The 56705-nt window shown below is 46.9% G+C and carries 60 protein-coding genes and 1 tRNA gene (1 of these 61 only partly in view); 29 read left to right on the forward strand and 32 right to left on the reverse strand.

The genetic code is table 11. From position 1 onward, the window contains the following. Both FDW98_RS15625 and FDW98_RS15630 read right to left on the reverse strand, forming a co-directional pair. Window positions 1-927: the 5' portion of a radical SAM protein gene (locus FDW98_RS15625; RefSeq protein WP_137398880.1), read on the reverse strand. It extends 30 nt beyond the left edge of the window; 927 of the gene's 957 nt are visible here — the first part of the coding sequence; its start codon is at window positions 925-927; its stop codon lies beyond the left edge, outside the window. Continuing rightward, a complete protein-coding gene (locus FDW98_RS15630) occupies window positions 924-1946 on the reverse strand; it encodes a radical SAM protein (RefSeq protein WP_110498426.1) in 1023 nt (340 codons plus the stop codon). Before FDW98_RS15630 ends, FDW98_RS15625 begins: the two co-directional genes overlap by 4 nt. Before the next feature lie 689 nt (window positions 1947-2635). Between FDW98_RS15630 and FDW98_RS15640 the strand changes: the two genes are divergently transcribed. The 3 genes from FDW98_RS15640 to FDW98_RS15650 all read left to right on the forward strand — a co-directional run bounded on the left by FDW98_RS15640 (window position 2636) and on the right by FDW98_RS15650 (window position 4734). Continuing rightward, on the forward strand, window positions 2636-3316 hold the full coding sequence (locus FDW98_RS15640) for a class I SAM-dependent methyltransferase (RefSeq protein ID WP_110498428.1): 681 nt from the start codon (window positions 2636-2638) through the stop codon (window positions 3314-3316). 89 nt (window positions 3317-3405) lie between these two features. Then, window positions 3406-3798 carry a cell envelope integrity TolA C-terminal domain-containing protein gene (locus FDW98_RS15645; protein WP_060682410.1) on the forward strand — a complete coding sequence of 131 codons (393 nt, stop codon included), beginning with the start codon at window positions 3406-3408 and terminating at the stop codon, window positions 3796-3798. A gap of 456 nt (window positions 3799-4254) precedes the next feature. Then, entirely contained in the window at window positions 4255-4734 is a 480-nt protein-coding gene (locus tag FDW98_RS15650) for a hypothetical protein (protein WP_227675100.1), read from the forward strand. Between the two features lie 141 nt (window positions 4735-4875). Here FDW98_RS15650 and FDW98_RS15655 read toward each other — a convergent pair whose 3' ends face one another. Continuing rightward, window positions 4876-5385 (reverse strand): TIR domain-containing protein, encoded by a 510-nt coding sequence (locus FDW98_RS15655; protein ID WP_000122167.1) that lies wholly within the window; start codon window positions 5383-5385, stop codon window positions 4876-4878. Window positions 5386-5523: 138 nt separating this feature from the next. Between FDW98_RS15655 and FDW98_RS15660 the strand changes: the two genes are divergently transcribed. Then, window positions 5524-6360 (forward strand): macro domain-containing protein, encoded by an 837-nt coding sequence (locus tag FDW98_RS15660; RefSeq protein ID WP_001151472.1) that lies wholly within the window; start codon window positions 5524-5526, stop codon window positions 6358-6360. A 56-nt stretch (window positions 6361-6416) separates the two neighbouring features. Here FDW98_RS15660 and FDW98_RS15665 read toward each other — a convergent pair whose 3' ends face one another. From FDW98_RS15665 to FDW98_RS15680, 4 genes are all read right to left on the reverse strand, one after another. Further along, window positions 6417-6692, reverse strand: a complete 276-nt coding sequence (locus tag FDW98_RS15665; RefSeq protein WP_060682411.1) for a hypothetical protein — start codon at window positions 6690-6692, stop codon at window positions 6417-6419. Window positions 6693-6701: 9 nt separating this feature from the next. Then, window positions 6702-7253 carry a lipoprotein gene (locus FDW98_RS15670; RefSeq protein WP_110498429.1) on the reverse strand — a complete coding sequence of 184 codons (552 nt, stop codon included), beginning with the start codon at window positions 7251-7253 and terminating at the stop codon, window positions 6702-6704. A gap of 15 nt (window positions 7254-7268) precedes the next feature. Next, a complete protein-coding gene (locus tag FDW98_RS15675) occupies window positions 7269-7835 on the reverse strand; it encodes a hypothetical protein (protein ID WP_110498430.1) in 567 nt (188 codons plus the stop codon). Between the two features lie 505 nt (window positions 7836-8340). After that, window positions 8341-8673: a hypothetical protein gene (locus FDW98_RS15680; RefSeq protein ID WP_110498431.1), complete on the reverse strand. Its 333-nt coding sequence runs from the start codon at window positions 8671-8673 to the stop codon at window positions 8341-8343. Window positions 8674-9555: 882 nt separating this feature from the next. Between FDW98_RS15680 and FDW98_RS15685 the strand changes: the two genes are divergently transcribed. The 5 genes from FDW98_RS15685 (at window position 9556) to FDW98_RS15705 (ending at window position 13235) form a co-directional block, all read left to right on the forward strand. Further along, window positions 9556-10305, forward strand: a complete 750-nt coding sequence (locus FDW98_RS15685; RefSeq protein ID WP_100272681.1) for a DNA-binding protein — start codon at window positions 9556-9558, stop codon at window positions 10303-10305. A gap of 333 nt (window positions 10306-10638) precedes the next feature. Beyond that, window positions 10639-11112 (forward strand): nickel transporter, encoded by a 474-nt coding sequence (locus tag FDW98_RS15690; RefSeq protein ID WP_224759884.1) that lies wholly within the window; start codon window positions 10639-10641, stop codon window positions 11110-11112. A 1-nt stretch (window position 11113) separates the two neighbouring features. Next, a complete protein-coding gene (locus FDW98_RS15695; RefSeq protein ID WP_110498434.1) occupies window positions 11114-11728 on the forward strand; it encodes a hypothetical protein in 615 nt (204 codons plus the stop codon). A gap of 2 nt (window positions 11729-11730) precedes the next feature. After that, on the forward strand, window positions 11731-12540 hold the full coding sequence (locus FDW98_RS15700; protein WP_100272684.1) for a hypothetical protein: 810 nt from the start codon (window positions 11731-11733) through the stop codon (window positions 12538-12540). Window positions 12541-12752: 212 nt separating this feature from the next. Next, window positions 12753-13235, forward strand: coding sequence for a DUF4756 family protein (locus FDW98_RS15705; RefSeq protein WP_110498435.1), 483 nt, complete (start codon window positions 12753-12755; stop codon window positions 13233-13235). A gap of 78 nt (window positions 13236-13313) precedes the next feature. Here the strand turns inward: FDW98_RS15705 and FDW98_RS15710 are convergent, their stop codons facing one another. The 11 genes from FDW98_RS15710 to FDW98_RS15760 all read right to left on the reverse strand — a co-directional run bounded on the left by FDW98_RS15710 (window position 13314) and on the right by FDW98_RS15760 (window position 19693). After that, the gene (locus FDW98_RS15710; protein WP_126502050.1) at window positions 13314-13634 is read right to left on the reverse strand and encodes a hypothetical protein; all 321 of its coding nucleotides are present in this window, start codon (window positions 13632-13634) and stop codon (window positions 13314-13316) included. 58 nt (window positions 13635-13692) lie between these two features. After that, window positions 13693-14442, reverse strand: a complete 750-nt coding sequence (locus tag FDW98_RS15715; protein WP_084831986.1) for an EcsC family protein — start codon at window positions 14440-14442, stop codon at window positions 13693-13695. Window positions 14443-14540: 98 nt separating this feature from the next. Then, the gene (locus tag FDW98_RS15720) at window positions 14541-14783 is read right to left on the reverse strand and encodes a DNA-binding protein (RefSeq protein WP_100280098.1); all 243 of its coding nucleotides are present in this window, start codon (window positions 14781-14783) and stop codon (window positions 14541-14543) included. A gap of 62 nt (window positions 14784-14845) precedes the next feature. Further along, entirely contained in the window at window positions 14846-15211 is a 366-nt protein-coding gene (locus tag FDW98_RS15725) for a hypothetical protein (protein WP_110498436.1), read from the reverse strand. Window positions 15212-15265: 54 nt separating this feature from the next. Then, window positions 15266-15502 carry a hypothetical protein gene (locus FDW98_RS15730; RefSeq protein ID WP_032667113.1) on the reverse strand — a complete coding sequence of 79 codons (237 nt, stop codon included), beginning with the start codon at window positions 15500-15502 and terminating at the stop codon, window positions 15266-15268. Between the two features lie 50 nt (window positions 15503-15552). Continuing rightward, entirely contained in the window at window positions 15553-15849 is a 297-nt protein-coding gene (locus FDW98_RS15735) for a hypothetical protein (RefSeq protein WP_016243654.1), read from the reverse strand. An 85-nt stretch (window positions 15850-15934) separates the two neighbouring features. Next, window positions 15935-16252: a hypothetical protein gene (locus tag FDW98_RS15740; protein ID WP_137398881.1), complete on the reverse strand. Its 318-nt coding sequence runs from the start codon at window positions 16250-16252 to the stop codon at window positions 15935-15937. A 19-nt stretch (window positions 16253-16271) separates the two neighbouring features. Next, complete coding sequence (locus FDW98_RS15745; protein WP_016243656.1) at window positions 16272-16484, reverse strand: AlpA family transcriptional regulator; 213 nt, start codon at window positions 16482-16484, stop codon at window positions 16272-16274. A gap of 169 nt (window positions 16485-16653) precedes the next feature. Next, entirely contained in the window at window positions 16654-17496 is an 843-nt protein-coding gene (locus FDW98_RS15750) for a DUF6387 family protein (RefSeq protein ID WP_032667114.1), read from the reverse strand. Between the two features lie 337 nt (window positions 17497-17833). Beyond that, a tRNA-Ser gene (locus FDW98_RS15755) sits at window positions 17834-17921 on the reverse strand. Between the two features lie 143 nt (window positions 17922-18064). After that, window positions 18065-19693 (reverse strand): ABC transporter substrate-binding protein, encoded by a 1629-nt coding sequence (locus FDW98_RS15760; protein ID WP_096757629.1) that lies wholly within the window; start codon window positions 19691-19693, stop codon window positions 18065-18067. Window positions 19694-19964: 271 nt separating this feature from the next. On the opposite strand from FDW98_RS15760, the gene yccA reads away from it, so the two are divergent. Next, window positions 19965-20624 (forward strand): FtsH protease modulator YccA, encoded by a 660-nt coding sequence (yccA, locus tag FDW98_RS15765; RefSeq protein ID WP_096757630.1) that lies wholly within the window; start codon window positions 19965-19967, stop codon window positions 20622-20624. Between the two features lie 88 nt (window positions 20625-20712). Next, window positions 20713-21042, forward strand: coding sequence for a sulfurtransferase TusE (tusE, locus tag FDW98_RS15770; RefSeq protein ID WP_096757631.1), 330 nt, complete (start codon window positions 20713-20715; stop codon window positions 21040-21042). Here tusE and yccX read toward each other — a convergent pair. Beyond that, the gene (gene yccX, locus FDW98_RS15775; RefSeq protein ID WP_096757632.1) at window positions 21039-21320 is read right to left on the reverse strand and encodes an acylphosphatase; all 282 of its coding nucleotides are present in this window, start codon (window positions 21318-21320) and stop codon (window positions 21039-21041) included. The two genes, tusE and yccX, sit on opposite strands and share 4 nt — an antisense overlap. A 94-nt stretch (window positions 21321-21414) precedes the next feature. Between yccX and rlmI the strand changes: the two genes are divergently transcribed. Both rlmI and hspQ read left to right on the forward strand, forming a co-directional pair. Beyond that, window positions 21415-22605 (forward strand): 23S rRNA (cytosine(1962)-C(5))-methyltransferase RlmI, encoded by a 1191-nt coding sequence (gene rlmI / locus FDW98_RS15780; RefSeq protein WP_096757633.1) that lies wholly within the window; start codon window positions 21415-21417, stop codon window positions 22603-22605. Between the two features lie 57 nt (window positions 22606-22662). After that, window positions 22663-22980, forward strand: a complete 318-nt coding sequence (gene hspQ, locus FDW98_RS15785; protein ID WP_005123508.1) for a heat shock protein HspQ — start codon at window positions 22663-22665, stop codon at window positions 22978-22980. 49 nt (window positions 22981-23029) lie between these two features. On the opposite strand, the gene FDW98_RS15790 is transcribed toward hspQ, so the two are convergent. Beyond that, a complete protein-coding gene (locus tag FDW98_RS15790; RefSeq protein WP_096757634.1) occupies window positions 23030-23443 on the reverse strand; it encodes a CoA-binding protein in 414 nt (137 codons plus the stop codon). Between the two features lie 172 nt (window positions 23444-23615). Here FDW98_RS15790 and FDW98_RS15795 point away from each other — a divergent pair, with 172 nt between their 5' ends. After that, window positions 23616-24278, forward strand: coding sequence for a DUF2057 family protein (locus FDW98_RS15795; protein ID WP_096757635.1), 663 nt, complete (start codon window positions 23616-23618; stop codon window positions 24276-24278). A gap of 93 nt (window positions 24279-24371) precedes the next feature. Beyond that, window positions 24372-24830 (forward strand): methylglyoxal synthase, encoded by a 459-nt coding sequence (gene mgsA, locus FDW98_RS15800; RefSeq protein ID WP_096757636.1) that lies wholly within the window; start codon window positions 24372-24374, stop codon window positions 24828-24830. A gap of 31 nt (window positions 24831-24861) precedes the next feature. Here the strand turns inward: mgsA and helD are convergent, their stop codons facing one another. Then, a complete protein-coding gene (gene helD / locus FDW98_RS15805) occupies window positions 24862-26916 on the reverse strand; it encodes a DNA helicase IV (protein ID WP_096757637.1) in 2055 nt (684 codons plus the stop codon). Between the two features lie 125 nt (window positions 26917-27041). On the opposite strand from helD, the gene FDW98_RS15810 reads away from it, so the two are divergent. After that, the gene (locus tag FDW98_RS15810; RefSeq protein WP_096757638.1) at window positions 27042-27488 is read left to right on the forward strand and encodes a YccF domain-containing protein; all 447 of its coding nucleotides are present in this window, start codon (window positions 27042-27044) and stop codon (window positions 27486-27488) included. An 18-nt stretch (window positions 27489-27506) separates the two neighbouring features. Next, the gene (gene yccS, locus FDW98_RS15815) at window positions 27507-29660 is read left to right on the forward strand and encodes a YccS family putative transporter (protein WP_096759437.1); all 2154 of its coding nucleotides are present in this window, start codon (window positions 27507-27509) and stop codon (window positions 29658-29660) included. On the opposite strand, the gene FDW98_RS15820 is transcribed toward yccS, so the two are convergent. Continuing rightward, window positions 29638-30252: a TfoX/Sxy family DNA transformation protein gene (locus tag FDW98_RS15820; protein ID WP_096757639.1), complete on the reverse strand. Its 615-nt coding sequence runs from the start codon at window positions 30250-30252 to the stop codon at window positions 29638-29640. The genes yccS and FDW98_RS15820 overlap by 23 nt on opposite strands. Before the next feature lie 216 nt (window positions 30253-30468). On the opposite strand from FDW98_RS15820, the gene sulA reads away from it, so the two are divergent. Next, on the forward strand, window positions 30469-30978 hold the full coding sequence (sulA, locus tag FDW98_RS15825; protein WP_096757640.1) for an SOS-induced cell division inhibitor SulA: 510 nt from the start codon (window positions 30469-30471) through the stop codon (window positions 30976-30978). A gap of 355 nt (window positions 30979-31333) precedes the next feature. Then, complete coding sequence (gene ompA / locus FDW98_RS15830; RefSeq protein ID WP_096759438.1) at window positions 31334-32380, forward strand: porin OmpA; 1047 nt, start codon at window positions 31334-31336, stop codon at window positions 32378-32380. 98 nt (window positions 32381-32478) lie between these two features. Here the strand turns inward: ompA and matP are convergent, their stop codons facing one another. Continuing rightward, complete coding sequence (gene matP / locus FDW98_RS15835; RefSeq protein ID WP_096757641.1) at window positions 32479-32931, reverse strand: macrodomain Ter protein MatP; 453 nt, start codon at window positions 32929-32931, stop codon at window positions 32479-32481. A gap of 185 nt (window positions 32932-33116) precedes the next feature. On the opposite strand from matP, the gene FDW98_RS15840 reads away from it, so the two are divergent. Next, complete coding sequence (locus FDW98_RS15840; protein ID WP_096757642.1) at window positions 33117-34877, forward strand: Lon protease family protein; 1761 nt, start codon at window positions 33117-33119, stop codon at window positions 34875-34877. 68 nt (window positions 34878-34945) lie between these two features. Continuing rightward, on the forward strand, window positions 34946-35464 hold the full coding sequence (gene fabA, locus FDW98_RS15845; RefSeq protein ID WP_003035875.1) for a bifunctional 3-hydroxydecanoyl-ACP dehydratase/trans-2-decenoyl-ACP isomerase: 519 nt from the start codon (window positions 34946-34948) through the stop codon (window positions 35462-35464). Between the two features lie 85 nt (window positions 35465-35549). Here the strand turns inward: fabA and rmf are convergent, their stop codons facing one another. From rmf to rlmKL, 6 genes are all read right to left on the reverse strand, one after another. Continuing rightward, complete coding sequence (gene rmf, locus FDW98_RS15850; protein WP_003035871.1) at window positions 35550-35717, reverse strand: ribosome modulation factor; 168 nt, start codon at window positions 35715-35717, stop codon at window positions 35550-35552. A gap of 256 nt (window positions 35718-35973) precedes the next feature. Next, window positions 35974-36537 carry a membrane integrity-associated transporter subunit PqiC gene (gene pqiC / locus FDW98_RS15855; RefSeq protein WP_096757644.1) on the reverse strand — a complete coding sequence of 188 codons (564 nt, stop codon included), beginning with the start codon at window positions 36535-36537 and terminating at the stop codon, window positions 35974-35976. Next, window positions 36534-38174, reverse strand: coding sequence for an intermembrane transport protein PqiB (gene pqiB, locus FDW98_RS15860; RefSeq protein ID WP_096757645.1), 1641 nt, complete (start codon window positions 38172-38174; stop codon window positions 36534-36536). Before pqiB ends, pqiC begins: the two co-directional genes overlap by 4 nt. A 4-nt stretch (window positions 38175-38178) precedes the next feature. Further along, complete coding sequence (gene pqiA, locus FDW98_RS15865) at window positions 38179-39432, reverse strand: membrane integrity-associated transporter subunit PqiA (protein ID WP_096757646.1); 1254 nt, start codon at window positions 39430-39432, stop codon at window positions 38179-38181. A gap of 14 nt (window positions 39433-39446) precedes the next feature. Continuing rightward, window positions 39447-41354 (reverse strand): ABC transporter ATP-binding protein, encoded by a 1908-nt coding sequence (locus FDW98_RS15870; protein WP_096757647.1) that lies wholly within the window; start codon window positions 41352-41354, stop codon window positions 39447-39449. A 12-nt stretch (window positions 41355-41366) separates the two neighbouring features. Further along, on the reverse strand, window positions 41367-43475 hold the full coding sequence (gene rlmKL / locus FDW98_RS15875) for a bifunctional 23S rRNA (guanine(2069)-N(7))-methyltransferase RlmK/23S rRNA (guanine(2445)-N(2))-methyltransferase RlmL (RefSeq protein WP_096757648.1): 2109 nt from the start codon (window positions 43473-43475) through the stop codon (window positions 41367-41369). Window positions 43476-43573: 98 nt separating this feature from the next. Here rlmKL and FDW98_RS15880 point away from each other — a divergent pair, with 98 nt between their 5' ends. After that, window positions 43574-44683 carry a YcbX family protein gene (locus FDW98_RS15880; protein ID WP_096757649.1) on the forward strand — a complete coding sequence of 370 codons (1110 nt, stop codon included), beginning with the start codon at window positions 43574-43576 and terminating at the stop codon, window positions 44681-44683. Here FDW98_RS15880 and zapC read toward each other — a convergent pair. Together zapC and pyrD are read right to left on the reverse strand one after the other, a co-directional pair. Next, window positions 44680-45222, reverse strand: a complete 543-nt coding sequence (gene zapC / locus FDW98_RS15885; protein ID WP_096757650.1) for a cell division protein ZapC — start codon at window positions 45220-45222, stop codon at window positions 44680-44682. The two genes, FDW98_RS15880 and zapC, sit on opposite strands and share 4 nt — an antisense overlap. A gap of 165 nt (window positions 45223-45387) precedes the next feature. After that, window positions 45388-46398, reverse strand: coding sequence for a quinone-dependent dihydroorotate dehydrogenase (gene pyrD, locus FDW98_RS15890; RefSeq protein WP_096757651.1), 1011 nt, complete (start codon window positions 46396-46398; stop codon window positions 45388-45390). Between the two features lie 243 nt (window positions 46399-46641). Between pyrD and ssuE the strand changes: the two genes are divergently transcribed. Genes ssuE through ssuB form a run of 5 tightly spaced genes read left to right on the forward strand, consistent with a single transcriptional unit; the run spans window position 46642 to window position 50893 of the window. Then, the gene (gene ssuE, locus FDW98_RS15895) at window positions 46642-47217 is read left to right on the forward strand and encodes an NADPH-dependent FMN reductase (RefSeq protein ID WP_096757652.1); all 576 of its coding nucleotides are present in this window, start codon (window positions 46642-46644) and stop codon (window positions 47215-47217) included. Further along, on the forward strand, window positions 47210-48184 hold the full coding sequence (locus tag FDW98_RS15900) for a sulfonate ABC transporter substrate-binding protein (protein WP_096757653.1): 975 nt from the start codon (window positions 47210-47212) through the stop codon (window positions 48182-48184). The genes ssuE and FDW98_RS15900 overlap by 8 nt, the downstream gene beginning before the upstream one ends. Further along, the gene (gene ssuD, locus FDW98_RS15905; RefSeq protein ID WP_096757654.1) at window positions 48181-49326 is read left to right on the forward strand and encodes an FMNH2-dependent alkanesulfonate monooxygenase; all 1146 of its coding nucleotides are present in this window, start codon (window positions 48181-48183) and stop codon (window positions 49324-49326) included. Before FDW98_RS15900 ends, ssuD begins: the two co-directional genes overlap by 4 nt. Before the next feature lie 11 nt (window positions 49327-49337). Then, window positions 49338-50129: an aliphatic sulfonate ABC transporter permease SsuC gene (ssuC, locus tag FDW98_RS15910; protein ID WP_096757655.1), complete on the forward strand. Its 792-nt coding sequence runs from the start codon at window positions 49338-49340 to the stop codon at window positions 50127-50129. Continuing rightward, window positions 50126-50893: an aliphatic sulfonates ABC transporter ATP-binding protein gene (gene ssuB, locus FDW98_RS15915; RefSeq protein WP_096757656.1), complete on the forward strand. Its 768-nt coding sequence runs from the start codon at window positions 50126-50128 to the stop codon at window positions 50891-50893. Before ssuC ends, ssuB begins: the two co-directional genes overlap by 4 nt. A 104-nt stretch (window positions 50894-50997) precedes the next feature. Here ssuB and pepN read toward each other — a convergent pair whose 3' ends face one another. Continuing rightward, window positions 50998-53610, reverse strand: a complete 2613-nt coding sequence (gene pepN, locus FDW98_RS15920; RefSeq protein WP_096757657.1) for an aminopeptidase N — start codon at window positions 53608-53610, stop codon at window positions 50998-51000. Between the two features lie 265 nt (window positions 53611-53875). On the opposite strand from pepN, the gene pncB reads away from it, so the two are divergent. Further along, on the forward strand, window positions 53876-55078 hold the full coding sequence (gene pncB, locus FDW98_RS15925) for a nicotinate phosphoribosyltransferase (RefSeq protein ID WP_096757658.1): 1203 nt from the start codon (window positions 53876-53878) through the stop codon (window positions 55076-55078). 167 nt (window positions 55079-55245) lie between these two features. Continuing rightward, the gene (gene asnS / locus FDW98_RS15930) at window positions 55246-56646 is read left to right on the forward strand and encodes an asparagine--tRNA ligase (RefSeq protein WP_096757659.1); all 1401 of its coding nucleotides are present in this window, start codon (window positions 55246-55248) and stop codon (window positions 56644-56646) included. Window positions 56647-56705 lie beyond the last annotated feature (59 nt).

The raw sequence follows: 56705 nt of genomic DNA on the forward strand, positions 1-56705 counted from the left end.
ATCACAGAGATATTTATTTTTATATTCGCCATGCTCTAAAACCATATATGCAGGACAATTCCTACATGTAGCGTTTAAAACACACTGACCACACTTACTGCCATAATATATCTTATGTAATTGTTCACTGATAGAATTTAACTCTGCCCATACATCATTAATGTTTCCGTCTATAATATTACATTGTTTTTTTCTGTATATGGCACAAATAGATGCGCGACCGAACTGGTCAATAAACAGACTCGAATATCCTCCTGAACATTTCTTAAAATAGTCTAAATTATCCATTGCTAGATTATCACTTTTAATTATCCTTTTCATTGCAAGTTCATTTTCAATCCTAACAATTTCATTCGGTTCCAATCTCTCATTTAGATTATTTTGATAATTCAATGATGGAATAAGATATGTGTTTATCTCAATTTTGTTTTCCGAAAAGAAAGCTAGATCCGTCGAAGATACAGATATTGATTTACATAGGGTTAACCCTTTGTACATTGTAATACCTAATTGTTCTAACCTGACTATATTAGACATTATCCTATCAAGGTTAGCTCTTTTATTTTTAGCAAAGCCAATAAGCTCGCTATTATTTTTCCCGTATATAGATACAGAAACAGAACTTGGTGGATATTTACCGAACAGTTCAAAATGTTTTTCAGTCATTAAACTTGCATTAGTAAATAGTGAAATCTCAAGTCCCTGCTGGTGAATGAAGGTATATAATGAAATAAAGTCTTTATAAAGAAGAGGCTCACCTCCAGTAATAATTAATTTCCTGCATCCTTTTAACATTAATTTATTTATCACGATTTTCCATTCGTTCACACCTAGTCCAGCTGAGGTTTTATTATCAAGATAACAGTGCGGACATTTAAAATTACATGATGTTATAATTTCAATTGTAGCCGATGTTAAGTTTTTCATTGCTCCTCCGTAACCCCAGAAATTCTACGTTGTGCTAACTCACACATAAAATCTATTGGTTTAGATGAATTCCCATGCTCTAAATTGGCATATGCAGCACACCATCTACAAATGGTTTTTTTCTCGCATTTAGAGCATTTGCTATTGATATAATAACTTTGCATTTTATTATGTGAATCTCTCAGATATTTTGTTATAGTTTTCTCATCATTACTCAAAAAATTAATTTTATCTTCTACATATAAAGAACATATAGATGCATATCCTTCAGCATCTATTGAAAGGCTATTAATTCCACCACCACATTTAATACATGCTTGAGAAGTCATATTAGATATCGATTTCCTCCAAAAAGTTATAGTTTCTGGATCACTATGTTCGAAACTAATAATATCATCAATACTAGCTCTTTGAGATAGTTTGCCTCTCATTAAATCTTTTTGCGGGAAAATTATTGCATCATACATGATTTCTTTTTTATAAATTCTCGCAATATCATCAAATTTGCCTTTCAAAACTGCGGGTATGGTTTCTTTGCTAATAATTACTTTCAGCATGAAATCAATATTATTAGAATGTAAAAAACACAGATTATCAGTAACTTTTCTAAACGCGGTTTTATTTATTGTGAAATTTTCGTATTCGTAAGTACTAGTTCCATATAACGTAACCATAATAACTTTGGGTGGATATTTAATAAGAAGATTCTTAGTTACATCCGTTATGTATGATAAATTTGACATAACCGAGATGATAAATCCTTTATTTTTTGCATATAAATATACTTCATTAAATCTTTTATATAAAAAAGCCTCTCCACCTGTAAATGTTAGATACAAAACTCCCATATTGTATAATTTATCGACACATGCAATAACATCATTATAATCCATATGAACTTTATTCGATGGGCAATAACAATGTAGACATTTAAAATTACAATGCTGAGTTAACTCAATACTTGCGGTTATCAAACATTCTCTTTGTAATGCTTTTTCTTTCAAAAAATCATGATTCATTTAGCTTGCCATATATTTTATCTAATACTCTTTGAATTTGAATGTCATCAAATCCGTATTTCTTTTCCAACTTGTGGCTTTTTATTTCAGTTGAATACATTAAAACATCAAACACTAGCTCGTTAACATTATAGCACTTATTATTAGATTGATTGATGACAATATATTCATCCATTATCCTTCTAGGTACATATACGCTTTTCATCTTAATTCATAATCATCCAATATAAAATAAGAGCAACAGTCGCATTGCTCTTATTAGATTTATTTTATTTCAACATTGGTTATATCCATCATCTGGGCTAGGGCCCCAACATCCGAGAGTCTTTCTTTTGGATACTGGGTCAATATCCTTTACTTCCTCAAACTCACAGATCTCAATCTCGTAGATATCTATAGTTTGTTGCTCATTAATATCCATCTTGCTCCCTCTTCACATGATACATTGACTAAATGTATATCTCTTGCATAAGAACACATTGACATTAGTCAAAAAAAAATGATTCTGAAGGAAATAGAAAGATTTGTTGTAAAAATTTCATTTTATCCTATGAACAGAGAAATATAATTACGTGATCTACATCTCAAAAACACTATCGAAAAATGAAATGCTGAGAATATCGATCAACTTTGATGTAACCAGCAAATATCATTTACTATTACCTAAACAAATAGAGAATGTATAAAAAATGAACAATGATGATACGTATGAAAAAAAATATCGGATATTGCGCCAGCAAAATCTTGATGCTTGGACAGGTGAAGGATACGCAAGAGCGTGGGAGCAACTGAATCATATTTTTGATATGCTCAACAAAGAAAATCTTTTCCCGGCACCACCTGCAAAATTTCTTGAACTTGGTTGTGGCAATGCAGCGATGTCTTCGCAACTGATGGCGAAAAAAAGTTATGATGTTTACGGCATCGATATATCTCCAACAGCAATAACATGGGCTAATGAGCGATTTTCATCATTAAACCTGAAAGGTAGTTTTTATGTTGATAATGTTTGCAATATTTCTCATTTCCCCTCCGAAAGCTTTGATATTATTTATGATGGAAGTTGCTTGCATTGCATCATTGGCGAAGACAGATTAACTTGCTTCGCAGAAATGAAACGTCTGATTAAACCAGATGGTAGTTTAATAATTTCTACAATGTGTGGCCTACCTAAGCAGCAAGAAGATATCAATAACTATGACCTTGATAGCTATCAACTCAATCATGAAGGTCAACCATGGCGTACACTAAAACCTCTTGACTGTCTCAAGGAAGAAATAACTAAATCAGGATTTTCTATCAATTATATTCATGTTAATGAGAATCCTTGGTTGGATCATGCTACTATTGCCTGTAAAAAAAATAAATGATAATTTGTTTGACATCTGTATTATGTATATAGATCTCTAAAATGACATTAATATAATTTCTTTTTATATTTGTTAGCAGGATAGTACATATGAACAAACCATTAACCTTACTGGCTTTAGTCGTTTCTGTCACTGGCTGCGCCCCACTTCATCCAGCTGATTGCCATAAAACAACAGCTCTCGGCAGTTGTAGCTCCGGTCGTTTCACCGATAATAATGAATATGGAAAACAGGCCAGAGCGATTAAAGATGCTATCGAATCACAACTTGCTCAAAGGTATGCTTGGTCTGGTAAAAAGTGTATATTGCATTTGGATTTTGCTTATGATGGAAAACTTAAAAACATTGAAGTAAGGGATGGCAATAAGCATTATTGTGCTGCATTAAAAGTTGCGGCTGAGCAGGCAACATTTCCACTATTCCCGAACGAGAGCATATACAATGCTTTCGCGGAATCCCGATTCAATCTTCAAGGGGAATAACCAATTTAAACGTTAACCTCACAGCATCAACTGATTTTTACTTATATTATAAATCTGAGGATTTGTGAAAGTATTAGAAAACACATAACAACTGCGCCCCTTAATATGCCACCCGAAATCTTTTTCTCTACATCTCTCTCTGTTGGAACTTATTAACATACAAGCTGAAAAATCGTATGAGGTGATAAGCAAAACGATAACACGGTCTCTCCAACAATAATCTACAAATTTCATTTTACTGGAAGTTATGGAATTAATCTCTCTCTTTCTGAGTCGTCCTTAAATAATGGCCTAAGGGCGTTCATAGTTTGGAACTTACTCCACCAATGCCATCCTGAAAAAATACATTAAAGCTAATACCTTCCGGCTACAGAAAACAAGAATAAAATACTCTTTTTAATTCACCGTCAGTTATGTATATTATCTAGATTAATATACTCACTCTACCAAGGACACATGTTGTTAACGATTAACGAAATCAAAGATGAAGCTACAATGTTTCGAAAATTGATCGAGAACTGTGACAAAAAGAACACCAGCCTTGTTATAGACTGTTTTCCTGTTATGAGTTGTAAACTTTCTTCGATGCTTCTTTCTTATCACTTCCTGATGTTATGGCCTGACCTTGAAATTAAAGGAGTAAGTGCAGCCACAGGCAAAAATGATCGGATAACTCACTACTGGCTTGAAATCAATGATATTGTTGTTGATATAACAGGAGACCAATATAATCTCATCAATGATTACGAACTTACTAATAAAATTATAAAGGGCAGACCATTCCCCTCAATACATGTTTCGCATAATAATGAAAGCTATCTCTACAATATATTTAAAATCAAGGAAACACACTCATTTGTCTACGGCTTCCCTGAAATAGCTGATGATTTCATTGATGAAATGGCTCATGGGTATAATCAATTATTATATAAATGATAAACTATTATAGTGAAAAAAATTAATATTAATCTTTCATCCAACGGGAACCTAGAAGACAACACAATATTGGTCTTAAATTAAAAAAACCATAGAGTAAGTTGTTCTCTATGGTTTTTTACAATGCATTAGAATAACACATTAAATATCCAAACCACTATAGACGCTATCTGGATATTGATGAGGCCCTTTATTTGTGCTTGAAGAATAAGTCGCACAATAGTTATCTAAAGCATATTTGATAATTTTTGGCTGGAACGAAACAGAGACAGTATAGTGGTCTGCATCCAGTAATGGTTTAGGAATAAAATTCCGATCCACCTTCCTATCACCGTCCAGATTTGCGATGACCACAGGGAGATTAAACTCAATAATGAGATCTATTTCATGCGCAAGGAATGAGTCACCATCACCACCTTTTCTCTTCGCATCGCTGCTCCCAAGAAGTACAACCTGTTTAGCGTTTTTCATACGCTCACGGAGATTTTTCTTTATCGTTTCTGGTTTGCTCGTATCTCTTGAAATAAAAAGGTCGTGTGCATCAAAAAAGTTGAAGTCAATGTTCTCATTTGCTTTCCACGCCTCCATTAGACGATAAGAACTTATATTTTCACTCGCAAACGCTACATATGTTTTATTACGATAGCTCATACAATCTCCATATCACACTAAACAACAGATGCCAACTTGTTAAAAATACATTATACTTTATACTTGGTAAACATTTTTTATGAAAAATCATATCAAACACATTCAGGCAACATAAAATCAACCTAGCTGGCACAAAAAATGGCAAAAGTTAACTTTTTCGACACGCGTATAGTTAAAAAATTTTCAGACTACACATCAACAATAAGCACTATTTTTTCACTTTTATTGATTTTTGTTGACATTCCAACAGAAAATAAAATCACGCTTGGGATTATATTCTTATTCACTTTATCATTGTTGTATTTTGGAATTTGGTTGAAATCAAATAATCTTACGGAAGTTAATTTAGATGTAGAGGGAAGTATTGTTACTGTAAAAGCTGGGGATCTATTTCTACAAGACGGATTCAAGGTTATAGCTTTTAATGAATACTTTGACACTCAAGTTGATGATAATATTATCTCTCATAAATCCCTTAATGGGTTATACATTGACAACCATTTATCAGGTCCTATCTCTGATTTAGACCAGCGTGTTTCAAATTATAAATTTGATGAAGATGAAATCCTTGAAGTCAACCAAGAAAGAAAGGTAGGCAAGAAACAAAAGTATTCGTTAGGAACTATCTTCGTAAATGAAGATTATCTATTAACTGCTTTTTCAAAATTTGATGATAAAAATAGAGCGTTTCTTACCATGCCTGACTATTTAGGTTTTTTAATAAATTTCTGGGACAAGGTAAATCGTATATATGCTCAAAAAAGCGTTTCGGTTCCTATCTTTGGTTCTGGAATAACACGAATAAAAGAACATAAGAATATAAGCGATGAAGATTTGCTTAAAATAATGTTGTGGACATTTAGAATCAGTGAGATGCGATTTAAGTTTCCGGCAAAGCTTACTATTGTCATTCACAAAGATAAAATTGATAAAATAAATTTATTGGACATTAAATCAGCAAGAAATGGTCTTTAGTCAGACGTATTATGGGCGATAAATTGTTTTTCGCCCATAATATAATAATTTCCGTGCTACATTCTTCGTCTGAAAACAACATTATCAGAGAAAATTGCCTTACCTGCGACAAACCCAACAACCGCAATGATTGGCAGGCTGATAGTAGCTCCCGCCATGCCTGTAGACATTCCGATCAGTATAGACAGGCCGAAGGTCAATAATATAACTACGAAAGCATACCAGCCGGGGTAGGCTCCATATAAAACAGTCGCCATGCAGCCAGTGCAGACGTGAACTCCGCGTTGGCTTTCTTTCAGACAAAACGGACACTGAATAGTTTTGTTTTCCATGATAGCCCCTTAAATCGCTTTCCAGCCATTGCTGGTTTTAACAAGATTAATCATGCCTTCTTCAGGTTCATTCATACCCTTGACGCTGGAGAACGCTTTTTTGTCCACCCATGAAGGAACATCCGTTAGCTTCCATATATAAGACACGCGAACAACTTTCTGATTACTGTTTCCCGGTTCGGTCCATTCCTTTATCTCAGCAACTTCCCGATGACCGACACAGGCCCCTTTCTCACGGTCCCAAAACTCAACTTCTTGGCCTTTATCTGTTACTTCCAGAACATCAACACTGCTAAAGCCATTTGCCTGTTGCGAAACAGTGAGCAGCCCTTGTTCAGCAAGTCCTTTCAGGATTTCATCACTGGCACTGTATCCGGCAGAACGGTAGCCACGGTTAACCTTAATCGGAAAACCTTTGTTGAATACAATGTCGTTGTCCTGCAGGGAGTAGCACAGCTTTGACTGTGATATTTTCCCGTTGATCGCTTTCTCAAAGTCGCCTTTTTCACCGCATCCCGATACAAGAGCAGCAAGACCCGCCACGAGTAAAAATTTACGCATAGTGTTATCCCAGAATTAATGATTGATTGTGCCGTTTCTCAGAACAACCAGACGAACTGCCATATCGGCGTTGTTGACGGTAGCGAACCCACGGACTTCGAAATTATTTACAGTTCCGGTGACGCTGATTTTCTGGCCTTTCTTATAGGTAAGAACTGCATCATCAATACCAGAGTAGTAATCCAGCCAGACCATACCGCCGCAGTAACTCGTATCAGAGGTTTTAAATAAAAGGTAATAGTTAGGGGCTGTTTTGGGCATTCCCGTCATCATATCGCTGGCACTTCTGCCCTTCGTAACTTCAAGAACAGTGGCATTGATGATAGAGATCCTTTTGCCTGTCCATTTCTTTTCTGCTGCCATTGCATTTTCTTCATAGTCTTTGCAAACAGCACCAAGGCCAGATACAGATGATACCGGGCCAAGGCTTTGAGTGGTGGCTGTTCCCCCCAGCGCTTTACCTACTGAAGACAACGACGAGCTGATTGCTCCATTAATTGTATTCACGCCGTCGTTGAGCTGCTGGCATCCTGTTAGTGCGGCAGCAGATAGTACCAGTGGCATCACTATCCGTAATTTCATATCTATCCCCAATGTGTGGAAACTTTATGTCAAAGACAGCCCTACCCATAGGTTGGTCTCTCTGGGCTGAAAAAAAGCATTAATCAATTGATAGGATTCAATTTATTTTTCTGTTCGTCATATCGTTTGTATCGATCGAATTCAAATCATTCGATAGATTAAATCTATCATATATCTATAATCGATCGATATAAACAATTAAAACACCGATCAATTGACGCTAATTTGATAGTTATAATCTATCAAATTCAATTTATTGATCTTTTATATCGATCAATAAGAGGTGTAATGTGCACGAAGAGCCATGTCAGTAGCTGTTTGCACATGGATGGAGATAGAAAGGTATAGGTCGGAACAGATAATACCCTGTCGACCATTACGCAGACAGGGATTGTTAGATCTCAGGTAATGTAGCTATCTTCAGATATGGTGTTGTATAAACCTGTATGCATCGCATGTTTTAATATACTGTTTCATATGGAATGGTAGCTACCATTCAGATTTTTCAATCATCTTCCAAAGCACTCACACCGCTTGCCGGGAAATTGGTTTTCATATTATTCGATATCTTCGGAACTAAGGACTCTATTGTTTCTTCGCTAACTTGGCTGAGTTCAGAAATCAATCTTCTGTATGCATTAATCATTCGTTCCTGATCAAACTCATTTTCTGATTCTGATAAGAAGAAATAGCCATAATCTTTGACATGGATATTATCACCACTTTCCAAAGTGAGTTTTATTCCTTGTTCATTTTCTTCAACATCTTTAACAATACAAGTCATAAATGGTATTTTTTTATTTGTATGAAAGAGCGTAATAATCTTAATGTTGTTCATCCTTTATTTTCCTTCTTTTTTTATTATTTAATACCATATCGAATCGGTAAAAATCAAATTTACCTCATTTAATAAACGTTCTACCTGTTTTTATTATTCTTTTGAAAAGATATTTATCTTATGAGCTAACGCTCATGTGCTGACGCACGGCTACGCCCTAACGCTGTAAAATATATTTAACGATTTGACAATGGTATTTGCTATGTTTGAGGGAAAAGCCAAAAGGATCAATTTTTGTTCTTTTAATCATAATAAGATATATATGATCTTATATACCATAATAGTATTAGCACTAAAACATATAGCATTTGCTCTTAAACGCATAGGAAAACTATATTCATAGAAGCAGCACTTAGTGATTGTTCAAGACAATCACATTGCTGAAACAGGGTTCATCCCTGTTAATGATGGATTTATCCATAAAGAATTGCGGCGTAGCCGCCATTAAATTAAAAGTAAAACAATTATAGTATTCATAAAACATCAGCAGCGCTGCGTGATTGCACGAAACAATCACTTCGCTGAAAAAACACCCCAAGAAAACCACATTTTTTCACGTAAAACGCTCTGCACATAAGATAAAAGGAAAACTGGACTCTCTTAACTTCTTACTAATTATTTAATTATAAGCACTATCCCAGCCCAATAAAATCAAGGCTTCACACCTTTTTTTCCTATGTTTAAACATAGCAGATATCTATGTTTAAACATAGAACCGTCCTATGTTTAAACATAGCGGGATCTATGTTTAAACATAGTTTTTTTAACATATAGCAATATTATAATAATAAAAGCTCTATTTTATTTATAGTTTTACTATTGACTTTCATTTTTCTGCATAGTATTAAAATATGCATAATAAAAACTATAAGAGAGAATAATATGAATACTAATGACACTGAACTACTCCGCTTATTCGAAACACTAACCACTGAGCAAAAGATTGATATCGCAAAACACTTGCTGCAGAACAAAGATATAAAATCAACGACAGTCATCGCAACGGAAGAAGATAAAGCGATTTCATTTGCACAGCCTTATGTTTTTGCTTTTACTTCCAACTTTCGTGTTTTTTCTGATCTGGATATATCTAAGAATGAATTCCGCGTGTTGACTTATATCTTAGAATATATGGAGTTTGGAAACCTAATCAACCTTTCACAATCATCACTCTGTAAAGCGTTGAATATCGCATCCGGTAATATGTCAAACATATTCAAAAAGCTAAAACAAAAAGGTATTCTGGTTGAACATCATGGACACTTGTATATCAACTCAAATATCTTCGCTAAGGGAATGAGTCATCAACTTGATGAGAAACGCAGAGAGCATTTGAGTAATGCTAAAAGCCTCAATGCTGATATTGAAAAATATCCAGAGTTTTATACAGACCTTTCACAGAAGGAAAGACGAAACTTAGCTTTGGAAACTGAAAATAAAGAGATATACACAGATGCTTTTGTTTTTAGCAAGAAGAAGAAAAATAATGCTGTTCCTAATGCTAAAAACAGTGTCCAGATCGATAAGCCACGAAAGGTATATAAAAGAACAAAAGAAAATGAAGCGGCAAGAGTAGCTTTAGCTAACGTTGATATGTGCTTATACCGTGCTGAAAAACTATCCGTTGATTAACAGAATGTTAAATGTGTGATGCCTGTTCTAAGACTGACTAGTACATAGGACAGCTCACTTACTAATTTGAGTTAAGTAAACACAATGTTTTTAGTACAACTAAATTAACAACATACAAGTTGTAAAAAAATCGAGACGAACAAGTTGTGTCAAGGTAACAATACCCCCCTATCGAACGTATAATCCAACCAAATCCTGATAACCTAACATCCGAGAAGAGAGAAAGCCAATATTTTCTTTGATTTTTTTTCACATATGCCTGTATAAATAGTACAACACTTCTATAATATGATAATATGAGAAATCATGATAGTAATACAAACAGGAACAACTATGAGAGAAATGAACGGCGTTGCTCAGTTGATATCATCTGCTGTACAAGCATCAGGTGTGGATGACACCATTTCCAAACAACTGACAGAAACATTACAAAAAGAGCTTAATGACTACATTAATCTCGAGAGTCTTAAAAATAAGCTCGAAGTATTATATAGCTTTGAGAAAAATTATCTTGAACTTATTAAGTCTTACAAAGAAGAAATAAAGTTTGCAAGCACGTTGCAAGAAGATTTGCGTAAAGAACGTTCAAAATTCTTTTCTGAGACTTTAAAAGAGGTTTCACAGACTCTCAGCGAGTCTCAAGTTGACGGTTCAGTTGCATCAAAATGGTTAAAAGAACTTGTCGAAAGCTACACTAAAAGTTTAGACCTTAGCAGTAGTTTAATTGAAGAAAACACCCTTGATACTATAGGGAAAATTCGTTCAGAAGCTAAACTACATAAACCAGCCTTATCTTCTGGAGATTAAAATGTCAAAAAGTGTTCAAATAAGGCTGTTAATTAATACCTTATGCTTAATTAAGCAGCATAAAATTTTAACAGATAAGTTATATGATAGCGCTTTTAAACCCTTATTGAGCACTTTTTATTTAGTTATGAATCAAAAATTGGCCGTAAGTACGATTAATCAACAATCAATGAAAAAACCGCTGACAGAGTTTTTAGTGGCCTTACGGGAAGCAAGGAAAGACCTTGTTTTGCGCAGTATCAACGAAAGCCCACAACTATATTCGTGTTTCTTCCAATATGAGCAAAATGAAAACCTATTAACTCTATCTTTTGAAAGAGAATATTCAATTTTCATAAATGATAACTTAGAAAAAATATCTAAATATGTTATTGATATTGACAATGCGAATATACAGAGAAAGTTGAAATATATAGTTGAAGAACTTGTAAGTTTTAGACAATCTAAAAAAACATCTAGTCTAGATGTTTTCTATCTTAATGATAAAATAGATCAAATTGAAAAATTATTTTCTGTCTTTGAGAAAGATAAAGATAGAGTTGAAGAAATAAATTACATACGAAGAAAAGAACAAGTTCTTTTTGAAAGAAAATTCAAAGAATTATCGGGAGAATAATAATGGGTTGGTTAGGTAATCTTGGCAATGCTCTGATTAGTTGTGTCAGTAAACCAATTGAAGTTTTGTGTGACTGGGCTTCTGAACCACTTAAAGAAAGAGCACATGAGAGACATGAATCGAGTCAAAACTCCGATCACCGACGCAATATGGATACATTAACAGCTCAATCTAGAGCTGAGCATGAATTCAAAACTCAAGAACTTGAGCTTGAACACAAACTCAGAACTGAAGAAAAGGTGCTTGAAGTTGATCTTGAAGTCCGCCGGGTTCGTGAAATTGAAATGGCTGTCGCAGAAATTCAAGAATGGAAAAAAGAGAAAGAATTTGAGCGTATGGAGCGTACCACTGCAGCCATCGCTCTTTATCTTGAACAACTCACTAAATTGAATGTCGAGACTATTAATGCTATCGGTCATATGCAACTCGAACTCAAAGAACGCGCTCAACGGCTAGTTTACGAAAAAACCATTCAGTATAAAGAGCTTCAGGATAAAGCAATCGAAGAAGCAATGAACGACTTACTTAGAATTGAAGATAAATTCGGTAATAATGAACGAGCTAAAGATATTCTTATTAAAGCAGTAGATACCAAGATGGGAAATATTATTACAACATCGACTCGTTTTTTAGAGGAACTGAACAGAGATATTGTTAATCTTAATGAAAGCATTGACAGACTTACAAATCAAGGTCAGAAATTTATCGAAAATCACTTAGAACGTTTTCATATTTCCGATGCAAGTTCACCATTGATACTCAAAGGTGAACACGAAGAAAAATTAGTATTACAACATAAAGACATTAATTAATAATTTCATAGCCTCTTTTATTTTGGGGCTATGAGCTTTAGCAATATCTTCTTAAACGTGTTATTTTGTCGTTAGAGTATATTTACATATCCTCATGTGATGTCGTTTTTTTTAAATTAAATAAAAAAATAAACATCACTTCCTGATAATTTGACACCTTCTCTATATATCTTAACATATAAATATATCCACTATTTATTAACGAGGTATATATGAGAAAAGTTCAATTAGACAACAGCGATTTATTAGCATATTTTAATACGATTGAAGAACTCAAAAATCATCCATCAATGGATGAATATAGAGCAGGATATAGTAAGCTACGTGATGATGATGATGCATTTGCATATGAAATAAAAAAATATAGGTCTGCACATACCACACTGCGCAGGCTTGATAAGAAAAGACAATCTCTTTTGGATAGCTTTATTAGTGAGCTTAATCCTATAAGTTACTCAGCAGCTAACACCGCTGCTAAATCATCAGGAAATTTTGATTTAATTAATGAACGAATACTTTACAGAAAAGCCCTTGAAGAAAAAAGTGATGCCGAAATCATTGCTCTGGTGATAAAACAACGTACAGAGGCCGCTCTTGAATTCCAGCGCTCTGTTGAGCAGAGTCTGGAACAGCTTTCTTCTATCTCATCAGATTTTGAGTCCTCAAATAAAAAAAGAAGAAAATTGTCTTTTTAAATGCATCAGTTCTGCATTAATCTGGCATTTACCAAGTATGAACTTAATATATGCCAGAGGAATAACAGTGTAATTTATCTATGCTTGCCTTTTGGATTTTATTTGAGAGAACGTTATCAACGTTTGGCAAAATGCAACTACATCACCCATTGTTCTCAGTGAATGTAATGCAGGTCCCCAATCCGCAGGCTCTCCCTCATAGTGGTGCACTTGTAGCCATCCGCCATCTTGTGCCGACGGATGTGTTGAATGTCTAATTTGAAATGCGATACCGTGCTTTTCTCTAGCAAAGTAAACATCAAAAACTGCATCTTGAGGATTACCAGATACCTGATACTCATATTCCGAACCTACAGCTCTTATTAATTTTTTTGCTAAATCTCGGTCTAAAGATTTCATTTCACGACCTATTTAGAATAGTTAAAAGCCAGAACTGAAAATTATCACCATACAAACATCATTCAGGTATTTTTTCTTCAATGAAAATATTACGGGATATATTCCCAATAGTATTGGTGGATACACTATCAAATGTAGCACCAACGACACCACCAACTAGTGGTATTGCTTTACCAAGATTAATAGCACCTTTTTGCCCAAACTTAGTTATAAGTCTAAATCCTACCGCTTTATTTATAGCTTTTATTGTTTCACCAGAAATATTTTTTATTAAGGTATTTGTCATTTTTGTACTAATTGTTATACCTATATTTTTCACTATATCCTTCGCAGCATTTCCGGTTAAACAGGTATATACAAGTGTCTTAACACGGTCATCTTTTAAATCATACCCGCCCATATGTGCAATTGCTGCGATCATACGAACTTGTATAAATATGACGCTTGAAATGTTAGCTGGAATGGCCACCGGGAGCGTTATTATTCCACCAAGGCCGGTGATAAAGCCTGATGTTCCCGCTTTTGTATTTTGCCATCGTATTAGCGCATTAACCTTATCAACAAGTTCTCCATCACCATTCAAATATGGTGCAGCAAGCTCTTGCGCCGAATCCAAACCTACAACACCATTACAGGCTTTATCATAGGCCCAGTCCAGTACCTGCATGACTTTTGATTCAGTGATTTCACCATCCTCACTTTGGGCGGTGTCTTTTTTTGCAAGAACTTTCTTACCGATGCTGCCTAATGCCCCAAAAGCTGCCGTTGCACCTGAAAATTTACCTGATTTTTTATCGTCAGAATCCATAATGACCTCAGAAAAGATAATATTCAGGATAAGTATCGGCAATCACAGATAAAACTTTAGTATTAAAAATCAAACACACACGATCTTGTTAATTGTCATTAACCTATAAGATCCTCCGGTGATACACGATCACGCCCCATTTTCTCAAGCAACTGTTGTAATCTCTTGGCTCTCAATTTCTGAGCCTTTTTCTCACCAATCTCCTGATAGTATTCTTCCCGGCGTTCCGCGACAACTTGGCGGAACTTCTTCAAAAGCTGTTCCAGTGTTTTCATATCTGTCGTCGCAGCTTCAGCTTGGATTTTTTTATACATATACATAACATGGAATTCATCAATCATATTGGTTATCTCCAGTTCATTACAGGATTATTTCCCTACACACGAGGGAATATTGCCATTTTTCAATACTGATTCACAGTCATTTTTAACTTCCAGTAAATACGCCCCTCAGCATCATCCGGTTTTATGTTTTTCAGTACAAGTTCAATAATATGCTCTTTATGCCAGTATAAAATCGTTTCCTTTAACTTATCCATGTTGATCTCAGATACATCTTTGCCTCTTCCACTTTTAACATAGTCTTCAACTTCACAGGTAATCAACACATCATAAAGTATCTCTGATAACATTTCCCCTGTTAAAATATTCATGGCTGTTTCAGGCTGTTTTTCAGAGATACTATAGATCGTTTCGCAATACCCCTGTAATACATTTGTGATAAAATCTACTACCATTTTATTACTTTCATTTAAAATAATCTCTTTCATACTGATTCCTTTTATTAAGTTAAACATTAGATACATATCGAGAAGGTATTAATACTATTTATTAGATACTATTTTGATGATTACAGAACCATATTCCACATCCATCTCATCATACAGTGTCTCATTTACATAACGATTTAAATCATCTAACAAGGTCTTATCATTCATGATTTCTTCGACAGAGCTACCTCTTAATGCGATAAATATATCCAAGCTCTCTTGGATAAGGTTCATCACTTTAGGTGTTTTTTCACATAACATACTTACGATTACTGTCATATCATTATTCATCTGTTTTTCCTTTTGTTTATAGTTAGCCCCTTCCGGGGCAAGATTAGTTCTTACTTTCTAAAGTTTTCTGAATACCCTACCAGTAAGGCTGCTACTTGTTCAAAGTTGACCTGATTAATATCACCACAGTTTCCTTCTTGCGTGGTAAATCTCTCAAAGTTATTCTGAATATGGTCAATCACATAAATAATAAATGGACTCATAAAATCCGGATCATCCAGATAGTCATTGGCATCTCCATCACCATTCACTTCCATGAACAGATTCCAGCTTGCTGTAAACGATCTACAAGCAAGATCATAAAACAGTTCTGTTGATTTATTTTCAATAACAGTTTCTTTAGACATACTTATATCCTCATAATTAAATGCTTATTTTATTCATTTCGTTTTATATTAGCCCCTTGCGGGGCCGAATAGATGACGACAGCGATTATGTATATAAAATATAGTGACTCATCACATGATGTATCTGCCTCAGGTTGACAAGCACTTCATCAAAATATACGTTTTTAATCGATGCTTTATATTTATTTTTTTTCAAGAACTCATTAAAATCTTTCTTACCATTCTCTATTATTGATTTTAAAACACCCTCCATATAACCATCGTCTTCAAGGTTATGATAGAATCTTTCCCCCATATACTCATGCATACATCGCAAATAGTAGTCATAGTCTTCCCCGCTTTTCAGAACAAAGTATTTTGTATCATCATTGCTAACATTTATTTCTATTTTTTGCACTTTCATTTTCGCTTCCTCTTTTATGTTATTTATTATTTTTGCGTGAATCTGAAATAGTATTTTCAATCCAAGCATCAATCTCACTTTCCACAAAGGCTACAGATCTTGCCCCTATGATTACCTTATCCGGGAATCGGCCTTCCTTAATAAGCTCATACATTGTGGTTCGACTAAATCCGACTCTTCTAAGAACTTCAGGAACACGGATTAATCTTTTACCTGCGATTTCATTTCTCATTTGTTTTTTCCTCTGTTGTTTCAACGAGGACAATAATAGCTAATTCGCTTATGGCGTTTTAGGGATGTTGGCAAAAGACTTTTTCGAAAAAAATGGGGGTAGGTGAACAGAAAAAAAATGGTTGAGGATGGATGTGATCACGTTCGCTCAGGGCGAACGTAACCCTTTTTTACTTATCTTCTTTCTTCTTCTCGTCTTTGACGTGATCTACAATTTTTGTGTCTTTTAATACATTGTTTTCCATCATGTAATCTTCAAACGATTTCAGATAGTTCTCATCTGTCAGCAACGCCATAGCCAGCGGATAGTCAGTCACCTTAAGCATTCCCTCATCCCTATCCTTCTCGCTGTTCTCATGAAGCAGCGATGACATCAGCGACAGTGAGATTTTGGTATCATTATTATCTGCCCCCCAAAAAATGAGATCCATCATAGGGATGAGTCGATAGTCGATGATTTTTCTCAACGTGCTTTTACCAAAACGATACTTCCGAACAGCCGGATCGTTCATTTTTAGCTGTTTTTTCCATTGGGGAATGAGCACCTTCAGGTGTTCGATGATATCTTCGGTTGAAGCCTCTTGCAGGAAGATATCGACAGTAATTGAGGACAGACTTTTGATGCCGGATTCCTTCAGGTACTCCGACATATATTCAGACTGACTTCTTTGGGATGTTTCAGGATGGGTTCCAATCAGAGTTAAACTTTTCGCATATAATTGTGCGTTGCTCCGGGTTACGGGGACCACTGCGTAAGTTCTGGCAAGCCCATGTCCTTGCGTGGACGTGTCGCCGCTAAAAAAAATTTCACCTCTGAGGATCTTATAGCGGTAATCATCTAATAAAAGTCTGTTCAGAGGCGGTAATGTATCCCGTTTCAGCAACATCTTGTAAGCCAAGATACGCCGCTCAACCTCAACATAGAATTGCTGAAGGGTGAGTTCCTTTATCGCTTCATACCGCTCTACATCAAACCATTCTTCCAATAGTTTCCTGAGTTCACTTCGTTTCATTACTGTGCTGTCCGTTTTACCATTTTTAGTTGTTTTAACTGACAGAACAACAGGTTGTCCAGTAATGGCGTAGGTCAGCTGAGCTTATTGCTGGTAGGTTCTTAAGATTGGTGTGAAATCATCCGTCGATTACTAAATTTCCGGAGGCTCCCTGCTATCGTATTTCTGCTTTTAAAGGGTTTTGTTGTACAGGAAGGGATGAAGACTGGATAAGTTTTTTGATGAAAAACAGGAATTTTAGATACAAAAAAAGCCCGTTTACACGGGCTTTTGATGCAATACTTTATGCAGTACAAAATCAAAACTAACTCTTAAGTTATTGATTCTGTTAAGAAATTGGCGGAAGCGTAGAGATTCGAACTCTAGAACCCTTTCGGGTCGCCGGTTTTCAAGACCGGTGCCTTCAACCGCTCGGCCACGCTTCCAATGAGGCGCACTATAAACATCCCGAACGGACCTGTAAAGCACCAATGTGTTCGTTTGCCTGAAAAACAGTCAAAATGTTGTTAATCGACTGAAATAACAACAGATTGAATGTTTATTCAGCACAAATATGCTCTTCTGCCACTTAGTGTTTTTTGATGAACATATCTTTGGTGTAGTAATAGCCCCGGTTATCCGGCGCAAATCCCCCTACCCACGGCTTCACCAGATGTGCGCGAACATAGTGATAAATCGGAATGGCTGGCACATCCTCAGCCAAAAGCGCTTCCGCCTGCTGATAATACTTGCCACGTTCTTCCACTGAACCTGCTTTCGCCGCATGACTCATCGCTTCATCATAGGCAGGGTTGCTGTACTGGGTCGTGTTCTCACTATCGCCGGTACGGAAAATATTCAGGAAGCTTGAAGCATCATCGTAATCAGCGATCCACGCATAGCGCACCACGTCAAAATTACCGGTGTGCATGGTGTCCAGCATCGTTTTCCACTCCTGGTTTTGCAGCTTCACCTCGACACCCAAATTTTTCTTCCACATCGACGATGCCGCAATCGCAATCCGCTGATGCGTTTCGAACGTGTTGTAGAGCAAATTTAATGAAAGCGGATGTTCAGGGCCAAAACCGGCTTCTGCCAGTAGTTTTTTCGCTTCCGCAATACGTTTATCCCGCGGCCATGACGCGTATTCTGGCGCGGATAACGTCACCCCGCCAATTTCAGGCTGGCTGATAACCCAGGCTTCCCGCTGCCCCTGCCCCATCACCTTTTGGGCAATGATGTCTTTATCCAGCGCCATATTCAGCGCCCGACGCACGCGCGAGTCGTTAAACGGCGCCCGGGTCGTATTAAACTGGTAGTAATAGGTTGATAACAACGGTGAGACGTGAAGCTCATTACCCATTGTTTTTTTCAACTGGGCAAACTGATTCACCGGCACGCTCAAAACAATATCGATTTCACCGGCCTTGTAGCGGTTAACATCTGCCGCTTCTGAGCTAATAGGCAGATAAGTGACTTTATCAATGACCGTGTGCGCGTTATCCCAGTAGTGCGTATTGCGCACCGCGACAATTCGCTCGTTCACCACCCACTGCGACAGTTCGTACGGCCCACTGCTGACAAAATGCTCTGGTCGGGTCCACTTGTCGCCATAACGGCCAATCAGTACCTTATCCAGCGGTACCAGTGACGGGTGCGCCAGCATAGCCAGAAACGCCGCCGTCGGTTGCGTCAGGGTAATTTCCAGCGTGGTATCATTCAGTGCTTTTACACCCAGCGTGGCGGGATCTTTTTTCCCCTGTGCGATATCGACAGCGTTGGCAATATGCATGTTGCCAGGGTAAGAGGCATACGGCGAAGCTGTTTGCGGTGAAACCAGACGCTGCCAGCTCCAGACAACATCCTGTGCGGTAATGGCAGAGCCATCAGACCAGGTAATGCCCGGTCGTAAATGAAAGGTCCAGACGGTGTTATCTTTATTCTCCCAGGATGCCGCCAGTCGAGGCTCGATAGCCCCATCCTGACTGACGGCAACCAGACCGTCGAACATATCGCTGATTAAAGTAAATTCAACGTTGCTTTCAACTTTATGTGGATCCAACGATGCAGGTTCACTCCCGTTATTTCTCACCAGTTCCTGTTTTTCGGCCAATGTTGTTCCTGCAGGAACATTGGCAGCCCATACCGCACCGTTTATCGATATCAAACAGGCGGTCAACAGCGAAAACGTAAATACCTTCGATTTTTGTTGAGTCATTCCCTGCACCTTATTGTTCTGTTTTATGATGACACCGCAGTCACTCTTAAAGGGATGTAGGGGATAACGCAATATTTTTCAGTCACCTGGCAGATATCGATCTGACATTTTCAAACATTAAGTGGTAACATCTGATTCAGGCACTTTTGCTGAAATAAAATGCTTAAGTCTGGCGGGTTAAAATGCGTAAAGATGGGTAAAACCGCTGTGTCATTACCCGCGATTTCATTATCCTCCGTCATTAATTACATCTGTCATAAGAGAGTGACTCATGGATCGTATTATTAGTTCATCGCGCGACCGTACATCGCTACTCAGCACGCATAAAGTGCTGCGTAATACCTATTTTCTGCTGAGCCTGACGCTGGCGTTTTCTGCCATCACCGCAACGGCTAGCACCGTGCTGATGCTGCCATCCCCGGGTCTTATCCTGACGCTGGTCGGTATGTATGGTCTGATGTTCCTGACCTATAAAACGGCAGATAAGCCGGTCGGTATTCTGTCAGCTTTCGCCTTCACTGGCTTCCTGGGCTACATTCTGGGACCGATGCTGAATGCCTACCTGTCTGCGGGCATGGGTGATGTCATCGGTATGGCGCTGGGCGGTACCGCGCTGGTATTTTTCAGCTGTTCTGCCTACGTGCTGACCACCCGTAAAGACATGTCCTTCCTCGGCGGTATGCTGATGGCGGGTATCGTGGTGGTGCTGATTGGTATGGTTGCCAATATTTTCCTCCAACTGCCGGCTCTGCATCTGGCTATCAGCGCGGTGTTTATTCTGATTTCTTCAGGCGCTATCCTGTTCGAAACCAGCAATATCATCCGTGGCGGTGAAACCAACTACATCCGTGCAACGGTCAGCCTGTATGTGTCGCTGTACAACATCTTCGTCAGCCTGCTGAGCATTCTGGGCTTCGCCAGCCGCGACTAAGTTGTCAACTCGCATTATCCAGCCCCGCTTATGCGGGGCTTTCTTTTTTGCTAAACTGCCGCCAGTTTGACTAACGCAGTGAAGGATTATGTTGATCTTTGAAGGTAGAGAAATCAGTACCGACAGCGAAGGCTATTTAAAAGACACGACCGAGTGGAGTGAGCCGCTGGCCGCTGCCATTGCCGAAAACGAAGGTATTACCCTGACGCCCGAGCATTGGGAAGTGGTGCGCTTTGTACGCGAGTTTTATCTGGAGTTTAATACGTCTCCGGCAATCCGCATGCTGGTAAAAGCAATGGCCAACAAGTTTGGCGAAGACAAAGGTAACAGCCGTTATCTTTACCGTCTGTTTCCGAAAGGTCCGGCTAAACAGGCAACCAAAATCGCGGGCCTGCCTAAACCGGTAAAATGTATTTAATAGCGGATACTAAATCCCTTTAAATCATCGCCAGGACGATGGGGTTCGCTGAGAATTCTGTCTACCCTGGCGCTACGCGGGCCCCCAGCCTTTAACCACCTCATCAGTTGTTCCACCTGGTCGCTTTCGCCGCAGGCGACAATCTCTACGCTACCGTCATCCATGTTCTTTGCGTATCCGGTTAATCCCAACCGTTGTGCTTCATGCTGAGTGGTGTAGCGAAAACCCACGCCCTGTACCCGGCCGTGAACCCAGGCAATGATGCAGACTTTAGACATTACGGTTCTCCTTATCATCGCGTTGCGCGTTGCAAATCCTCGAAAAACTCAGGACAATGGCGCCCATTTCTTTGAATCGACAGAATAGCAAATTATGAGTGTACGTTTAGTGTTAGCCAAAGGGCGCGAAAAATCATTACTTCGCCGCCATCCGTGGGTATTTTCCGGTGCCGTCGCCCGTATGGAAGGTAAAGCCAGTCTGGGTGAAACCATCGATATTGTTGACCATCAGGGTAAATGGTTAGCACGCGGAGCCTGGTCACCGGCGTCGCAGATCCGTGCACGCGTCTGGACATTCGACAAGTCCGAATCCATTGATATTGACTTCTTCACCCGCCGTTTGCAGCAAGCAAAGACGTGGCGCGACTGGCTGGCGAAGAAAGACGGCCTGGACAGCTACCGTCTGATCGCCGGAGAATCCGATGGCCTGCCGGGTATCACCATTGACCGTTTTGGTCGTTTCCTCGTCCTGCAACTGCTCAGCGCCGGGGCTGAATATCAGCGTGCCGCGCTGATTAGCGCCCTGCAAACGGTGTTCCCTGAATGCGCCATTTATGATCGCAGCGATGTTGCGGTACGTAAAAAAGAAGGTATGGAGCTGACCCAGGGTCCCGTCACGGGCGAACTGCCTCCGGCCCTGCTGCCGATTGAAGAACACGGCATGAAGCTGTTGGTCGATATTCAGCACGGTCATAAGACAGGTTACTACCTGGATCAGCGTGACAGCCGTCTGGCCACGCGTCGTTATGTACAAGACAAACGTGTCCTGAACTGTTTCTCCTATACCGGCGGTTTCGCGGTGTCTGCGCTGATGGGCGGATGCAGCCAGGTCGTCAGTGTTGATACCTCGCAGGAAGCGCTCGACATCGCCAGACAAAACGTCGAACTGAATAAGCTGGATCTGAGCAAAGCTGAATTTGTGCGCGATGACGTCTTTAAACTGCTGCGTGCCTATCGCGATCGCGGTGAGAAGTTTGATGTCATCGTGATGGATCCGCCGAAGTTTGTCGAAAACAAAAGCCAGCTAATGGGCGCCTGTCGTGGCTATAAGGACATCAATATGCTGGCTATCCAGCTACTGAATCCTGGCGGTGTACTGCTGACGTTCTCCTGCTCCGGACTGATGACGACCGATTTATTTCAGAAAATCATCGCTGATGCCGCATTAGATGCGGGTCGTGATGTACAATTTATAGAGCAGTTCCGTCAGGCCGCCGATCATCCGGTGATCGCTACCTACCCGGAAGGGCTGTATCTGAAAGGGTTTGCCTGTCGAATCATGTAACTTGAAAAGTGGAATATTGCCCTTACATAGAGGGTATCTATTTCCCGGGAGGTGACTATGATTGCCAGCAAATTCGGTATCGGCCAGCAGGTCCGCCATTCCCTGTTAGGTTACCTCGGAGTGGTCGTGGATATCGACCCGGAATATTCGCTTGATGACCCGTCACCTGATGAGTTGGCGGTTAACGACGAACTTCGCGCCGCTCCCTGGTATCACGTGGTGATGGAAGACGATAATGGCCTGCCAGTGCATACGTATCTGGCGGAAGCACAGTTGAGCAGTGAGCTACAGGAAGAACATCCTGAGCAACCATCGATGGATGAACTGGCACGGACCATCCGTAAACAGCTTCAGGCTCCACGCCTGCGCAACTGACTTTAGCAGTTGCCGGATGACGATAAACTCATCCGGCAACTGCTCATTTTTATTTCGCCAGCCCCAGTCTCGGGATCTCGATAGCCGGGCAGCGATCCATCACCACAGCCAGACCCGCATCACGCGCCAGCACCGCCGCCGGCTCATTGATCACGCCCAACTGCATCCATAATGTCTTTGCCCCGATGGCAATCGCCTCCTGCGCAACACCCCAGGCCGCTTCTGAATTACGGAAGACATCCACCATATCCACCTTCTCCGGCACATCCGCCAGCGTCGCATACCCTTGCTGTCCCAGTAACGTTTTCCCGGCAACCTTGGGGGAAACAGGAATAACGTGATAGCCCTGATCGAGCAAATATTTCATCACGCGATAGCTGGGGCGGTCGGGTTTATCGCTTGCCCCTACCAAAGCAATCGTGCGGGTGGATGTCAAAATGCCAGCAATATCGGTCTCTTTCATCATCTTCCTCCAGGCTGTTTTGCAAAGTGTACGACAAACCTGACGTTGCAACCATTCATCCCATACCAGCGCATGAGAGCTAAACTGGAAATTATGTCTATATGTTAGTAAACATGATTGTCGAAAACTTTTGATACATCTTACTCAGGTATTTTCTGGACAGGAGACCCCTATGAGAGCCGGCATTGTGACAGCCTTGATTGCCCTGTGTTTGCCGGTATCCGTTTATGCGACCTCACTGCGTCTGTCAAGCGACATTGACCTGCTGGTACTGGACGGAAAAAAAGTCTCCAGCTCATTGTTGCGCGGTGCCGAAAGCATTGAGCTGGAAAATGGTCGGCATCAGCTGGTTTTTCGCGTCGAGAAAACCATTCGCCTGTCCAGCCATGAAGAACGGCTGTATATCTCTCCCCCGTTGGTCATCAGCTTCGATACCCAATTAGTCAGTCAGGTTAATTTTCATCTTCCGCGTTTGGGCAATGAGCGTGACGCGGCACATTTCGATGAAACCCCGCGCGTAGAACTGTTGGATGGTGACGCCATGCCGATTCCGGTCAAGCTGGATGTAATGACCATCACATCCACCGCAAAGACCGTTGATTATGAACTGGAGACCGAACGCTACAACAAAGCGGCTAAGCATGCTTCATTACCACAATTTGCCACCATGATGGCCGATGACAGTTCGTTACTCTCCGGGGTTTCTGAACTGGATCGGGTGCCGCCTCAATCGCAAGCGCTCACCGAGCAGAGGTTAAAATATTGGTTTCAGCAGGCCGACGCGCAAACCCGAAGTAACTTCCTGCAATGGGCAGAGAAGCAGCCCCCCTCATGACATTTATGTCCACGTACGCATTTTTTTTGTCTTTCTCTTGCAGCGTCAAGTGCTTCCAGTACTCTGTAGCAAGGTTAACTTGGGAGCGGTACTATGGAATTGACGACTCGCACATTGCCAGCGCGCAAGCATATTGCGCTGGTTGCACACGATCACTGTAAAAAGATGTTGATGAACTGGGTTGAACGCCACCAGCCACTGCTGGAAAAACACGTTCTCTATGCGACAGGCACCACGGGTAATTTAATCCAGCGCGCGACCGGTATGGACGTTAACGCTATGCTAAGCGGCCCGATGGGCGGCGACCAGCAGGTGGGAGCGCTGATCTCTGAAGGGAAAATTGATGTGCTGATCTTCTTTTGGGATCCGCTCAATGCCGTGCCTCACGATCCTGATGTCAAAGCCCTTCTGCGCCTGGCAACGGTGTGGAATATTCCGGTAGCGACCAACGTGTCGACGGCCGACTTTATTATCCAGTCGCCGAATTTCAGCGACGAGACGGAGATCCTGATCCCCGATTACGCTCGCTACCTGGCTGAGCGCCTCAAATAATAGCCTGACAGGCGGCTGTCGCCGCCTGCTTTCAAGGTTTACGGCTAACTGGCACATCCCGCTGTTTAAGCTCATCGACAAAACACGACGGCGCATCTTTATTAAACAGCAGCCATACCCGATGCCGTGCACGCGTAAGCGCCACGTAAAGCAAGCGTCTCTCTTCTGCATCAGGAAAATCTTCTACCGCCGGCAGCAGCGCCTCCTCCATAATTGACTCGCGGGCCGGTGCCGGGAAACCATCATTACCGTCATGAAGCCCGACAATAATGACGTAATCCGCCTGCTGCCCTTTACTGGCATGGATACTCATAAACTCAAGCTGTAGCTTGGGCCAACGGGTCGCCGCCTTCTCCAGACTGGCTGGTTTCAGATGATGATAGCGCGCCAGTACCAGAATTCGCTCCTCGGCTTTCGCAAAACCAGACAGCTTATCCAGCAGCGCATCCAGCTGGCTTTCATCCAACAGCGTCACCGCTTTTTTGTCACCAACCGTCAGGCTGTTAAGCGGTTTTGCAAGCTGATGCGGGTTTTGCTGAATAAAACCGTTGGCTACCTCTCCAATACGGCTATTGAAGCGGTAAGTGGTATCCAAATCGCAGCGATCGCCCTCGCCAAAGGTGTGATGGAAGGCAGTAGTTAACGAAAGCTGTGCGCCACTAAAGCGATAAATAGCCTGCCAATCGTCTCCTACAGCAAACAAGGTGGTCTGTGAATTTTGCTGTCGCAACGCAGCCAGCAACGCTGCGCGCTGGGGGGAAATATCCTGAAACTCATCAACCAGAATATGTTTCCACGGGCTGATAAAACGCCCCTTTTCCAGAATGACGATAGCCTGATGAATTAGCCCGGAAAAATCAACGGCGTTTTCTTCTTTCAGGGCGCTCTTCCATGCCTTAAGCAACGGCGCCATGAGCTTGATACGTTTACTGAATAGATCGCGAATGTCCTCCGGCGCATTGGCAATCATTTCCGCTTGCGCCCCCCCGTGCATACGCATCAGGCTAACCCAACGATCCAGTCTCGGGGCCAGGCGACGCTGCAGTTTTTCATCATCCCAAAAATTACCTTCAGGTACTGACCACTGCATCTCTTCTTCTAACCATTGCCGCCAGCCTTTGGCCTGCGCCTTTTTCTCACTACACTGCTGACGCCAGGCGGTAATAAAAAGTTTATGGCGCGCGGGGGTATCGTTTTCAAGCTTGCTTACCGTTGGGACCTTTTTACTGCCCTGCTGAATGATGTGCAGCGCCAGCGAGTGGAACGTCCGGGCGGTGATGTCTTCTGTATGCAGTCGCTCACGAATCCGCTCATCCATTTCCTCGGCCGCTTTGCGACCAAACGCCAGCAGCAGAATTTGTTCGGCCACCGCGTCTCCCTTTGCCAGTAGCCAACCTGCACGTGCCACCAGCACAGATGTTTTGCCACTTCCCGCCCCCGCAAGCACGAGTAACGATTGCTCACCGTTAACCACCGCCCGGGCCTGAGCCGGATTCAGCGGCGAAGATTCAATCTGCTGGAAGAACTCGGCGTGCTCTGTCAGCATTGCGTCGGTATAGGCTTGATTATGCTGTAACCGGCAGGCTTCAATATCCTGCAACCATGCCTGACACTGGCGTATTGCCTCGCGACAGTTGTCAAACTCCTCCAACCTTTCAACCGGCAACGGCAGCGCCGCGAAAGCGCGACGGATTTGCTGTTGCAGGCCTGCCGTTTGGTTGCGTGTCAGCCATTTATTTTCATGGGTACGGGCCGCAATCGTCTCGAGCTGCTCCTGCAAAACCGTGGCGGCGACCTCGCTCATTTCCTGGCTCCACTGCTGCCAAAGCATGCTGAGATGGCGATGAAAACGCTGAGTTTCTGCCCATTCCGTCCCATGCAGTCGCACAACCTTATCGCCCGGGAGCACAAATTCGAGTTCCCCCCATACGAGGCCCCGTTTGCAATGAATAGCCAGTAATTGATTGAATGGAATAAGATACTCGTGACGATCGCCGGAAACTTTAATCCCGGCATTAAGAATAACGGCCCGATCGTACGGGTGTTGCGCCAGACGTTTTCCAATAGAAGTAGCTTTCAGTTCCATAAGGCTTAAGCGGATCCACACGAAGAGGTTTACTTATCAGTGTAACCGCCAGAGAAAACGTGCTCCAGCCCAAAAAAACGTTACAATTGCCGAATTCACCAAAAACCAGAGTTAACCGAGAGTTTATGCGTACAGTTCTGAATATTTTAAATTTTGTGCTTGGGGGGTTCGCCACCACCTTAGCCTGGTTACTGGCAACGCTGGTCAGTATCGTGCTTATTTTTACCCTGCCATTAACCCGCTCATGCTGGGAGATAACGCGCCTTTCTCTGTTTCCCTATGGCAACGAAGCCATTCATGTTGATGAACTCAACCCGGCAGGTAAAAATGTTCTTCTGAACACCGGCGGAACATTACTGAATATTTTTTGGCTGATTTTCTTCGGCTGGTGGCTGTGCCTGATGCATATTGTCTCCGGTATTGCCCAGTGCATCACGATTATTGGTATTCCGGTGGGGATTGCTAACTTTAAGATTGCCGCAATTGCACTCTGGCCCGTCGGTCGCCGCGTGGTCTCGGTAGAAACTGCCCGCGCAGCACGTGAAGCCAATGCGCGTCGCCGCTTTGAATAACCAGGACTGATGGCCTTTATGTTAAGTCCTCTGCTCAAACGCTATACCTGGAACAGCACCTGGCTGTACTACGTGCGAATTTTTATCGCACTTTGTGGCACCACCGCGCTGCCCTGGTGGCTGGGCGACGTCAAGCTGACTATCCCGCTGACGCTGGGCATGGTGGCCGCCGCGTTAACCGACCTCGACGATCGTCTAGCTGGTCGCTTGCGCAATTTGATCATTACGCTGATCTGTTTTTTTATTGCCTCAGCGTCCGTCGAGCTTCTCTTCCCATGGCCGTGGCTGTTTGCCATTGGATTAACGCTTTCGACCAGCGGCTTTATTCTGCTTGGCGGATTAGGTCAGCGCTATGCGACGATCGCCTTCGGCGCATTGCTTATCGCGATTTACACCATGCTGGGCACGTCATTGTACGATCAGTGGTATCAGCAGCCGATACTACTGCTCGCCGGGGCTATCTGGTACAACCTGCTGACATTGACCGGACATCTCCTGTTCCCAATCCGTCCATTGCAGGATAATTTGGCGCGCAGCTATGAGCAGTTAGCGCACTATCTGGAACTGAAATCCCGTCTGTTTGATCCCGACATTGAAGATGAAAGCCAGGCACCGCTCTACGATTTAGCGCTGGCCAACGGGCAACTGATGGCGACGCTAAACCAAACCAAAGTGTCGTTGCTGACCCGCCTGCGCGGCGACCGTGGGCAACGGGGAACGCGCCGCACGTTACACTACTATTTTGTGGCGCAGGATATACACGAACGCGCAAGCTCTTCCCATATTCAATACCAAACGCTACGCGATCACTTCCGTCACAGCGACGTGATGTTTCGCTTCCAGCGCCTGATGTCTATGCAGGGGCAAGCCTGTATGCAGCTGTCACGCTGTATTTTATTGCGCACACCCTACCAACATGACCCACATTTTGAGCGCGTTTTCACCCATATCGATGCCGCACTTGAGCGCATGCGTGTTAACGGTGCGCCCGCAGACTTGCTTAAAACATTGGGATTTTTGCTTGCTAACCTGCGTGCTATCGACGCGCAATTGGCAACAATTGAGTCCGAGCAGGCGCAGGTCATTTCGCGCAATGAGTCCGAAAATCAGCTTGCCGATGACAGCCCACATGGGTTCAGCGATATCTGGTTGCGTCTGAGCCGTAACTTCACCCCCGAGTCAGCCCTATTTCGCCATGCTATCCGCATGTCGTTGGTGCTCTGTGTCGGATACGCCATCATCCAGATAACCGGTATGAACCATGGATACTGGATCCTGCTAACCAGTCTGTTTGTCTGTCAGCCAAACTACAACGCCACCCGACATCGCCTGGCCCTGAGAATTATTGGTACCTTAGTCGGAATAGCGATTGGTTTACCCATCCTGTGGTTTGTCCCCTCTCTGGAAGGGCAGCTCATCCTGTTGGTGATTACCGGCGTGCTCTTTTTCGCCTTTCGCAACGTACAGTATGCCCATGCGACCATATTTATCACCCTGCTGGTATTATTATGCTTTAACCTGCTGGGAGAAGGGTTCGAGGTCGCACTGCCGCGAGTCATCGATACGCTGATCGGCTGTGCGATTGCCTGGGCTGCCGTCAGTTTTATCTGGCCAGACTGGCGTTTTCGTAATTTACCACGGGTCATCGAACGAGCAACGGATGCTAACTGCCGCTATCTGGACGCTATCCTTGAGCAATATCATCAGGGCCGTGATAACCGTCTGGCATACCGAATTGCCCGCCGTGACGCACATAACCGTGATGCGGAGCTTGCTTCCGTGGTGTCGAACATGTCGAGTGAACCAGATGTTACAGCCCAAACGCGCGAAATGGCATTCCGTTTGCTGTGCCTCAACCATACCTTCACCAGCTATATTTCCGCCCTCGGCGCTCACCGGGAACAGCTGACTAACCCGGAAGTCCTGGCATTACTGGACGACGCGGTCTGCTATGTTGATGATGCGCTTCATCATCAACCCGCTGACGAGCAGCGCGTATATCAGGCTCTGGAAAGTCTTAAACAACGGATTCAGCATCTTGAACCGAGCCAGGACACCAAAGAACCGCTGGTCGTACAACAGGTTGGATTATTGATTGCGCTGTTACCAGAAATCAGTCGGTTACAGCAACAAATCGCGGCATTACCCATTAGTAACCCGGTTCAGGCTTAAGTGAACTCACCCACTCAACCAACTCCCGGCGGCGAACCGTCGGGAGTGCAGCTTCATGTATCCCACTGATTGCGCCCTCAAGCGCATAAAGAATTTTCACTGTCAGCGATGGGTTAATTTGCAAAAGCTTTAGCCAACACATTTGAGCACCCAGGGTGCGTAATGTACCCTCATCTTTAATCCCGGCTTCACTCAGTAGGGTCTCCAGATGAAAGGAAATGTTCGGCAGTTCCCGTAACCGGTGTTGCGAAACACGCGTCTGTTTTTCTTTAACTGCGGCATCCAGAGAATATCGTGATAAAGACACCAACTGCGGATGGTTTCGCCACAGCGCATCATTAACTTGATAATAGTTGAGTATCACGGGACGTCCGCGTTTCATAAACGTCAACCAGACCGGGGAATGTTTTACACAGTACTGTACGCTTTGCTCGCATGCCCGAAGATATAACTCACCGTTGGCGACCATGGCAAAGACCGTCTCCCCCACCGTCAGGCTATAGCTACCAAACAGAGATCGATAGCGAATTGTACCCAAAGAGGCCAAATATTCTTGTGATTTATAGATCCTGGCATAAGAAAGATTTTTCATAAAAGTCCTTTTAAATCATAATGTAATAGAATGATTAGCAGTAATAGATCCGTTAATGACGACCATAGGCAACTTACTCTCATGGGGCAAGATGAATTTTGTTTTTCGCGTCACGACGATTAAAAATTGCGAGTCTGTTTCCGAAAATAAGGTTGATCTTTAGTGATAGCAGGGTTACTGTATATCCATACAGTAACTCACAGGGCTGGATTGATTATGTACACTTCAGGCTACGCAAATCGTTCTTCGTCGTTCTCTTCAACATCAAGCAATAGTGCGCGCGTTTCTTCAGAAAATGCGACTGCCGGGCTTATCAGTGAAGTGGTCTATCGCGAGGACCAGCCCATGATGACGCAATTACTGCTATTACCCCTGCTTCAGCAGTTAGGACAGCAATCACGCTGGCAGCTCTGGCTTACGCCACAACAAAAGCTGAGCCGTGAATGGGTGCAATCAGCGGGGCTTCCATTAACGAAAGTTATGCAAATTAGTCAACTCTCTCCCTGCCACACGTTAGAATCGATGGTTCGCGCGCTGCGCACCGGCAATTACAGCGTGGTTATCGGCTGGCTGACTGAAGAATTAACAGAAGATGAACATGCAGAACTGGTGAAAGCTGCAGATGAAGGGAATGCAATGGGATTTATTATGCGTCCTGTTCGCGCTCAGGCACTTGCGGGGAGACAGCATTCCGGGCTAAAAATTCACTCGAATTTGTATCATTAAGTAAAATTAGGATTAATCCTGGAATTTTTTTTCATCCCTCAATCAGCCATTGAGATATAACGCATATTTTGTGTGAACGCCTGCCAGAAGCGGTTTTAGAGAAGTTTTGAGTTCAATTAATCAGCCATAAATGTTAAATATTGTGTATACAAGCCTTTTTTTTTCATATGCCTGACAGAGTTCACACTTGTAAGTTTTCAACTACGTTGTAGACTTTACATCGCCAGGGGTGCTCGGCTTAAGCCGCAGATATCGGTAGAGTAACTATTGAACTGGTCCCCGGGTGAAGGATTTAACCGTGTTATCTCTCTGGAGATAGTCATGGCGAATTTTGGATGATAACGAGGCGCAAAAAATGAAAAAGACAGCTATCGCAATTGCAGTGGCACTGGCTGGTTTCGCTACCGTGGCGCAGGCCGCTCCGAAAGATAACACCTGGTACACCGGTGCTAAACTGGGTTGGTCTCAGTTCCATGATATTGGTAACAACCAGATCAACAACAACGGTTCGACCCACGAAAGCCAACTGGGTGCTGGTGCGTTCGGTGGTTACCAGGTTAACCCGTACGTTGGCTTTGAAATGGGTTACGACTGGTTAGGTCGTATGCCGTACAAAGGCAGCGAGCAGAATGGCGCTTTCAAAGCTCAGGGCGTTCAGCTGACCGCTAAACTGGGTTACCCAATCACTGACGATCTGGACGTTTATACCCGTCTGGGTGGTATGGTTTGGCGTGCTGACGCTAAAAACAACACTGGCTTCAAAGACCACGACACTGGCGTATCCCCAGTATTCGCTGGCGGCGTAGAGTATGCAATTACTCCTGAAATCGCTACCCGTCTGGAATACCAGTGGACCAACAACATCGGTGACGCGAACACCGTTGGTGGTCGTCCGGATAACGGCCTGTTGAGCGTTGGTGTTTCTTACCGTTTCGGCCAGCAGGAAGAAGCAGCTCCAGTAGTTGTCGCTCCGGCTCCGGCTCCAGAAGTACAGACCAAGCACTTCACTCTGAAGTCTGACGTTCTGTTCAACTTCAACAAAGCGACTCTGAAACCAGAAGGCCAGCAGGCTCTGGATCAGATGTACAGCCAGCTGAGCAACCTGGATCCGAAAGACGGTTCCGTTGTGGTTCTGGGCTTCACTGACCGTATCGGTTCTGACGCTTACAACCAGAGCCTGTCTGAGAAACGTGCTCAGTCCGTTGTTGATTACCTGATCTCTAAAGGTATTCCTTCTGACAAAATCTCTGCACGTGGCATGGGCGAATCTAACCCAGTTACTGGCAACACCTGTGACAACGTGAAAGCTCGCGCTGCACTGATCGACTGCCTGGCTCCGGATCGTCGTGTTGAGATCGAAGTTAAAGGCATCAAAGACGTTGTAACTCAGCCTCAGGCTTAAGTTCTCGTCTAATAAAAAACCCCGCGATGCGGGGTTTTTTTTCACCTGTGGTTCACCATAAAAACGTGGGTGCTCAGCACACCGAAGCCGACATCAGGCTATTCTTTTCCCAGCAGCGCTTGTAAATCCTGCTTCAATGTGGACATTTTGTTCGCGTACTTCTCTTTATGCTCGGCGTCTTCAATCAGCTGCACGATGGTTTCAGAAAGCGTTTTTCCACGCCGCTGCGCAAGCCCTGCTAAGCGCTGCCAGACCATGAACTCCAGATCGATAGATTTCTTACGCGTATGCTGATGCTCTGCATTAAAGTGCCGCTTACGCCTCGCGCGTATGGTTTGCTTCATACGATTTTGCAGCGCGGCATTCATGTGTTCTTCAATCCAGGTATTCACCCGAACCGGTTCATTTTCGAGGGTTAGCAATAAATCAACGGCTTCTTCGGCAGCGCTGGCTTCCACGTAACGGGTAATCAACTCCCCTTCACGATGCTTTTTCACCAGATACTTCCATTTCCAGCCGCTTTCAAGATTTTCAAGTTGTTGATATTTCATTGCGATCTCAATGTTACCGTGTAACTCTTATCAGAATATCAGCTTTTTGGGCATCTGAAGAAAAGAATATCCAGCCTGTGAACTGTCGCGCGTCATCATCCCCGTTTAGCGGTGCATTCCACGTGTGCAGTGCTGACGGTTACGGTATAATCTCGTTTTTTACAACAGACTAAAAAACATCAACTTTGACCATTACGAAACTTGCATGGCGTGATCTGGTTCCTGATACTGACAGTTATCAGGAAATATTTGCACAGCCGCACGTCACTGACGAAACCGATACCTTACTCAGTGATACTCAACCACGCTTACAATTTGCGCTTGAGCAACTGCTTCAGCAATGGGCGACGTCCTCCTTTATGCTGGTGAAAGCGCCGGAAGAGCTTGAGTATCTCAATCTTATCGCCACGGCTGCGCGCTCATTACATACGGATGCCGGAAGCTTAACCGGAGGTCATTACGACATCTCTGGGCACACGATCCGTTACCGTACAGCACAGCACGCAGAAGACAATTTTGCGACCTTAACTCAGGTAGTCAATGCTGACTGGGTTGAAGCCGAACAACTGTTTGGCTGTTTGCGTCAGTTCAATGGTGAAATTGCGCTGCAACCGGGACTGGTGCATCAGGCAAACGGGGGCGTGCTGGTTATCTCATTACGCACCCTATTGGCTCAACCCCTGCTGTGGATGCGCCTGAAAGCCATTGTCAGCCACGAGCGCTTTGACTGGGTAGCTTTCGACGAATCTCGTCCACTTCCTGTCTCCGTACCGTCTATGCCGCTGAAACTGAAAGTGGTGTTAGTCGGTGAGCGTGAGTCGCTGGCCGATTTCCAGGAAATGGAACCAGAATTAGCTGAACAGGCAATTTACAGCGAGTTTGAAGATAATCTGCAGATAGTGGATGTTGAAACCATGACCCAGTGGTGTCAGTGGGTCACGCATACCGCCATACGCAACAATCTTCCCTTTCCCGCCCCTGACGCCTGGCAAACGCTGGTGCGTGAGGCCGTTCGTTATACCGGCGATCAGGCGACATTACCGCTTAATCCGCTGTGGATCATCCGCCAGTTCAAGGAAGTGGCCCCCCTTTGTGAAGGCGAAACCTGCAGCGCAGAACAGCTGGGTCTGATGCTGGCGCAACGCGAATGGCGGGAAGGTTTCCTGGCCGAACGCATGCAGGATGAAATCCTGCAAGAGCAGATCCTTATCGAGACGGAAGGCGAGCAAATTGGACAAATAAACGCGCTGTCGGTGATTGAGTTTCCAGGGCATCCTCGCGCGTTTGGTGAACCTTCTCGTATCAGCTGCGTTGTGCATATTGGCGATGGCGAATTTACCGATGTTGAGCGTAAAGCCGAACTGGGCGGAAATATTCATGCCAAGGGTATGATGATCATGCAGGCGTTCCTGATGTCGGAACTGCAGCTCGAACAGCAAATCCCCTTCTCTGCCTCGCTAACCTTCGAGCAATCCTACAGCGAAGTAGATGGAGACAGTGCATCCATGGCTGAACTGTGCGCATTAATTAGCGCCCTTGCCGATGTTCCTGTCAATCAAAGCATCGCGATTACCGGTTCTGTCGATCAGTTTGGCCGGGCGCAACCTGTCGGTGGCCTGAACGAGAAAATTGAAGGTTTCTTCACTATCTGCCAGCAGCGTGAATTAACCGGTACGCAGGGCGTGATTATCCCTTCAGCCAACGTCAGGCACCTGAGCCTGCCGCCAGCCCTGTTACAGGCCGTTGAAGAAGAGAAGTTCACTATTTGGGCGGTGGATGACGTGACCGATGCGTTGCCACTGTTGTTAAATTTGGTGTGGGATGGCGAAGGCCAAACAACGTTGATGCAAACTATCCAGGAGCGTATTGCTGCGGCAACGCAACAGGAAGGTCGTCACCGTTTTCCATGGCCGCTGCGTTGGCTGAACTGGATTATTCCGAACTGATCGGACTTGTTCAGCGTACACGTGTTAGCTATCCTGCGTGCTTCAATAAGATAAGGCTTACAGAGAACATGGTAGATAAACGCGAATCCTATACAAAAGAAGACCTTCTTGCCTCTGGTCGCGGTGAGCTGTTTGGCGCAAAAGGCCCACAACTGCCTGCACCAAGCATGCTGATGATGGACCGTGTCATCAAGATGACCGAAACCGGTGGCAACTTTGACAAAGGTTATGTTGAAGCTGAACTGGATATCAACCCGGACCTGTGGTTCTTCGGTTGCCATTTTATTGGCGATCCGGTGATGCCAGGCTGCCTGGGTCTGGATGCCATGTGGCAGCTGGTTGGATTCTATCTCGGCTGGCTCGGTGGTGAAGGTAAAGGCCGCGCACTGGGCGTGGGTGAAGTAAAATTCACCGGTCAGGTTCTGCCGACCGCGAAGAAAGTCACTTACCGCATTCACTTCAAACGTATCGTTAACCGCCGCCTGATCATGGGCCTGGCCGATGGTGAAGTGCTGGTTGATGGTCGTCTGATCTACACGGCGAACGATCTGAAAGTAGGCCTTTTCCAGGATACGTCTGCGTTCTAATTGCGGACATCTGTTAGCCTGATAAGACGCTACAAAAGGCGAAACCTCCGCAATGCGGAGGTTTCTTTTATCTAAAGAGACAGAATCAGGCCATTAACACCCTATCCCCCATGGCTTCTCGCCAGCCTCCCAGCCAGTATGACCTTTGATTCAGCGTCTGATAGGGACACATTTCTTTTGAGCGTCCGGCGATGCCGGCCTGATATCCACGTTGATGTGCCCGTTCCAGGCGATCTCGTTTTTGTCTCTTCATGCCTCGTTTCCCTCATCTTTGGGTCTGGTGGAAAAGAAAACAGTGATTACTAAGTGTGCAATCACACTAAACGAATACCCCGAAACATCTGACTCGTCAATGCGCAAAATTCACGCCAGTGTCATATTTGTGAGCTACCCGGTAAATCATCTATACAAAAATCATGAGTCAGAACAGTTATATCAATCGCGAAAAAAATAAAAAAAACCGCCCAGGGCGCTGAGCCGAAGGCGGTGTAATTTACAATTATTTAAGCTTAAGGAATGCGTTTCAGTTCTTGAGCGATAGCCGTCGCCTCCTGACTCCATGCGCTGGCCAGTACCTTCACCATCTCATCATAGCCATCTTGCGTCTGCATGGCTTCGATGTGGAACGGGCGCTTAATCAGTTGTCCCTGGTGATTCAGCAACCATTCACCACTGACGATCACTTTACCATCGTAGCGGCCATGGAAGCCGGTTACCGTCACATTGAGCGTGTCCTGCGTACTGCCCAACGGTTGAGAGGCAACCACCCACCCTGGCAACTGCGTGCTCAGGTTGGCGACGAGAGTGTTACGCAACTGCTGATCTAACGGGCTGGCCCACAGATTACTGTTGGCAATAACGTACTTCACATCACTGGTTTGGTACACCACGCCATTACCTGCCAGGTAATCCGGTACCGCCACCTGCTCAACCCACAACAGACGGTTACCCTGGTTAGCGCTACTCTGTACGCCCCCTTGGGCGATAGGGAGCTGGTAATAGCTTTTATTCTCTCCGCTGGAGCTACATGACGTCAGCCAGACCGCCATCATCACCACTAGCCACTTTTTCATTGTTTCGCCCTCTTCGGCTCTGGATCTTTTTTGTCCTTCGCTTCAAACACCAGCGCGTTACTCTTATCGTTCAACGTTTTCAATACCGGCTGCAGCTCACGCAGAACCTGATCAAGACGCTGCATATCTGCCACCATCTTGTTATAGGCCGCAGAACCTGGCTGGAAGCCCTGCATACTACGATTCAGTTCGCGCAGTGTATTCTGCATATCCGCAGGAAGCTGCTGCATCGACTGGCTACCGGTGATCTTATTCATGTTATCCAGCGTCGTTTGCAGATGTTTCATCGTGCGCTGGCTTTCTGAAAGCGTCGTGGTCGCCTGCTCGATCATCGGATTCAGCGGCAGATTATTTATCTTATCCAACGCTTCCATCAAACGTTGCTGGATCTGCGCCAGACCACTACTCACGGTCGGGATAATTTGATAACCATTAAATTCGCGCACGCCCGAAATTGGCGGTTCTTTCGGATAGAAGTCCAGATCGACATACAGCGCCCCGGTGACCAGATTCCCTGTTTTCAGGGAGCCTCTTAACCCACGCTTGAGCAATTCCGCCAGATGGGAACCGACATCAGTATCCTCCCCCAACTGCGCCTTCAAGCGTTCAGGTTCAATACGCACCAGCACCGGAATACGGTAATCATCATTGAACACCTGACGCATATTCGGGGCAAAGAAAGGCACCTTGCTAACCGTACCGAGGCGAATACCACGGAACTCCAGCGGCGCACCTGGCTGCAACCCGCGAATCGAGTCTTTAAAGAACATCAGGTAATCAATGTGATCCGTATACAGCGAGTCCTGAATACTTTTTTGATCGTCATAGAGGCTGAACGTAGCCTGTTGTGCAACCGGCTGGCCTTGTTCTAACCCCTCCGGCACATCAAAGCTGACTCCACCGCCAAACAGCGTAGTTAGCGATCCCATTTCTACGCGCATCCCCGCTGAGGTGAGATCGACGGCAATACCGCTGTCCTTCCAGAAACGTACGTTGCTGGTGACCAGGCGATCGTTTGGCGCATTAATGAAAAGCTGATAGCTGATGGAGCGTTTTTGCGCATCAAAGGTGCTGGTCTCAACTGACCCTACGCGATACCCGCGGAACAACACCGGGTCTCCCGGGCTAAGCTGACCGGCTTTTTTGCTGTCCAAAATCACGCGGATCCCCTTCGCATCTGGCGGTGCCAGCGGTGGAGAGTCCAGCAACTGATAATTGGCGAGCTGGCTGCCTTTGTTACCCGGCTGCAGTTCAATATACGCCCCGGATAACAGCGTGCCTAAGCCACTGATACCTTCACGTCCCACCTGCGGCTTCACTACCCAAAAGACCGAGTCTTTATGCAGCAGCTTTTCCATACCAGAATTGAGACGTGCTTTAATCTCCACATGCGTCAAATCGTCGGTCAGTGTGGCGCTCTCAACGACACCGACATCCACGCTGCGGCTCTTGATCGTGGTTTTACCACCTTCAATACCTTCAGCGTTGGTTGTAATCAGCGTGACGACCGGCCCCTGATGACTGTAGTGATAAAACAGGACCCACGCGCCGATGAGTGCGGTGACGATTGGGAATATCCACACGGGCGACCAGTTTTTAACCTTTTGCACTTTGGCTTCCCCACTTTTAGATTCCATGCTGTCAGGACTCCTCATGGCCTGGTTCTGGTTCACGGTCCCACGACAGACGTGGATCAAACGTCATCGCAGAAAACATTGTCATAATGACGACTAAAGCAAACATCAATGCACCCATTGCAGGATAAATGTTCATCAACCCTCCCATACGCACCAGCGCAGAGAGTACCGCAATAACAAAAACATCGATCATTGACCAACGACCGACAAATTCCACAACTTCATAAATGAAATGCATACGTTCACTGTCGCGTTTGCCGTGCCCTTTGGCATCCCAGCACAGCCAGGCAATGGCGATCATTTTTAGCGTCGGCACCAGAATACTGGCAATAAAGATGACCGCCGCCACTGGATAAGAACCTTCGCTCCAGATTAAAACGACGCCTTCAATAATGGTTGATGGCAGTTTTGACCCTAACAAATCGGTAATCATGATCGGCATAATATTGGCGGGCAGATACAGCATGATCGACGTGAACAGGAGTGCCAGCGTCCATTGCAGACTGTTTTTACGTCGCACGTAGCCCGTTGTCTGACAGCGCGGGCAGACCGGCTCGTCAGCGGGAAGAATCGCGGTACAACAGGAGCAGGAACGTAGCCCCTGGTGAATACCAGGTACACCGGGCTTTAAGACCTGCTTAACCTCCGGCATTGGCGCGATATCATCCCACAGCCAGCGACGATCAACACACTGAAAGGCGCGCAGCTGAAGAACGCAAAACAGGCACCACGGGATAAAGCTGCTCCCCACGCCGATATCGCCATAGGCCATCAGCTTAACAAAGCTCACCAACACGCCTGCGAGGAAAATTTCTGCCATTCCCCAGCTTTTTAACTGAAACAGAATCCGCGCCAGCCACGCTTTCAGCCGCCAGGGCATCTCAACCCGGTTCACCAGCAATAAGATGGTGAACAGGCAAAAAGCAGGAACCAACTGCACGAATAATAAAAAGAAGGTGCCAAGACTGGCGTAGTCTTCTGAAAACAGAACGCCGGGGATTTCCAGCAACGTGACTTCGCTGCTCACCCCTGCGACATTCATGTTCACAAAGGGAAAAAGGTTCGATAAAAGCAGCATGAACAATGCTGCGATAACATACGCGGTGGGACGCTGTCTTGGCGCGTCCCACGCAACGGTTAATGTCGTGCCACATCTTGGACATGCCGCTTTTTGACCATGCGTCAGGCTCGGTAATGCCACCAGCATGTCACACTGCGAGCACAAAATATGCTTCGCGGCATGGTGATGTTCGCACATATGCGCTCCTTTAATTATGCGCCATTCTTCAAAGACTCAAGATACTCCCAGCGCTCAAAGGCTTGCTCAAGTTCTTGTTCCGCTTCGCTCAGATTAGCTAATACCTGCTGCGTTTGCTCATGTGGCTGACTGAAAAAAGAAGCATCAGCAACCTGGGCCTGCAACGTTTCCAGTTTAGCTTCCAGCTCTTCAAGCTGCGCAGGGAGCTGCTCCAGTTCGCGCTGGTGTTTATAGCTTAGTTTGCTGGTGCCGCGTTTTACAATTTCTGCTTTAGGGGCAGCAACTTCCTCTGTTTTTTTGGCAACAGGCTGTTTAAACGCCACATACTGTGACTGCTGCTCACGTGCGTCATGGTAACCGCCTACATAACGACCAATTTTGCCGCCGCCTTCGAAGATCCAACACTCGGTAACGGTGTTATCAACAAACTGACGATCGTGGCTAACCAGCAACACGGTTCCCTGATAACCGTCAATCAACTCTTCGAGAAGTTCCAGCGTTTCGACGTCGAGATCGTTCGTTGGTTCATCGAGAATCAAAAGATTGCTGGGCTTCAGAAAAAGACGCGCCAGTAACAGACGGTTTCGTTCCCCACCGGAGAGCGCACGCACTGGTGTCATCGCACGCTTAGGGTGGAACAGGAAGTCCTGCAGGTAGCCCAGCACGTGACGTGGTTTACCGTTGACCATCACCTCTTGCTTACCTTCCGACAGGTTATCCATGACGGTTTTATCCGGATCCAGCTCCGCGCGGTGTTGGTCAAAATAAGCCACTTCCAGCTTGGTACCGACATGGATACGACCGCTGTCAGCCTGTAACTGACCCAACATCAGCTTGATTAGCGTTGTTTTACCGCAACCGTTAGGTCCAATTAGCGCAATTTTGTCACTACGCTGTACCTGCGCCGAGAAGTCTTTCACCAGTTGTTTACCGTTAATCTGGTAATCAACATTCTCCATTTCAAAGACGATTTTACCCGAACGGCTCGCCTCTTCGACCTGCATCTTCGCAGTACCCATCACTTCACGACGCTCGCCACGCTCACGACGCATCGCCTTCAGCGCACGTACGCGGCCTTCGTTACGTGTACGGCGCGCTTTAATGCCCTGACGGATCCAGACCTCTTCCTGCGCCAGTTTGCGATCAAACTCCGCATTCTGTAGCTCTTCTACACGCAGCGCTTCTTCTTTCTCCAGCAGGTACTGATCGTAATTACCCGGATAGGTCACCAGCTTGCCGCGATCGAGATCGACAATACGCGTTGCCATATTGCGAATAAACGAACGGTCGTGAGAAATGAAGATGATCGTTCCATTGAAGGTTTTCAGGAACCCTTCCAGCCAGTCGATGGTTTCGATATCCAGATGGTTGGTCGGTTCATCCAGCAACAATACGCGTGGATTGCTGACTAACGCCCGGCCCAGTGCGGCTTTACGCAGCCACCCCCCGGAAAGCGATGCCAGTTCCATGTCTGGCTCCAGCCCAAGCTGTTCCAGTACTTCATTGATGCGGTTTTCCAGTTGCCACAGATTGTGGTGATCCAGCTGTTCCTGAACCTTCGCCAGTTCCTGCAGGTTTTTATCACTCGGATCGGTGATCACCAGATGCGAAATATCATGGTAACGCTTGAGATACACCGCCTGCTCTGCAATCCCTTCGGCAACGAAATCGTAGACGGTACCCTGCACGTTACGCGGCGGATCCTGCTGCAGACGTGCCACAACCAGATCCTGTTCATAAATAATACGTCCGTCGTCAAGACCCTGCTCACGGTTGAGGATCTTCATCAGCGTCGATTTGCCCGCGCCGTTACGGCCAACCAGACAAACGCGCTCGTTATCTTCGATATGCAGTTCAGCATTATCAAGAAGCGGCGCATCGCTGAACGACAGCCATGCACCATGCATACTGATTAATGACATTTATTTTTCCTTTCAGGCTGCGGTAATCAGCCAGCAATTGTGGATCTGACGGTTACGGGCAAAGTCCTGAGAAAGCGTTTTTTGGGTAATTTCTTGTGCTTTCAATCCCAGTTCAGCCAGTCCGTCGAGATCCATACGGAATCCACGTTTGTTGTTAGAGAACATGATCGTGCCGTCTTTACGCAGCAGACGCTTCAGATCTTTCATTAGCGCCAGATGATCGCGCTGCACGTCAAACGAGTCTTCCATACGTTTTGAGTTAGAGAAGGTCGGTGGATCGATGAAGATCAGATCAAACTGTTCATTGGCTTCGCGCAGCCAGCCCAGGCAGTCGGCCTGAATTAAACGATGCGCGCGGCCGCTCAGCCCGTTGAGTCGCAGGTTACGTTCCGCCCACTCCAGATAAGTACGAGACATATCGACCGTTGTGGTGCTGCGCGCACCGCCAAGCCCGGCGTGTACGCTGGCGCTGCCGGTATACGAGAACAGATTGAGGAAATCTTTACCCTTGCTCATCTGGCCCAGCATGCGGCGCGCTATACGGTGGTCCAGGAACAGACCGGTATCAAGATAGTCGGTCAGGTTAACCCACAGGCGCGCGTTGTACTCGCTCACCTCAATAAATTCACCCTTCTCATTCATCTTCTGATACTGGTTTTTCCCTTTCTGCCGTTCACGGGTTTTCAGCACCAGTTTATTCGGCGCAATCTCCAGTACCGACAGCGTGGCGGCAATGATGTCAAACAGACGCTGGCGAGCCTTCTGGGCATCAACCGTCTTCGGCGGCGCGTATTCCTGAACCACAACCCAGTCACCGTAGCGGTCGACCGCGACGTTGTATTCTGGCAGGTCAGCATCGTACAGGCGATAGCATTCAATGCCTTCCTGACGCGCCCATTTTTCCAGCTTTTTGATATTTTTACGCAGACGGTTAGCGTAGTCTTCCGCCACCGTGGCAGGCTTGCTGTCTGCGGTGGTTTCCGCGACGTGATAGTTTTTTTGTACGCAATCCAGCGGGCCATTTTTGGCTTTAAACTGCTTGTCAGCGCGCAATTGCAGACTGCTGAGCAAATCCGGTGAGGCGCTGAACAGCGACAGATTCCAGCCGCCAAACTGGTTTTTCATCGTGCGGCCCAGCAGGCTGTGCAATGCGATCAGCGCCGGTTCGCTATCCAGACGTTCACCGTACGGCGGGTTGCTGATAACGGTACCATACGGACCTTGCGGTAGCGGGTTACTCAGTTTCGCTACGTCTTTGACGTCAAATGTCACCAGATCGGCAATCCCAGCGCGGCGGGCGTTGCTGCGCGCTTTCTCAATCACTCGGACGTCGCTATCAGAGCCATAGAAGTGCGACGTATAGTCCGCCAGCCCTTTACGCGCGCGAACCTGTGCTTCCGCTTTCACCTCTTGCCAGACCGCTTCATCATGCTGCGCCCAACCGTTAAAGCCCCAGTAGCCACGGTGCAGACCGGGTGCGCGATCGGTTGCCCACATCGCGGCTTCAATCAGCAGCGTACCGGAACCACACATCGGATCGAGCAGCGGCGTACCCGGCTGCCAGCCAGAACGCATCACGATAGCCGCAGCCAGCGTCTCTTTGATCGGCGCCTGACCGGCACGATCGCGATAGCCGCGCTGATGCAGACCATCACCGCTAAGATCGAGGGCTATGCTGGCGGTATCTTTGTTCAGCCAGACGTTGATACGCAGATCCGGGGATTCGCGATCCACATTCGGACGGGCCATATTTTTACGGGTAAAGGAATCGACAATCGCGTCCTTTACTTTTAATGCGCCGTACTGGCTGTTGCGAATGGTGTCGTTCAAGCCGCTAAAATGCACGGCAAACGTCGCTCCAGGGTTAAATATCTCTGTCCAGTCGATTGCCTGAACACCGAGGTACAGATCAAGATCGCTGTAGACCTTGCACTCTCCCATCGGCAGGATAATGCGCGAGGCCAGGCGGCTCCACATCAGGCTCTGGTAAACAAGCCGCGTGTCGCCCTTAAAATGGACCCCACCCTGAACCACCTGGCACTCCGCGGCGCCGAGGTTTTCCAGTTCAGTTTTTAACAGCTCTTCCAGCCCACGGGCCGTACTGGCAAACAGAGAATTCATAATGTCACTTTTACTCCAATAAAATTGCTGCGCATTATAGCTAATCTCGCGCCCTTGTCATAAAGTTGAAGGCTTATTTTCGTTCGAGGGGCTGTACAGTGGTAACGTTAACCCGACTTTTTGTTCATCCGGTTAAATCAATGCGCGGTATTGGGCTCACGCACGCCCTGGCAGACGTTAGCGGTCTGGCCTTTGACCGCATCTTTATGGTTACCGAACCCGACGGAACGTTCATCACCGCCCGGCAGTTCCCCCAGATGGTCCGTTTTACCCCTTCCCCTTTACACGATGGGTTGCACTTAACCGCACCCGCCGGCAGCAGTGCGGTGGTCCGTTTTGCCGACTTCACCACCCAGGATGCGCCAACAGAAGTCTGGGGAAACCATTTTACTGCACGTATCGCGCCAACAGCTATCAATCAGTGGCTCAGCGGTTTTTTCTCGCGCGATGTACAGTTGCGCTGGGTTGGCCCACAGCTAACCCGCCGGGTCAAACGCCACGACGGCGTACCGCTCTCGTTCGCCGATGGTTTTCCTTACCTTCTGACTAATGAAGCCTCACTGCGCGATGTGCAGCAACGCTGCCCAGCCAGTATCCGAATGGAGCAGTTTCGCCCCAACCTGGTGGTCTCAGGGGCTAGCGCCTGGGAAGAAGACACCTGGAAGGTGATTCGCATTGGCGAGGTCATCTTTGATGTGTCAAAACCCTGCAGCCGCTGTATTTTCACCACTATCAGCCCTGAAAAAGGCCAGAAGCATCCGTCCGGCGAGCCGCTGGCAACGCTGCAAACCTTCCGCAGTGCGGTGGACAACGGCGATGTTGATTTCGGTCAGAATCTCATTGCCCGCAACAGCGGCGTGATCCGCGTTGGCGATGAAGTTGAAATTTTGGCCACCGGGCCCGCCCGAGCTTACGGCGCGGTGGCTTCCGATGACACTGTTGCACAACAGCAGCAGCCTGATGCCAGCGTACTTATCGACTGGCAGGGGCACACCTTTCGTGGCAACAATCAACAGGTGTTACTGGAACAACTGGAAAACCAGGGGATCCGGGTTCCTTATTCGTGCAGGGCGGGGATCTGCGGATGCTGCCGGATTCGGCTGGTAGAGGGCGAAGTCAGTCCGCTGAAAAAATCAGCGATGGGTGATGACGGGACGATTCTTTGCTGCAGTTGTGTGCCAAAAACAGCGGTCAGGCTGGAGAGTTAAACGGCCTGCTCAAGGCTGAAACTGTCGACAGGGAGTTGCGGTTTCAGTCTGTCATTCATGATTTTAATGGCGTCGCCAAGCTGCATGGTGCGCCCGGCAATAACCACGCCCGGTTGTGCCAACAGACACAGGGCCGCATTTTCCCCCGGCTCAACCACTAACAGATTGACCTGTTCCTCGGTATCGCTTAAATACACGCAGGCAGCGTCACCTGTCCTCGGTGACCAACTAACAGTGTGCGCCACAAAGTGCCAGCTTTTTGGCATTTGCGGTTTTAGATAACGAATAGCCACCAGCGCATTGAGTACCAGCTCCGCTTTTTGTTCTTTGGCTAAATCCAGATCACGGCATTTTTCTTCAAAAGAAAAATAAAGCGCGGCATCATCAACGCAAAAACCGGACGGAGAGAATGCATCGGGTGTGAGCATTTTGCGCGCAAAACGCGAACGAAATAACATGCCATTGGCTAAATCGAGCATCATACGATCGTGCTCTTCATCATAATACCAGCGCCAGTTATCGTCGGGTTTAATTCGCATCAGTATCTCTCCATTCCTTAATCATCGTCGTTACGACAGTATCCTTTTGCCGCTTCGTTTATTGCCCTAATAATAAAAGCTCAGAATGTTTAAATAAGCAACAGTAAAGGAATATAAAACAACCAGGGCCAGAAATAAAGCCCTGGTTTGTGATTAAGGTAGTATTCAGATATTGGTGATGATTTCTTTAATCAACGGCGGGCCTTTAAAAATAAAGCCGGAATAAATCTGAACCAGGGAAGCCCCTGCGGCTATTTTCTCACGCGCAGCGATGACTGAGTCGATACCGCCAACCCCGATAATCGGCAGTTGCCCTTTTAATTCCCGGGACAACATGCGAATAATTTCGGTGCTTTTTAATTGTAACGGTCGACCACTCAGGCCACCCATTTGATCGCAATTTTTCATTCCCTGTACCAGGGAGCGATCGAGCGTGGTGTTGGTGGCAATGACGCCATCAATATTATGGCGAACTAAACTGTCGGCTACCTGGATCAGTTCTTCTTCAGAAAGATCCGGGGCGATCTTTACCGCCACCGGAACATATTTATGGTGGATCGCCTGGAGATCGTTTTGCTTATTTTTAATTGCCGTCAGCAAATCATCCAGCGCTTCGCCGTATTGCAGCGTGCGTAACCCTGGTGTATTAGGTGAGGAAATATTAATCGCAATATAGCCAGCATAAGCATAGACTTTTTCCATACAAATCAGATAGTCATCTTTACCATTCTCTACCGGGGTATCTTTGTTCTTACCAATATTGATCCCCAGAATGCCGTCAAAATGCGATTTCTTAACGTTCTCTACCAGGTTATCAACGCCCAGGTTATTGAAGCCCATGCGGTTGATCAAACCTTCTGCGTCAACCAGACGGAAAAGACGTGGCTTATCATTACCCGATTGAGGACGTGGCGTCACGGTGCCTATCTCAATTGAGCCGAACCCCATTGCACCGAGTGCATCAATGCACTCCCCGTCTTTATCCAGCCCGGCGGCAAGACCGAGCGGATTCTTAAATGTCAGCCCCATGCAGGTCACCGGTTTTGCCGGTACTTTCTGGCGGACAAGCGCTTCGAGCGGCGTGCCCGTAATGCGACGTAATTGCTGGAATGTCAATTCATGAGCGCGCTCTGGATCGAGCTGAAAAAGGGCTTTACGAACGAAGGGGTAGTACATGAACTCTCCTGGATTCCCGGTGTGCAAACCGGGGGCGTATTATGTGCGATCATGAACAAAAAGGGAATTGACCTGCGGCAATAAAACGCAAACGTTTTCTTTCTTCTCCTCGTTTTATGCATTTTTCAACTTTTCTATCCCGCATAAATCATTTCGATAAACAAAATCTCTCTGCCAGACTGCACAAATTGTTATCAATGTTAAATAAAAACGAACAATTGGTTATAAGGAGAGAATATAAATATGCGCGTTATCACTCTGGCGGGAAGCCCACGCTTCCCCTCTCGCTCCAGCGCCCTACTGGAATATGCGCGAGAAAAACTGCATGGACAGGATGTCGAGGTCTATCACTGGAATCTGCACAATTTTGAGCCCGAGGATCTGATCTATGCGCGCTTCGACAGTCCGGCACTGAAGACGTTTATCGAACAGTTGCAGGATGCAGACGGACTGATTGTCGCCACGCCGGTCTACAAAGCGGCCTATTCCGGGGCATTGAAAACCTTGCTCGACCTGCTCCCCGAACGTGCACTGGAAGGCAAAGTCGTGTTGCCACTGGCCACCGGCGGCACCGTGGCACATTTACTGGCCGTCGATTACGCCCTGAAACCAGTACTCAGCGCACTGAAGGCCCAGGAGATCCTGCACGGCGTTTTCGCCGATGATTCGCAGGTTATTGATTATCAACATAAGCCGCAGTTTACGCCGAACCTGCAATTACGCCTGGACAGTGCACTCGAGACCTTTTGGCAGGCGTTGCAGCGTCGTGATGTCCAATTTGTGCACGTGAACACGCTGCGGGGTGCCGCCCATGCTTAATTTACTCAAACGCCATACATCGTGGCTGGCGCTGACCGGACTGCTGTCTTTATCCACGCTGGTTCACGCCGCAGAGACCGCGCCAGACGCCCTGCGCATTGGCTATCAGAAAGGCAGCGTCAGCATGGTGCTGGCTAAAAGCCATCAGTTGCTGGAAAAACGTTACCCGCAAACAAAAATCTCCTGGGTGGAGTTTCCAGCCGGCCCGCAAATGCTGGAGGCGCTCAATATCGGCAGCATCGATCTGGGCAGCACGGGTGATATCCCGCCGATTTTTGCTCAGGCCGCCGGGGCCGATCTGGTCTATGTCGGCGTCGAACCGCCAAAACCGCATGCAGAAGTGATTTTGGTACCGAAAGACAGCCCCATCCACACCGTCGCAGAACTTAAAGGGCATAAGGTCGCCTTCCAGAAAGGCTCCAGCGCGCACAATCTGCTGTTGAGGGCCCTGCAGCAGGCCGGGTTGAAGTTTACCGATATCCAGGCCACCTGGCTGACGCCCGCCGATGCGCGTGCCGCTTTCCAACAGGGGAATGTGGATGCATGGGCAATTTGGGATCCGTACTACTCCGCCGCCTTGCTGCAGGGTGATGTACGCGTACTCAAAGACGGAACCGATCTTAAACAGACCGGATCGTTTTATCTCGCCGCACGCCCTTATGCCGAGAAAAACAGCGCATTTATTCCTGGCGTGCTGGACACCTTCAGCCAGGCCGATGCCTTAACGCTCAGCCAACGCCAGCAGAGCATTACCCTGTTGGCGAAAACAATGGGGCTGCCTGAGCCGGTCATAGCGTCCTATCTGGACCATCGCCCGCCAACCTCCATTACGCCCGTCAGCGCTTCTGTTGCCGCATTGCAGCAACAAACTGCCGATCTGTTTTATGACAATCGGCTGGTGCCGAAAAAAATCGACATTCGCCAGCGTATCTGGCAACCCACCCAGCAGACAGGAGCAAAATTATGAGTCTGAACATGTTCTGGTTTTTACCCACTCACGGTGACGGCCATTATCTGGGAACAGAAGAAGGTGCACGCCCGGTCGATCATGGTTATCTGCAACAAATCGCGCAAACTGCCGACCGCCTGGGATTTACCGGGGTACTGATCCCGACAGGCCGCTCCTGTGAAGATGCCTGGCTGGTTGCCGCCTCAATGATCCCAGTCACCCAGCGGTTAAAATTTCTGGTCGCGCTGCGCCCCAGCGTGACGTCCCCCACGGTGGCAGCACGCCAGGCGGCGACGCTCGACAGACTGTCTAACGGTCGGGCGCTGTTTAATTTGGTAACCGGGAGCGATCCACAAGAGTTAGCAGGTGATGGTGTTTTTCTCGATCACACTGAGCGTTATGAAGCCTCCGCTGAATTTACCCAGGTATGGCGACGCTTGCTACAGGGCGACACCGTGGATTTTAACGGTAAACACGTTCACGTCCATGGGGCAAAACTCTTTTTCCCGCCCGTGCAACAACCCCATCCGCCACTGTACTTCGGCGGGTCTTCCGACGTAGCGCAGGAACTGGCCGCTGAGCAGGTGGATCTCTACCTGACCTGGGGTGAACCGCCCGAATTGGTGAAAGAGAAGATAGAGCAAGTACGGGCAAAAGCAGCGGCGCTTGGGCGTAAGATCCGCTTTGGTATTCGCCTGCACGTGATTGTGCGCGAAACCACCGCAGAGGCATGGCAGGCAGCGGATCGCCTGATTGCCCATCTGGATGATGACACCATTGCCAAAGCCCAGGCCGCTTTCGCCAGAACCGACTCTGTGGGCCAGCACCGAATGGCAGCGCTGCACAACGGCAAGCGCGACCAACTGGAAATTAGCCCGAACTTGTGGGCGGGCGTTGGACTGGTACGTGGCGGGGCCGGGACCGCACTGGTGGGGGATGGTCCAACGGTGGCGGCACGGATTAACGAGTATGCCGCGCTGGGTATCGACAGCTTTGTGTTGTCCGGGTATCCACATCTGGAAGAGGCGTACAAGGTCGGCGAACTGCTGTTCCCGCATCTGGATGTCTCGATCCCAGAAATACCGCAGCCGCAACGCCTGCATCAACAAGGTGAAGCCGTGGCGAACGAATTTATTCCGCGTAGCGTCGCGCAACGCTAAGGAGCCCGATGATGGCAACGCCGCAAAATAAGTGGTTACTGCGCTTTGCTCCGTGGTTTTTACCGGTTGGTCTGGTGGCGCTCTGGCAGCTGGCATCGTCCATGGGCTGGCTGTCCACCCGCATCCTGCCCTCTCCGGAAGGTGTGGTGGAAGCCTTCTGGACGCTTTCCGTCAGCGGTGAGCTTTGGCAGCATCTGGCGATCAGTACCTGGCGGGCAGCGATCGGCTTTTCTATTGGCGGATCGATTGGCCTGACGCTGGGGCTGATAAGCGGCCTGTCACGCTGGGGGGAACGGTTGCTGGACACCTCGGTGCAGATGCTGCGTAACATACCGCATCTGGCGCTGATCCCTCTGGTCATTTTGTGGTTCGGTATTGATGAATCCGCCAAGATCTTTCTCGTTGCACTGGGTACCTTGTTCCCTATTTACATCAATACCTGGCACGGGATCCGCAATATCGATCGCGGGCTGGTGGAAATGGCTCGCAGCTATGGGTTATCCGGTATTTCACTGTTTATCCATGTGATCCTGCCCGGCGCTCTGCCCTCGATCATGGTAGGCGTACGTTTTTCCCTTGGGCTGATGTGGCTGACGCTTATCGTGGCAGAAACCATTTCAGCGAACGCTGGCATCGGCTACCTGGCAATGAATGCCCGCGAATTTCTGCAAACGGATGTGGTCGTGGTGGCCATCATTCTCTACGCCCTGCTCGGCAAGTTGGCCGACATCAGCGCGCAACTACTGGAACGTAGCTGGCTACGCTGGAACCCGGCTTACCATGCGAAGGAGGTCACCGTATGAATACCACGCGTTTAAATCAGGGAATTCCGCTACTGCTTAGCGGCGTAACAAAACGCTACGGCGCCAATACGGTGCTCAATCAGCTAGATTTGCCTGTTCCAGCGGGGCAATTTGTTGCCGTGGTGGGCCGCAGCGGCGGCGGGAAAAGTACCCTGCTGCGTCTGCTGGCCGGTCTGGAATCGCCCACCTCAGGGGAATTGTTCGCCGGCACCGCGCCGCTGGCAGATATTCAGCATGATACGCGAATGATGTTTCAGGACGCACGCCTGCTGCCGTGGAAGTCGGTCATTGATAACGTAGGACTGGGCCTTAATGGCCACTGGCAAGATGCAGCCCGGGATGCACTGACGTCTGTTGGGCTGGAAAATCGGGCGCAGGAATGGCCTGCCGCCCTTTCCGGTGGGCAAAAACAGCGCGTGGCGCTGGCACGGGCACTGATTCATCGTCCCGGATTACTGTTGCTGGATGAACCACTGGGCGCACTGGATGCGTTAACCCGTCTGGAAATGCAAGATTTGATTGTCTCGCTGTGGCAAAAGCAGGGATTTACCGTACTGCTGGTCACCCATGATGTCAGCGAAGCGGTGGCGATGGCCGATCGCGTGTTGCTGATTGAAGAGGGAAAAATTGGTCTGGATTTGACGGTAGATATTCCACGTCCACGCCGACCAGGTTCAGTGCGCCTGGCAGAACTGGAAGCAGAAGTATTGAATCGGGTGATGCAGCGTGGCGAGGCAGAACAGTCAATCCGACTGCATGGATAAACATTCAGGACATTGTAGGCCCGGTAAGCGTGAGCGCCACCGGGCATTTTGCCGGATGGCGGCTTTACCGCCTTCTCCGGCCTACAAAACGACAGGTCAACGTCTCAGGCTAACGCTTTGGTTATCTTCTCGAACAGATCGCCGGACAGATTCTCCAGACCTTTCAGTTGCTCGAGCGCCGCACGCATCTTCGCCTGGCGTTTGGCATCATAACGTTTCAAGCGGATCAGCGGCTCAATCAAACGTGAGGCCACCTGCGGGTTACGGCTGTTCAGCTCGGTCAGCATGTCGACCAGGAACTGATAACCGCTACCGTCTTCTGCATGGAACGCCGCCGGGTTGCTGCCCGCGAAAGCGCCAATCAAAGAACGAATACGGTTCGGGTTGCTCATGCTAAAGGAACGATGCTGCAACAGGCCGCGTACCGTTTCCAGCACGTTGTCCGCCGGGCTGGTGGATTGCAGGATAAACCATTTATCCATCACCAGACCGTCATGATGCCACTTGTCGTCATACGCCTGCATCAGCGCATCGCGACACGGCAACTGCGCCGCTACCGCCGCTGACAGGGCCGCCAGCGCATCAGTCATGTTATTGGCTTCACGGTACTGCTTGCTCACCAGGGTATCTGCCAGATGCGTTTCGCCGAAAGCCAGGAAACGCAGACAAGCATTACGCAGCGTGCGTTTGCCAATATCGCCATGCTCAACGCGGTATTCTGCAAGATGGTTGGCGTTATACACGGCCAGGAACTCATCTGCCAGTTCGGCAGCCAGCGTACGGGTTAACGCCTCGCGCACGTCGGTAATCGCCACTGGATCGATAATCTCAAACAGCTCGGCAATTTCATTCGCCGAAGGCAGCGTCAGGATTTCTGCCGCCAGCGCCGGATCGATTTTCTCATCCAACAAAATGGCACGGAACGCATCAGCCACGTGCACCGGCAGCGACAGCGGTTGCCCTTGCTGATGGCGAGCAACGTTCAGCTTGATATAGGTGGCCAACAGGCTTTGCGCCGCATCCCAACGAGAGAAATCGTTACGCGCGTGACGCATCAGGAAGGTTAACTGCTGATCGCTCCATTTATATTCCAGTTTTACCGGTGCAGAGAATTCGCACAGCAGCGCCGGAACCGGCTGGAAGTAGACGTTATCAAAGACAAAGGTTTGTTCCGCCTGGGTGACGTTGAGCACAGAATTCACCGGATGCCCGCCTTTTTGCAACGGGATCACTTTGCCTTCGTTGTCGTACAACTCAATGGCAAAAGGAATATGCAGCGGCAGTTTTTCTGCCTGATCCGGTGTAGCCGGCGTACGTTGGCTTATCGTCAGCGTGTACTGTTCGGTGGCCGGGTTATAGTCATCACGTACGGTCACAATCGGCGTACCGGACTGACTGTACCAACGGCGGAAATGCGAGAGATCGACGTTAGACGCATCTTCCATCGCCTGCACGAAATCATCACAGGTCGCTGCGCTGCCATCATGGCGCTCAAAATAAAGCTGCATCCCCTTCTGGAAATTCGCTTCACCCAGCAGGGTGTGGATCATCCGGATCACTTCTGCGCCCTTTTCGTACACGGTCAGGGTATAGAAGTTGTTCATCTCAATGACACTATCCGGGCGGATAGGATGCGCCATCGGGCTGGCGTCTTCGGCAAACTGCAGACCGCGCATGGTACGCACGTTGCTGATCCGATTAACGGCACGAGAGCCAAGGTCGGAGCTAAACTCCTGGTCGCGGAACACGGTTAAGCCTTCTTTCAGGCTCAACTGGAACCAGTCGCGGCAGGTCACACGGTTGCCGGTCCAGTTGTGGAAGTATTCGTGGCCGATCACGCGCTCAATATCGAGGTAATCTTTGTCGGTGGCGGTATCGGTACGCGCCAGCACGTATTTGGAATTAAAGATGTTCAGACCTTTATTCTCCATCGCGCCCATATTAAAGAAGTCCACCGCGACAATCATGTAGATATCGAGGTCATACTCAAGGCCAAAACGCTCTTCATCCCACTTCATGGAATTTTTCAGCGAGGTCATCGCCCACGGTGCGCGATCCAGATTGCCGCGGTCGACGTACAGCTCTAACGCCACTTCTCGCCCGGAACGGGTGGTAAAGGTGTCACTCAGAACATCGAAATCACCGGCTACCAGGGCAAACAGGTAGCATGGTTTCGGGAACGGATCCTGCCACTGTAACCAGTGACGACCGTTGTCCAGTTCGCCCTGAGCAATGCGGTTACCGTTAGACAGCAGGAACGGATAGCGGGTTTTATCGGCGATAATTTTAGTGGTAAACCGTGCCAGCACGTCAGGACGGTCGAGATACCAGGTAATATGGCGGAAACCTTCTGCTTCGCACTGCGTGCACAGCGCTTCGCCGGACTGATACAGGCCTTCCAGTGCGGTATTCGTCGCCGGACTGATTTCATTCACGATACGCAGCGTAAAACGTTCCGGCAGGTGGCTGATGACCAGCGCCCCTTCTTCTTCTTTATACTCTGTCCACGGTTCGTCGTTCACGTGGATTGACACCAGGGTCAGATCCTCGCCATTCAGGCGCAGAGGGGCATCAGACGCACCATGACGGACAGCCTGGCTCACGGCAGTGACCACGGTTTTTTCAGCATCCAGGTCAAAGGTCAAATCAATATCAGTAATCTGGTAATCCGGCGCACGGTAGTCGTGGCGGTATTTGGCTTGTGGCTGTTGTGTCATAAAAAACCTTTAGCATCTATGGTAGAGTCTCGGGTTCAGTCTATTCCTGTTGCGTAAATCGCGCTACGCAGAATGTTCATCTTTTCAGGCACAAACACCCTTTTTGCTACATTTGTATAACACGAGGCACGAATTGCCCTCGACCAGAAAGTCAGCTTATGGTGTGATCGGGGTTCAATAAATCGCTAAACAGGGTATACTCCAGCGGTTTTCTTAGTTGTTTATTGTACTAAACGCTCCCGTGAGAGGATGCTACTGCGCACCTATGACACAATTCGCTTCTCCTGTTCTGCACTCGCTGCTGGATACAGATGCTTATAAGTTGCATATGCAGCAAGCCGTTTTTCACCACTACTATGATGTACAAGTAGCGGCTGAATTTCGTTGCCGTGGCGATGACCTGCTCGGTATTTATGCCGATTCTATTCGCGAGCAGGTGAATGCTATGCAGCACCTGCAACTGCAGGAGGACGAGTACCAGTGGCTCTCCGGCCTGCCTTTCTTTAAAGCTGATTACCTCAGCTGGCTTCGCGATTTCCGCTATAACCCGCAGCAGGTATGCATCACCAACGATAACGGTAAGCTGAATATTCGTTTAACCGGCCCGTGGCGTGAAGTCATCATGTGGGAAGTCCCGCTGCTGGCAGTGATTAGCGAGCTGGTGCACCGCTACCGTTCGCCAGAAGTCGGTGTGCCGCAGGCGCTGGATGAACTGGAAGGCAAACTAGTCGAATTCTCTGCTTTAACGAAAGATGTCGATATGTCCCGCTTCCATCTGATGGATTTTGGTACGCGCCGTCGTTTTTCGCGTGACGTGCAGCAGGCGATTGTTAAACGTCTCCAGCAAGAGCCATGGTTTGTGGGCACCAGTAACTACGATCTCGCCCGCCGCCTGTCATTAACGCCAATGGGGACTCAGGCACACGAATGGTTCCAGGCTCATCAACAAATTAGCCCTGAACTTGCCACCAGTCAGCGCGTCGCACTTGCCGCCTGGTTGCACGAATACCCTAATCAACTCGGCATTGCGCTGACCGATTGCATCACCATGGACGCCTTTTTACGCGATTTCGGCGTTGAGTTTGCGACCCGCTATCAGGGTCTGCGGCATGACTCTGGCGATCCGCTGGAATGGGGTGAAAAAGCCATCGCGCATTACGAGAAATTGGGTATCGATCCACTGAGCAAAACGCTAGTGTTCTCCGATAATCTCGATTTGCAGAAAGCAATCGAACTGTATTGCCACTTCTCTTCTCGCGTGCAGCTGAGTTTTGGGATTGGCACGCGCTTAACCTGCAATATTCCTCAGGTCAAGCCGCTGAATATCGTTATCAAGCTGGTCGAATGCAACGGCAAACCGGTGGCGAAGTTGTCCGACAGCCCGGGTAAAACTATTTGCCATGATAAAGCGTTTGTCCGCGCGCTGCGCAAAGCCTTCGATCTTCCGCATATCAAAAAAGCCAGTTAATCTCTCCAGGGAGTCGTTTCGACTCCCTTTTCGCGTTTATTTCCGAAATCTTTCACTCCAGCTACGAATTCTGCTTGTCTGATTGCAGATGCCAGGTAACATAGGTATCCCCCCCATTTACGGGTGGACATGTGTTTATATATCCGACTATTAACAGAGAGACTATTATGAGCGTAGTGCCTGTAGCCGACGTACTCCAGGGCCGCGTAGCCGTTGACAGCGAAGTCACCGTGCGCGGATGGGTGCGTACCCGCCGAGATTCAAAAGCTGGCATCTCCTTCCTCGCCGTTTATGACGGTTCCTGCTTTGATCCTGTACAGGCCGTCATCAATAATTCTCTGCCCAATTACAATCAAGACGTATTACGTCTGACGACGGGCTGCTCGGTTATCGTAACGGGTAAAGTCGTTGCGTCTCCAGGACAGGGACAGAGCTTTGAAATCCAGGCAACCGAAGTTGAAGTGACCGGCTGGGTTGACGATCCTGATACCTACCCAATGGCCGCTAAACGTCACAGCATTGAGTACCTGCGTGAAGTGGCGCATATGCGTCCGCGCACCAACATGATTGGTGCAGTCGCGCGCGTTCGTCATACGCTGGCGCAAGCGCTGCATCGTTTCTTCCACGAGCAGGGTTTCTTCTGGGTATCCACTCCGCTGATCACCGCTTCCGATACCGAAGGCGCCGGTGAAATGTTCCGCGTTTCAACGCTGGATCTGGAAAACCTGCCGCGTAACGATCAGGGTAAAGTCGATTTCGATAAAGACTTCTTTGGTAAAGAAGCGTTCCTGACCGTTTCAGGTCAGCTGAACGGCGAAACCTACGCCTGTGCCCTGTCCAAAATCTATACCTTTGGACCGACCTTCCGTGCAGAAAACTCCAATACCAGCCGCCACCTGGCTGAGTTCTGGATGCTGGAACCGGAAGTTGCGTTTGCCGATCTGAACGATGTTGCGGGTCTGGCTGAAGCCATGCTGAAGTACGCGTTCAAGGCCGTACTGAATGAGCGTGCAGATGACATGAAATTCTTCGCCGAACGTGTCGACAAAGACGCGGTTTCACGCCTGGAGCGTTTCATTGAGGCTGACTTCGCGCAGGTGGATTACACCGACGCGGTAAGCATTCTGGAAAAATGCGGTAAAAAGTTCGAGAACCCGGTTTACTGGGGCGTGGACCTGTCTTCCGAGCATGAACGTTACCTCGCGGAAGAGCACTTTAAAGCGCCGGTAGTGGTTAAAAACTACCCGAAAGACATTAAAGCGTTTTATATGCGCCTTAACGAAGACGGTAAAACCGTCGCGGCAATGGACGTACTGGCGCCGGGAATCGGTGAAATCATCGGCGGTTCCCAGCGTGAAGAACGTCTGGACGTGCTGGATGCCCGTATGCTGGAAATGGGTCTGAACAAAGAAGACTACTGGTGGTATCGCGATCTGCGCCGCTACGGCACCGTTCCGCATTCCGGTTTCGGTCTGGGCTTTGAGCGTCTGATAGCCTACGTTACTGGCGTACAAAACGTGCGTGATGTTATTCCGTTCCCGCGTACACCGCGTAACGCCAGCTTCTGATCCTGAATGATTCTGCCAAAGGCCAGCATTGCTGTAATGCTGATCAGTTAAGGATCGGT

Source organism: Citrobacter sp. wls711, from assembly GCF_005281055.1.
GTDB classification, from domain to species: Bacteria; Pseudomonadota; Gammaproteobacteria; order Enterobacterales; family Enterobacteriaceae; genus Citrobacter; species Citrobacter gillenii.

Bases quoted from the DNA above. Each gene is read 5' to 3' on its own strand.
- FDW98_RS15630 (WP_110498426.1), bottom strand. From the start codon at position 1,946: ATGAATCATGATTTTTTGAAAGAAAAAGCATTACAAAGAGAATGTTTG.
- FDW98_RS15640 (WP_110498428.1), top strand. From the start codon at position 2,636: ATGAACAATGATGATACGTATGAAAAAAAATATCGGATATTGCGCCAG.
- FDW98_RS15645 (WP_060682410.1), top strand. From the start codon at position 3,406: ATGAACAAACCATTAACCTTACTGGCTTTAGTCGTTTCTGTCACTGGC.
- FDW98_RS15650 (WP_227675100.1), top strand. From the start codon at position 4,255: ATGTTGTTAACGATTAACGAAATCAAAGATGAAGCTACAATGTTTCGA.
- FDW98_RS15655 (WP_000122167.1), bottom strand. From the start codon at position 5,385: ATGAGCTATCGTAATAAAACATATGTAGCGTTTGCGAGTGAAAATATA.
- FDW98_RS15660 (WP_001151472.1), top strand. From the start codon at position 5,524: ATGGCAAAAGTTAACTTTTTCGACACGCGTATAGTTAAAAAATTTTCA.
- FDW98_RS15665 (WP_060682411.1), bottom strand. From the start codon at position 6,692: ATGGAAAACAAAACTATTCAGTGTCCGTTTTGTCTGAAAGAAAGCCAA.
- FDW98_RS15670 (WP_110498429.1), bottom strand. From the start codon at position 7,253: ATGCGTAAATTTTTACTCGTGGCGGGTCTTGCTGCTCTTGTATCGGGA.
- FDW98_RS15675 (WP_110498430.1), bottom strand. From the start codon at position 7,835: ATGAAATTACGGATAGTGATGCCACTGGTACTATCTGCTGCCGCACTA.
- FDW98_RS15680 (WP_110498431.1), bottom strand. From the start codon at position 8,673: ATGAACAACATTAAGATTATTACGCTCTTTCATACAAATAAAAAAATA.
- FDW98_RS15685 (WP_100272681.1), top strand. From the start codon at position 9,556: ATGAATACTAATGACACTGAACTACTCCGCTTATTCGAAACACTAACC.
- FDW98_RS15690 (WP_224759884.1), top strand. From the start codon at position 10,639: ATGAGAGAAATGAACGGCGTTGCTCAGTTGATATCATCTGCTGTACAA.
- FDW98_RS15695 (WP_110498434.1), top strand. From the start codon at position 11,114: ATGTCAAAAAGTGTTCAAATAAGGCTGTTAATTAATACCTTATGCTTA.
- FDW98_RS15700 (WP_100272684.1), top strand. From the start codon at position 11,731: ATGGGTTGGTTAGGTAATCTTGGCAATGCTCTGATTAGTTGTGTCAGT.
- FDW98_RS15705 (WP_110498435.1), top strand. From the start codon at position 12,753: ATGAGAAAAGTTCAATTAGACAACAGCGATTTATTAGCATATTTTAAT.
- FDW98_RS15710 (WP_126502050.1), bottom strand. From the start codon at position 13,634: ATGAAATCTTTAGACCGAGATTTAGCAAAAAAATTAATAAGAGCTGTA.
- FDW98_RS15715 (WP_084831986.1), bottom strand. From the start codon at position 14,442: ATGGATTCTGACGATAAAAAATCAGGTAAATTTTCAGGTGCAACGGCA.
- FDW98_RS15720 (WP_100280098.1), bottom strand. From the start codon at position 14,783: ATGATTGATGAATTCCATGTTATGTATATGTATAAAAAAATCCAAGCT.
- FDW98_RS15725 (WP_110498436.1), bottom strand. From the start codon at position 15,211: ATGAAAGAGATTATTTTAAATGAAAGTAATAAAATGGTAGTAGATTTT.
- FDW98_RS15730 (WP_032667113.1), bottom strand. From the start codon at position 15,502: ATGAATAATGATATGACAGTAATCGTAAGTATGTTATGTGAAAAAACA.
- FDW98_RS15735 (WP_016243654.1), bottom strand. From the start codon at position 15,849: ATGTCTAAAGAAACTGTTATTGAAAATAAATCAACAGAACTGTTTTAT.
- FDW98_RS15740 (WP_137398881.1), bottom strand. From the start codon at position 16,252: ATGAAAGTGCAAAAAATAGAAATAAATGTTAGCAATGATGATACAAAA.
- FDW98_RS15745 (WP_016243656.1), bottom strand. From the start codon at position 16,484: ATGAGAAATGAAATCGCAGGTAAAAGATTAATCCGTGTTCCTGAAGTT.
- FDW98_RS15750 (WP_032667114.1), bottom strand. From the start codon at position 17,496: ATGAAACGAAGTGAACTCAGGAAACTATTGGAAGAATGGTTTGATGTA.
- FDW98_RS15760 (WP_096757629.1), bottom strand. From the start codon at position 19,693: ATGACTCAACAAAAATCGAAGGTATTTACGTTTTCGCTGTTGACCGCC.
- yccA (WP_096757630.1), top strand. From the start codon at position 19,965: ATGGATCGTATTATTAGTTCATCGCGCGACCGTACATCGCTACTCAGC.
- tusE (WP_096757631.1), top strand. From the start codon at position 20,713: ATGTTGATCTTTGAAGGTAGAGAAATCAGTACCGACAGCGAAGGCTAT.
- yccX (WP_096757632.1), bottom strand. From the start codon at position 21,320: ATGTCTAAAGTCTGCATCATTGCCTGGGTTCACGGCCGGGTACAGGGC.
- rlmI (WP_096757633.1), top strand. From the start codon at position 21,415: ATGAGTGTACGTTTAGTGTTAGCCAAAGGGCGCGAAAAATCATTACTT.
- hspQ (WP_005123508.1), top strand. From the start codon at position 22,663: ATGATTGCCAGCAAATTCGGTATCGGCCAGCAGGTCCGCCATTCCCTG.
- FDW98_RS15790 (WP_096757634.1), bottom strand. From the start codon at position 23,443: ATGAAAGAGACCGATATTGCTGGCATTTTGACATCCACCCGCACGATT.
- FDW98_RS15795 (WP_096757635.1), top strand. From the start codon at position 23,616: ATGAGAGCCGGCATTGTGACAGCCTTGATTGCCCTGTGTTTGCCGGTA.
- mgsA (WP_096757636.1), top strand. From the start codon at position 24,372: ATGGAATTGACGACTCGCACATTGCCAGCGCGCAAGCATATTGCGCTG.
- helD (WP_096757637.1), bottom strand. From the start codon at position 26,916: ATGGAACTGAAAGCTACTTCTATTGGAAAACGTCTGGCGCAACACCCG.
- FDW98_RS15810 (WP_096757638.1), top strand. From the start codon at position 27,042: ATGCGTACAGTTCTGAATATTTTAAATTTTGTGCTTGGGGGGTTCGCC.
- yccS (WP_096759437.1), top strand. From the start codon at position 27,507: ATGTTAAGTCCTCTGCTCAAACGCTATACCTGGAACAGCACCTGGCTG.
- FDW98_RS15820 (WP_096757639.1), bottom strand. From the start codon at position 30,252: ATGAAAAATCTTTCTTATGCCAGGATCTATAAATCACAAGAATATTTG.
- sulA (WP_096757640.1), top strand. From the start codon at position 30,469: ATGTACACTTCAGGCTACGCAAATCGTTCTTCGTCGTTCTCTTCAACA.
- ompA (WP_096759438.1), top strand. From the start codon at position 31,334: ATGAAAAAGACAGCTATCGCAATTGCAGTGGCACTGGCTGGTTTCGCT.
- matP (WP_096757641.1), bottom strand. From the start codon at position 32,931: ATGAAATATCAACAACTTGAAAATCTTGAAAGCGGCTGGAAATGGAAG.
- fabA (WP_003035875.1), top strand. From the start codon at position 34,946: ATGGTAGATAAACGCGAATCCTATACAAAAGAAGACCTTCTTGCCTCT.
- rmf (WP_003035871.1), bottom strand. From the start codon at position 35,717: ATGAAGAGACAAAAACGAGATCGCCTGGAACGGGCACATCAACGTGGA.
- pqiC (WP_096757644.1), bottom strand. From the start codon at position 36,537: ATGAAAAAGTGGCTAGTGGTGATGATGGCGGTCTGGCTGACGTCATGT.
- pqiB (WP_096757645.1), bottom strand. From the start codon at position 38,174: ATGGAATCTAAAAGTGGGGAAGCCAAAGTGCAAAAGGTTAAAAACTGG.
- pqiA (WP_096757646.1), bottom strand. From the start codon at position 39,432: ATGTGCGAACATCACCATGCCGCGAAGCATATTTTGTGCTCGCAGTGT.
- FDW98_RS15870 (WP_096757647.1), bottom strand. From the start codon at position 41,354: ATGTCATTAATCAGTATGCATGGTGCATGGCTGTCGTTCAGCGATGCG.
- rlmKL (WP_096757648.1), bottom strand. From the start codon at position 43,475: ATGAATTCTCTGTTTGCCAGTACGGCCCGTGGGCTGGAAGAGCTGTTA.
- zapC (WP_096757650.1), bottom strand. From the start codon at position 45,222: ATGCGAATTAAACCCGACGATAACTGGCGCTGGTATTATGATGAAGAG.
- pyrD (WP_096757651.1), bottom strand. From the start codon at position 46,398: ATGTACTACCCCTTCGTTCGTAAAGCCCTTTTTCAGCTCGATCCAGAG.
- ssuE (WP_096757652.1), top strand. From the start codon at position 46,642: ATGCGCGTTATCACTCTGGCGGGAAGCCCACGCTTCCCCTCTCGCTCC.
- FDW98_RS15900 (WP_096757653.1), top strand. From the start codon at position 47,210: ATGCTTAATTTACTCAAACGCCATACATCGTGGCTGGCGCTGACCGGA.
- ssuD (WP_096757654.1), top strand. From the start codon at position 48,181: ATGAGTCTGAACATGTTCTGGTTTTTACCCACTCACGGTGACGGCCAT.
- ssuC (WP_096757655.1), top strand. From the start codon at position 49,338: ATGGCAACGCCGCAAAATAAGTGGTTACTGCGCTTTGCTCCGTGGTTT.
- ssuB (WP_096757656.1), top strand. From the start codon at position 50,126: ATGAATACCACGCGTTTAAATCAGGGAATTCCGCTACTGCTTAGCGGC.
- pepN (WP_096757657.1), bottom strand. From the start codon at position 53,610: ATGACACAACAGCCACAAGCCAAATACCGCCACGACTACCGTGCGCCG.
- pncB (WP_096757658.1), top strand. From the start codon at position 53,876: ATGACACAATTCGCTTCTCCTGTTCTGCACTCGCTGCTGGATACAGAT.
- asnS (WP_096757659.1), top strand. From the start codon at position 55,246: ATGAGCGTAGTGCCTGTAGCCGACGTACTCCAGGGCCGCGTAGCCGTT.